The organism is Streptomyces sp. ISL-10 (assembly GCF_018614575.1).
Taxonomy (GTDB): Bacteria; Actinomycetota; Actinomycetes; order Streptomycetales; family Streptomycetaceae; genus Streptomyces.
The window spans coordinates 346,030-403,700 of the sequence record NZ_JAGGOJ010000010.1; the positions used below are offsets into that span (position 1 = coordinate 346,030).

At 71.2% G+C, this 57,671-nt stretch carries 45 protein-coding genes and 1 pseudogene (2 of these 46 only partly in view); 17 read left to right on the forward strand and 29 right to left on the reverse strand.

Annotated elements, in window-relative coordinates:
* A protein-coding gene (locus J7E88_RS11985) for a SpoIIE family protein phosphatase (RefSeq protein ID WP_215179930.1) crosses the window boundary here: on the forward strand, positions 1-206 show its 3' portion. The gene continues 2,512 nt to the left of window position 1, outside the view; 206 of the gene's 2,718 nt are visible here — the last part of the coding sequence; its start codon lies beyond the left edge, outside the window; the stop codon is at positions 204-206.
* Positions 207-385: 179 nt separating this feature from the next.
* Here J7E88_RS11985 and J7E88_RS11990 read toward each other — a convergent pair whose 3' ends face one another.
* The 4 genes from J7E88_RS11990 to ligA form a co-directional block, all read right to left on the reverse strand.
* A complete protein-coding gene (locus J7E88_RS11990) occupies positions 386-1,465 on the reverse strand; it encodes a class I SAM-dependent methyltransferase (RefSeq protein ID WP_215179932.1) in 1,080 nt (359 codons plus the stop codon).
* A 190-nt stretch (positions 1,466-1,655) separates the two neighbouring features.
* Positions 1,656-2,150: a GNAT family N-acetyltransferase gene (locus tag J7E88_RS11995; RefSeq protein WP_215179934.1), complete on the reverse strand. Its 495-nt coding sequence runs from the start codon at positions 2,148-2,150 to the stop codon at positions 1,656-1,658.
* Positions 2,151-2,203: 53 nt separating this feature from the next.
* Complete coding sequence (locus J7E88_RS12000) at positions 2,204-2,929, reverse strand: siderophore-interacting protein (RefSeq protein WP_215179936.1); 726 nt, start codon at positions 2,927-2,929, stop codon at positions 2,204-2,206.
* 402 nt (positions 2,930-3,331) lie between these two features.
* Entirely contained in the window at positions 3,332-5,536 is a 2,205-nt protein-coding gene (gene ligA / locus J7E88_RS12005) for an NAD-dependent DNA ligase LigA (protein ID WP_215179938.1), read from the reverse strand.
* 276 nt (positions 5,537-5,812) lie between these two features.
* On the opposite strand from ligA, the gene J7E88_RS12010 reads away from it, so the two are divergent.
* The 3 genes from J7E88_RS12010 (at position 5,813) to J7E88_RS12020 (ending at position 8,489) form a co-directional block, all read left to right on the forward strand.
* Positions 5,813-6,295: a hypothetical protein gene (locus J7E88_RS12010; protein WP_215179940.1), complete on the forward strand. Its 483-nt coding sequence runs from the start codon at positions 5,813-5,815 to the stop codon at positions 6,293-6,295.
* 71 nt (positions 6,296-6,366) lie between these two features.
* On the forward strand, positions 6,367-6,696 hold the full coding sequence (locus J7E88_RS12015) for a hypothetical protein (protein WP_215179942.1): 330 nt from the start codon (positions 6,367-6,369) through the stop codon (positions 6,694-6,696).
* Between the two features lie 350 nt (positions 6,697-7,046).
* Complete coding sequence (locus J7E88_RS12020; RefSeq protein ID WP_215179943.1) at positions 7,047-8,489, forward strand: PP2C family protein-serine/threonine phosphatase; 1,443 nt, start codon at positions 7,047-7,049, stop codon at positions 8,487-8,489.
* 189 nt (positions 8,490-8,678) lie between these two features.
* Here J7E88_RS12020 and J7E88_RS12025 read toward each other — a convergent pair whose 3' ends face one another.
* Positions 8,679-10,172 carry a hypothetical protein gene (locus tag J7E88_RS12025; RefSeq protein WP_215179945.1) on the reverse strand — a complete coding sequence of 498 codons (1,494 nt, stop codon included), beginning with the start codon at positions 10,170-10,172 and terminating at the stop codon, positions 8,679-8,681.
* A 239-nt stretch (positions 10,173-10,411) separates the two neighbouring features.
* Here J7E88_RS12025 and J7E88_RS12030 point away from each other — a divergent pair, with 239 nt between their 5' ends.
* From J7E88_RS12030 to J7E88_RS12040, 3 genes are all read left to right on the forward strand, one after another.
* A complete protein-coding gene (locus J7E88_RS12030) occupies positions 10,412-11,533 on the forward strand; it encodes an aminoglycoside phosphotransferase family protein (protein WP_215179948.1) in 1,122 nt (373 codons plus the stop codon).
* Between the two features lie 401 nt (positions 11,534-11,934).
* Positions 11,935-13,911, forward strand: a complete 1,977-nt coding sequence (locus J7E88_RS12035) for a peptidoglycan recognition family protein (protein ID WP_215179949.1) — start codon at positions 11,935-11,937, stop codon at positions 13,909-13,911.
* A 224-nt stretch (positions 13,912-14,135) separates the two neighbouring features.
* On the forward strand, positions 14,136-16,340 hold the full coding sequence (locus J7E88_RS12040) for a terpene synthase family protein (protein ID WP_215179950.1): 2,205 nt from the start codon (positions 14,136-14,138) through the stop codon (positions 16,338-16,340).
* A 147-nt stretch (positions 16,341-16,487) separates the two neighbouring features.
* Here the strand turns inward: J7E88_RS12040 and J7E88_RS12045 are convergent, their stop codons facing one another.
* From J7E88_RS12045 to J7E88_RS12055, 3 genes are read right to left on the reverse strand one after another with little or no spacing between them, the layout of a single operon-like run.
* The gene (locus J7E88_RS12045) at positions 16,488-17,207 is read right to left on the reverse strand and encodes an HAD family hydrolase (RefSeq protein WP_215179951.1); all 720 of its coding nucleotides are present in this window, start codon (positions 17,205-17,207) and stop codon (positions 16,488-16,490) included.
* On the reverse strand, positions 17,207-18,562 hold the full coding sequence (locus J7E88_RS12050) for an MFS transporter (protein ID WP_215179952.1): 1,356 nt from the start codon (positions 18,560-18,562) through the stop codon (positions 17,207-17,209). The genes J7E88_RS12045 and J7E88_RS12050 overlap by 1 nt, the downstream gene beginning before the upstream one ends.
* Complete coding sequence (locus J7E88_RS12055) at positions 18,562-19,869, reverse strand: NAD(P)-dependent oxidoreductase (RefSeq protein ID WP_215179953.1); 1,308 nt, start codon at positions 19,867-19,869, stop codon at positions 18,562-18,564. Before J7E88_RS12055 ends, J7E88_RS12050 begins: the two co-directional genes overlap by 1 nt.
* Before the next feature lie 286 nt (positions 19,870-20,155).
* Here J7E88_RS12055 and J7E88_RS12060 point away from each other — a divergent pair, with 286 nt between their 5' ends.
* Entirely contained in the window at positions 20,156-21,667 is a 1,512-nt protein-coding gene (locus tag J7E88_RS12060) for a trehalose-6-phosphate synthase (RefSeq protein WP_215179954.1), read from the forward strand.
* A gap of 141 nt (positions 21,668-21,808) precedes the next feature.
* Here the strand turns inward: J7E88_RS12060 and J7E88_RS12065 are convergent, their stop codons facing one another.
* Complete coding sequence (locus tag J7E88_RS12065; protein WP_215179956.1) at positions 21,809-22,309, reverse strand: hypothetical protein; 501 nt, start codon at positions 22,307-22,309, stop codon at positions 21,809-21,811.
* A 223-nt stretch (positions 22,310-22,532) separates the two neighbouring features.
* Here J7E88_RS12065 and J7E88_RS12070 point away from each other — a divergent pair, with 223 nt between their 5' ends.
* On the forward strand, positions 22,533-22,898 hold the full coding sequence (locus J7E88_RS12070; protein WP_215179958.1) for a hypothetical protein: 366 nt from the start codon (positions 22,533-22,535) through the stop codon (positions 22,896-22,898).
* Positions 22,899-23,488: 590 nt separating this feature from the next.
* Here J7E88_RS12070 and J7E88_RS12075 read toward each other — a convergent pair.
* The 5 genes from J7E88_RS12075 to J7E88_RS12095 all read right to left on the reverse strand — a co-directional run bounded on the left by J7E88_RS12075 (position 23,489) and on the right by J7E88_RS12095 (position 27,954).
* The gene (locus J7E88_RS12075; protein WP_215180186.1) at positions 23,489-23,704 is read right to left on the reverse strand and encodes a DUF397 domain-containing protein; all 216 of its coding nucleotides are present in this window, start codon (positions 23,702-23,704) and stop codon (positions 23,489-23,491) included.
* A gap of 140 nt (positions 23,705-23,844) precedes the next feature.
* Positions 23,845-25,011, reverse strand: coding sequence for a thiolase domain-containing protein (locus J7E88_RS12080; RefSeq protein ID WP_215179960.1), 1,167 nt, complete (start codon positions 25,009-25,011; stop codon positions 23,845-23,847).
* A 1-nt stretch (position 25,012) separates the two neighbouring features.
* Positions 25,013-26,068 (reverse strand): thiolase domain-containing protein, encoded by a 1,056-nt coding sequence (locus J7E88_RS12085; RefSeq protein WP_215179962.1) that lies wholly within the window; start codon positions 26,066-26,068, stop codon positions 25,013-25,015.
* Entirely contained in the window at positions 26,065-27,111 is a 1,047-nt protein-coding gene (locus J7E88_RS12090; RefSeq protein WP_215179964.1) for an OB-fold nucleic acid binding domain-containing protein, read from the reverse strand. Before J7E88_RS12090 ends, J7E88_RS12085 begins: the two co-directional genes overlap by 4 nt.
* Positions 27,112-27,144: 33 nt before the next feature.
* On the reverse strand, positions 27,145-27,954 hold the full coding sequence (locus J7E88_RS12095) for a crotonase/enoyl-CoA hydratase family protein (RefSeq protein ID WP_215179966.1): 810 nt from the start codon (positions 27,952-27,954) through the stop codon (positions 27,145-27,147).
* A 187-nt stretch (positions 27,955-28,141) separates the two neighbouring features.
* On the opposite strand from J7E88_RS12095, the gene J7E88_RS12100 reads away from it, so the two are divergent.
* On the forward strand, positions 28,142-29,848 hold the full coding sequence (locus J7E88_RS12100; RefSeq protein WP_215179968.1) for an acyl-CoA synthetase: 1,707 nt from the start codon (positions 28,142-28,144) through the stop codon (positions 29,846-29,848).
* 377 nt (positions 29,849-30,225) lie between these two features.
* Here the strand turns inward: J7E88_RS12100 and J7E88_RS12105 are convergent, their stop codons facing one another.
* Both J7E88_RS12105 and J7E88_RS12110 read right to left on the reverse strand, forming a co-directional pair.
* Positions 30,226-30,759 (reverse strand): VOC family protein, encoded by a 534-nt coding sequence (locus J7E88_RS12105; protein ID WP_215179970.1) that lies wholly within the window; start codon positions 30,757-30,759, stop codon positions 30,226-30,228.
* Positions 30,760-30,935: 176 nt separating this feature from the next.
* Complete coding sequence (locus tag J7E88_RS12110; RefSeq protein WP_215179972.1) at positions 30,936-31,286, reverse strand: alpha/beta fold hydrolase; 351 nt, start codon at positions 31,284-31,286, stop codon at positions 30,936-30,938.
* Between the two features lie 129 nt (positions 31,287-31,415).
* Between J7E88_RS12110 and paaK the strand changes: the two genes are divergently transcribed.
* Positions 31,416-32,711, forward strand: coding sequence for a phenylacetate--CoA ligase PaaK (gene paaK, locus J7E88_RS12115; protein WP_215179974.1), 1,296 nt, complete (start codon positions 31,416-31,418; stop codon positions 32,709-32,711).
* 575 nt (positions 32,712-33,286) lie between these two features.
* Here paaK and J7E88_RS12120 read toward each other — a convergent pair.
* From J7E88_RS12120 to J7E88_RS37405, 6 genes and pseudogenes are all read right to left on the reverse strand, one after another.
* Positions 33,287-33,478, reverse strand: coding sequence for a hypothetical protein (locus J7E88_RS12120; RefSeq protein WP_215179976.1), 192 nt, complete (start codon positions 33,476-33,478; stop codon positions 33,287-33,289).
* A 572-nt stretch (positions 33,479-34,050) separates the two neighbouring features.
* Positions 34,051-35,724 carry a TROVE domain-containing protein gene (locus tag J7E88_RS12125; protein WP_215179978.1) on the reverse strand — a complete coding sequence of 558 codons (1,674 nt, stop codon included), beginning with the start codon at positions 35,722-35,724 and terminating at the stop codon, positions 34,051-34,053.
* Positions 35,725-36,133: 409 nt separating this feature from the next.
* Entirely contained in the window at positions 36,134-36,493 is a 360-nt protein-coding gene (locus J7E88_RS12130) for a DUF805 domain-containing protein (RefSeq protein WP_215179980.1), read from the reverse strand.
* A 773-nt stretch (positions 36,494-37,266) separates the two neighbouring features.
* Positions 37,267-38,058 carry a DUF2071 domain-containing protein gene (locus tag J7E88_RS12135; protein WP_215179982.1) on the reverse strand — a complete coding sequence of 264 codons (792 nt, stop codon included), beginning with the start codon at positions 38,056-38,058 and terminating at the stop codon, positions 37,267-37,269.
* A gap of 29 nt (positions 38,059-38,087) precedes the next feature.
* Entirely contained in the window at positions 38,088-38,711 is a 624-nt protein-coding gene (locus J7E88_RS12140; protein WP_215179984.1) for a hypothetical protein, read from the reverse strand.
* A gap of 76 nt (positions 38,712-38,787) precedes the next feature.
* Positions 38,788-39,099: pseudogene (locus tag J7E88_RS37405) on the reverse strand (BTAD domain-containing putative transcriptional regulator); the annotation flags it as partial.
* Positions 39,100-39,662: 563 nt separating this feature from the next.
* Here J7E88_RS37405 and J7E88_RS35780 point away from each other — a divergent pair.
* Both J7E88_RS35780 and J7E88_RS12155 read left to right on the forward strand, forming a co-directional pair.
* Positions 39,663-40,076, forward strand: a complete 414-nt coding sequence (locus J7E88_RS35780) for a pentapeptide repeat-containing protein (RefSeq protein WP_251022464.1) — start codon at positions 39,663-39,665, stop codon at positions 40,074-40,076.
* A gap of 943 nt (positions 40,077-41,019) precedes the next feature.
* Positions 41,020-42,636, forward strand: a complete 1,617-nt coding sequence (locus J7E88_RS12155) for a phospholipase D family protein (protein WP_215179988.1) — start codon at positions 41,020-41,022, stop codon at positions 42,634-42,636.
* 308 nt (positions 42,637-42,944) lie between these two features.
* Here the strand turns inward: J7E88_RS12155 and J7E88_RS12160 are convergent, their stop codons facing one another.
* Entirely contained in the window at positions 42,945-43,139 is a 195-nt protein-coding gene (locus tag J7E88_RS12160; RefSeq protein ID WP_374196269.1) for a hypothetical protein, read from the reverse strand.
* Between the two features lie 38 nt (positions 43,140-43,177).
* Positions 43,178-44,731 (reverse strand): fatty acyl-CoA synthetase, encoded by a 1,554-nt coding sequence (locus J7E88_RS12165; RefSeq protein WP_215179990.1) that lies wholly within the window; start codon positions 44,729-44,731, stop codon positions 43,178-43,180.
* Positions 44,732-44,992: 261 nt separating this feature from the next.
* On the opposite strand from J7E88_RS12165, the gene J7E88_RS12170 reads away from it, so the two are divergent.
* The gene (locus J7E88_RS12170; RefSeq protein WP_374196270.1) at positions 44,993-45,313 is read left to right on the forward strand and encodes a penicillin acylase family protein; all 321 of its coding nucleotides are present in this window, start codon (positions 44,993-44,995) and stop codon (positions 45,311-45,313) included.
* 80 nt (positions 45,314-45,393) lie between these two features.
* Here J7E88_RS12170 and J7E88_RS12175 read toward each other — a convergent pair whose 3' ends face one another.
* Positions 45,394-47,160 carry an acyl-CoA synthetase gene (locus J7E88_RS12175; RefSeq protein ID WP_251022466.1) on the reverse strand — a complete coding sequence of 589 codons (1,767 nt, stop codon included), beginning with the start codon at positions 47,158-47,160 and terminating at the stop codon, positions 45,394-45,396.
* A complete protein-coding gene (locus tag J7E88_RS12180; protein ID WP_215179992.1) occupies positions 47,157-48,266 on the reverse strand; it encodes a nitronate monooxygenase family protein in 1,110 nt (369 codons plus the stop codon). Before J7E88_RS12180 ends, J7E88_RS12175 begins: the two co-directional genes overlap by 4 nt.
* Positions 48,267-48,415: 149 nt before the next feature.
* On the opposite strand from J7E88_RS12180, the gene J7E88_RS12185 reads away from it, so the two are divergent.
* A complete protein-coding gene (locus J7E88_RS12185) occupies positions 48,416-50,233 on the forward strand; it encodes a serine hydrolase domain-containing protein (protein WP_215179994.1) in 1,818 nt (605 codons plus the stop codon).
* Positions 50,234-50,252: 19 nt separating this feature from the next.
* Here J7E88_RS12185 and J7E88_RS12190 read toward each other — a convergent pair whose 3' ends face one another.
* Positions 50,253-51,785, reverse strand: a complete 1,533-nt coding sequence (locus J7E88_RS12190) for an NAD(P)/FAD-dependent oxidoreductase (protein WP_215179996.1) — start codon at positions 51,783-51,785, stop codon at positions 50,253-50,255.
* Positions 51,786-51,857: 72 nt separating this feature from the next.
* The gene (locus J7E88_RS12195; protein ID WP_215179998.1) at positions 51,858-54,122 is read right to left on the reverse strand and encodes a serine/threonine-protein kinase; all 2,265 of its coding nucleotides are present in this window, start codon (positions 54,120-54,122) and stop codon (positions 51,858-51,860) included.
* Positions 54,123-54,803: 681 nt separating this feature from the next.
* On the opposite strand from J7E88_RS12195, the gene J7E88_RS12200 reads away from it, so the two are divergent.
* Positions 54,804-55,757, forward strand: coding sequence for a GNAT family N-acetyltransferase (locus tag J7E88_RS12200; protein ID WP_215180000.1), 954 nt, complete (start codon positions 54,804-54,806; stop codon positions 55,755-55,757).
* A 210-nt stretch (positions 55,758-55,967) separates the two neighbouring features.
* Positions 55,968-56,516 (forward strand): hypothetical protein, encoded by a 549-nt coding sequence (locus J7E88_RS12205; protein ID WP_215180002.1) that lies wholly within the window; start codon positions 55,968-55,970, stop codon positions 56,514-56,516.
* Between the two features lie 166 nt (positions 56,517-56,682).
* Here the strand turns inward: J7E88_RS12205 and J7E88_RS12210 are convergent, their stop codons facing one another.
* Positions 56,683-57,671: the 3' portion of an acyl-CoA dehydrogenase family protein gene (locus J7E88_RS12210; protein ID WP_215180004.1), read on the reverse strand. The gene runs 223 nt beyond the window's last position; the window shows 989 of its 1,212 coding nt (coding positions 224-1,212); its start codon lies off the right edge, out of view — the gene reads right to left on this strand; its stop codon occupies positions 56,683-56,685.

A 57,671-nucleotide genomic window follows, 5' to 3' on the forward strand; every position in this document is an offset into this window, starting at 1 on the left:
TGTCGGACAGCAGCAGCACCTCACCCCATCTGCGGCAGGCGGCGACCACGGACGAGGGGGGTCGGGGGCTGTTCCTCGTGGCTCAGTTCGCGGACCGCTGGGGTACGCGGTACACAGCGGACGGCAAGGTGATCTGGGCGGAGCAGCCGCTGTCACCCGGTGTGCCGGCCCTCGTCGACGGCGACAGACGATCACCCCTGCCCTAGGGGCGGTGCGCTGGCCGCCGGCACCGAACTGCCGCCTGAGCCCGCCTGATTCGCCCCGGGCGGGATCACCCGGGCGGCGGGAACACGGTCGGTCCCGGCTCGCACGTCCGCTCCGCCACCCGTCTCGTTGACCAACGGGCCCGGCATGCACGGCCGTTGCGCGCCAGGCCCCGGCCCGTTCAGCTCGTCGTGGCGATGTAGTAGACGTTCAGCGGGTCGCCCTCGACGGAGCGGACGTCCACCGACCGGAAGCCCGCCTCCGACAGCATGCGCTCGGCGGTCTCCTGACCCCAGACGGTGCCCAGGCCCGCGCCACCGGTGCTGAGGGAGGTCGTCATGCAGTAGAAGACGGAGAAGCCGAAGAGCGCGGGTCCGAAGGGATGGCCGATGTTCTTCTCCAGCCTGCTGGAGGCGGCGATGTCGCCCATGAGGAAGGTGCCGCCCTCCCGCAGCGACTTCGCGATCACCGCCAGGGTGCGGGCGGGCTGCGCCAGATCGTGGATCACGTCGAAGGCGGTGATCAGGTCGTACCGGCCGGAGATCTCCGTCGAGTCGCCGAGGATGAACTCCACGTTGTCCAGGCCCAGCCCGGCGGCCTCCGCGCGGCCTGCCGCGATGCCGGCCTCGGACCGGTCGATGCCGGAGAACCTGCTCACGGGATACGCCTGGGCCAGCACGACGGGCGCGTGCCCCTCCCCGGTTCCCACGTCGAGGGCGTCGATGCCGGAGCGCAGCCGGTCGGTGAGCCCGGGCACGAGCGGGATGATGACGTCGACGAGGGCCTGGTCGTAGACGCGGGCGGTCTCCTCGGCCTGCAGCGCCTGGAAGCGCGGATAGGCCGAGTACGGGACGCCGCCGCCCTCGCGGAAGGATCGCACGACCTGCTGCTCGACCTCGCCCATGAGGGCGATGTACGGCATGAGCCCCGCGAGGTTGTCCGTTCCCGCCGCGCGGGTCAGCGAGGCCGCGTGCTCGGGCGGCAGCCGGTAGGTCCGGCCCCCGGGGTCGTACTCGACGAAGCCTCCGACGACCATGCCGCCGAGCCATTCGCGCACATAGCGCTCGTCGAGCCCCGCCGCCTTGGCGATCTCGTCGCTGGTCGAGGGGGCCAGCCCGGCCAGGGTGTCGAAGAGGCCCGTCTGGTGACCGACGCTGGTCAGGAGCGCGAGGGCGCCCTTGTTCAGGACATCGACCACCTCACCGGCGAACGCCTCCTGCTTCGCCGGATCCGTGGCGGGCTGTGTCTCGGTGCTCGGCATGACCGCTCCCTTCCCCGGGGCCCACGCCGCGCACCGACGAGGGCCGGTCCACCTTTGTCACGTTACGCCCGAACGGCGATGCCTGACCTTACGAAGCGGGAACGGCGCCCCGCCCCTGTCCGCCCCCGCGCCGTGGCCCTCGCGGGCTCCCCGAATGGTCCCGTACGGGAACGACGGCGGCGCCCGCCGTTCAGCGCACCGGGATCAGCAGCTCCGGCCGGTCCCACAGGACCGCGGGCGGCTCGGCCTTCACCGTGCCCGTCCTGTGGGCGCCCACGCTCAGGTAGAAGCCCTCGGCGGGCGGATGGGACACCACACGGACGGCCTCGACGCCGGCCTCACGGGCACGGTCCTTCATATGGGCAATGAGGCAGCGCCCGATGCCGAGCCCCTGGGCATCGTCGGCGACAAACATCAGATCGAGCTCGGGCGGGGACAGGACGAGGGCGTAGAAGCCGAGCAGCCGGTCGTCGTCACCGGTCGCGAGATACACCTCATGGGTCTCGACGTAGTCGGGGCCGACGCGGTACCCGGCCACCATCGCCGCGTAATGCCCCTCGTAGGCACGGGAGTTGCGCACCAGGCGGGTGAGCCGCCTGGTGTCACGCGCCGTGGCCCGGACGATGCGCACCCTCTTGCCGCGCCGACCGCCGCCGGGCAAGGTGACCGTAAGGGGCTCTTTCATGCTACGAGTATGACAGACGTGGCGGCGGGGTTCGCGGACACGACCTGGGCCCATCAGGCGGTGCGCCAGTAACCAAGGGCGCTGACCCGGTCCTTGGGCAGGGCCAGTTCCTTGCGGACGAAGGCGGTGAGGGTGCGGGTCGTCGCCGTGTCGCAGGCGATCCAGACGTACGCGCCGGCCGGGTCGTCGAGCAGGTCGGGCAGCGCCTGGCTGACCTGCTCGACGAGATGCGCGCCTCCGTCGCGGCGCGGGACGCGCCGCACGTCGTGGCGGTCGGGATCGACGCGCAGCGGCAGGTCCGCGTCCGACGCGTGGCCGGTCTCGAACCAGACGGTCGCGGGCACGGCGGGGAACGCGCCGAGCAGGGAGTTGATCGCCGGGAGCGACGCGGGGTCTCCGACGACGAACAGGCGGGAGGGTTCGGGCACCGGTGCCGTGAAGCCCGTGCCCTGGAGAGTGGCCTCGACGGTGTCGCCCGGTCGCGCCGTGCGCGCCCAGTCGCTGGCACAGCCGTCGTGGAGGGCGAACTCGAGACTGAACGTGCCCGCCGCCGGGTCCGGGTCGACCAGGGTGTAGGCGCGCTGGTGCGGCTTGCCCGCGTCGCTGAACCAGACGCGCACCCACATCGTGGGGTGCACACCGGTCTGCGCGAGCATGCCGCCGTCGGTGAAGTCGATCCTCCGGAAATGGTCGGTGACTTCTTCCGCGCCGGTGACGGTGAACGTGAAGTCCTTGCCCCGCATCAGTTTGAGGACGACGCCCTCCCAGCCATGCCCCACTGCGCTCTCCCCTCCCCGCCGGATTCCGGCCCTCACGCCCCCAGCCCCGGTTCCGGCCAACCGGCCCCGACCGGACTCCGGCACGGAACACCGGCAGGAGACGTTTCCCGAACAGCCCTGCCTCAAGTTAGGACACCCTAACCTGAAGAGTCGGGAAACAGTGCGGCACAGCGATCCAGCGGGACCCCTGGGGCAAACGGCGACGTGGACGAGGGCGAGGGCGAAGGGTTCAGTGTGCGCTGGCCGGCACGGGCCGGCGAGGACATCGTTCGCCGCGCTGCCCGCGCTGCTGCGGGCCGGCGCAGCTCGCCTTCCTCACCCGTGAGGCGGTGGAAGTCCAGGGCTGACGCCCGCCGGTGGACCGCCACGGAACGCGCCCCGTGGCGGTCCACCGGCGTCCCCTCACGCGTCGAGGAATTCCGCGACCATCGCCGCGAACTCTTCGGGCGTGGCTATCCGGGTGCCCAACTGCTCGGCCTTGCCCCGCTTGGAGCCCGCACCGGCGCCGGCGACCAGGAGCGAGGTGCGCTTGGAGACGCCGGAGGACGAGGTGCCGCCGGCGCGCTCGACGAGCTCGTTCATCTGATTGCGGGACAGCTTCTCCAGGGGGCCGGTCATGGCGCCGGTGACGACGACGGTCATGCCGTCCAGGGGCCCGGCCCGACCCGCGCCGCGCTCTCCCGCGCCACCCTGTCCCGCGCCATCGTCGACCGCCTCGTCGTGCTCGCCGCTCTGTGCGTCCGCTTCACCGTGCGCGGCGGGCGGGGTCGCCCCGGGCTCGGTCATGGCGAGGCCCGCGGCAGTGAGCCGGTCGATGAGCGGGGCCAGTTCGGCAAGTTCGGCCACCACGGTCCGCGCCTTCTCCACGCCGATGCCGTCCACCTGCTGCAGGGCCTCGGCGTCGGCGGCCCGTATGTGCTCCATCGTCGCGAAGTGGCGGGCGATACGGCGGGACATGGACCGGCCCGTACCCCGCACACCGAGGGCGCAGAACACCCGCGACAAGGGGCGGGTCCTCGCCGTCGCGATCGCCGAGAGCAGGTTGTCGGTGCTGGTCTCGCCCATGCGGTCCAGCTCCAGCAACTGGTCGCGGGTGAGGGAGAAGAGGTCGGCGAAGTCGGTGACGAGCCCTGCGTCGACGAGCTGGACGACGCGGGTGGTGCCGAGCCCCTCGATATCGAGCTGGTCGCGCCCCGCGGCGTAGGAGACGGAGGCGACGACCCGGCAGTTCCTACCGCGCACGCATCGCCAGCGCTGCTCGGAGGTGTCGATCTGCGATCCGCACTGCGGACAGACCTCGGGGAACTCGATGGCCGTCTCGTCGCCCGTGCGCAGATGGGCGACGGGGGCCTCGATACGCGGAATGATGTCTCCCGCCTTGTAGACCATCACCCGGTCGCCCAGGCGCAGATCACGCCGGGTGATGTCGGCGGGATTGTGCAGGGTCGCGTATGTGACGGTGGAGCCGTCGATCTCCACGGGCTCGAGCACGGCGCGGGGCGCGATGATGCCGGTACGCCCCACGTTCCACTCGACGCCGAGCAGAGTGGTCACCTTCTCCACCGCGGGCAGCTTGTAGGCGATGGCCCAGCGAGGGGCCCGCGATCCGGAGCCGGCGGCGGCCTGGTCGGCCGCGCGATCCGCCTTGATGACGATGCCGTCGATGCCGAACGGCAGGTCCGGACGGGCCGCGGCGATCTCCTCGATACGGGCCTGGATCTCCTCGGCCGTCTTCAGGGTGCGGGGAGCGACGGCGCTGCCGGCGGCGGTGTGCACGCCCAGCCCGCCCACGTATTCCATCAGCTGGCTGTGCGGCCACTCGGCCAGGCGGTCCGCCTCCTCCGGGCCGGTGCCGGGCATGGGCAGTGCACCGTAACCGAAGAAGGTCATCTGCACCGTGTACTCACGGTCCTTGGCACGCAGGGTGCCCGCGGCGCCGTTGCGCGGATTGGCGAAGGGCGCTGCGCCGTGCTCGGTGCGGACCGTGTTGGCCCGCTCGAACTGGTCGTCGCTCATGAGAACTTCGCCGCGGATCTCCAGCGTCACGGCTTCGGTGAGCCGGTACGGGAGACCGACGACGGTGCCGATCGCGTGCGAGACGTCCTCACCGGCACTGCCGTCCCCGCGGGTGATGAGCCGGGTGAGCCTGCCGTGCTCGTACCGCGCCGCGACGGCGAGCCCGTCGAGCTTCGGCTCGACGCTCCACACCTCGACGGGCCTGCCGATCCGCCGCTCCACCAACGCCGTCCAGGCGAGAAGCTGCTCGGCCGAGAAGACGTTGTCCAGGGACAGCATGGGGACCGTGTGCGGCACATCGCCGGTGACCGCTCCGCCCGCGACCTTGCCGGTCGGCGAATCGGCGGCGATCGCGTCGGGGTGCTCGGCCTCCCAGGCCGCGATGCCGCGCACCAGGCGGTCGTACGCGTCGTCGTCGAGGGCGCTCTCGCCCGTCGCGTAGTACGCGGCAGCGGACTTGGCGGCGGTCTCGACCGCTGCGGCGTACGCCGCGGCGTCGGCGAGGAGCGCGGCGGGAGCAGCGCCGTCGACTGCCGCGACGGGAGCGGCATCGGCGGCATGAGCAGCGGAAACGGCAGGTGATGTCGTCATGCCTCCATACTGCCGCCCACCACTGACAACGGCCCCGGGACGGCGTCGGGGGCCCTGCGGATGTGATGGCTGAGTGCCCGACTCGGCGATTGAGCCCCTCGGTTGGCCCGTCCGTGGGGCGCCTGAGCCCCACGGCTGGCCCGACCGTGCGGGAGCGGACATGGCACCGATGGTCCAGGCCGATGCGGACGAGTGTGCTCCCGCCCCGAGGACGAACGGGCGCGTAGCGCTCGCCGCAACGGGAACCGGCGGTCCAGGCCCGGCGTCGTCCTGATCATGATTGCGGATGCGGAAGATCTGGTCCATGACTGGGAGTCGATCAGGCAGGGCTACTTCCCGGGGGAGCCGGACGCGACCTTGCTGGAGTGCGTGGAGCAGCTCCGCGTGGCGCGGGCTGCTGTGCCCCGGGATCCGGATGTCGCGGCGTTCTTCACGCTCGGGCTGGTGTTGATGTACGGCCATGCCATGGAGGCTGATCCGGAAGTGGCAGACGAGGCTGCGAAGGCGCTGCTGGCCGCGGCTTCGGATCCAGCCGTCGTGAACCGGGCGTGCGGTCACGAGACTCATCCGTGCGACGACAGTGACGTCGACGGACAGCTGGAGTCCTTCGAGATGCTGTTGTCGCTGCTGGCCGGGGACTCGGAGTACGAGTGGGAGGACCTCGACCGGAAGGGCCAGGAACCGCAGGAAGAGTCCCGCTGGCGCTGCCCGCACAACGTGGCAGGCTTCGCTCGGTGGGCCGCGGCGGCGATTGGTTGAGTACGTTGTCCTTGAGTCGGCCTCTCCCGCAGAAGGCTGTGGACCATCAGAGCAGGCAGGGGTGTCCGAAAATGGCACTGCCCAAGAAGGGGTCGCGACGCATAACCGTCGATGGCAACACCTACCGCTGGAGGCTTCGCGGGAGGCCGACCTACGACCAGGGTCTTGTCCGGTCTCCGCTCACCTATGCGGTGGAGCACGCAGACAGTCCGGGCACCACGTTGGTGATCACCACCGATCAGCCGCATCCGAGCAACTGGCTGGGCAGCATGGCCACCCCCCTGCCGCCCTCGCACGTTGCCGACAGTATTCGCACGGCTCGTGCCGGCGGTTGGCTGCCCGAGAGCCCCGGCTCCCCGTTTCGTCTCGACCGGTCGGAGGGCTTCGCCTCCGCCTTCTGATTCGGCCCGCGCCGAAGGGACTCACCGACCACGTGATCCGTGATCCGACCGCGCACTCGTGTTCCCGTCCGCGGACAGACGTCCGGTGATGACATATGCCACCGCCTCGCAAGACCGCTTTCGCCACACTCATCACAGCAGTCACGGACGCCGAGGTCCTGCACAGGTGCCGCGTACCCTGGGCTCCCGAACAGGGGGCCGAAGGCTCGGAGAGCCTGGGGCATATGTCCGAGGCACCACCGGATCGAGTGTTGCCAAATGGCTTACGGCCCTTCGCCGCCTGTGCAACAGTCGTACCCGGTCCCTGTATCAGTCCTGGCCCGGTGGCCGCGCCTGTATCGGAGTACGACATGCCGTCCCATGTGTTCGCGGACCGTCCCGCCCAACCGCCCGAGCGTGGCGCCGTCGACGCCCTCATCACCCGCACTCGCAGGCTGCGCGGAGACGTGGACGCGGTGCGCCAGGACACGGTGGGCGCCGACGACGACCCGCAGGGACGATGGCAGCGGGCGCTCTACGATCTGGCGGTCCATCACCTGGACGACCTGGGCGCGCACTTGGACCAACTCCGGGAGGGACTCCCACCGGAGACCGCGGACGCCTTCGCGAGCGAGCTCGCGGCATACGAGGCGGACACTGCCGCGGATACAGGATCGCTGCTCAGCCGGGTCGGCAGCACGGAGTGGAACCTGCTGACCGACGAGGTGAGCTGGTCCGACGAGTTGTACCAGATCCTCGGCCGCGACCCCGAGGCCGGCCCGATGTCCCTCGACGAGCTGCCCTCTTGCGTCTTCGCCGAGGACCAGTCCCTGCTCACCGCGATGGTGACGGACTGTCTGGTCGACGGACGGCCCATCGACGGCGAGTTCCGCATCGTCCGGCCCGACGGCCGCGTGCGCACCGTGCACATGATGGGCGAGCCCGTCCTCGACTCCGACGGATCGACGGCCTCCATGTGGGCCGTCCTCCGCGATGTCAGCGAACTGCGGCGCAGCCAGCGGGCGGTACGCGAGAGCAGGGACTCCCTCCAGCGGCGGCAGCACTTCGAGCGGACCGAGCGCCGGCTCGCCGTCGAGATGCAGGAAGCCGTGCTGCCGCCCTGGTGCGGTTCGCTCCGCTTCCCGCCCGGCAGCCCCACGCCGCTGGACATCGCCGCCCACTGTCGTCCCTCGGCGCACGGCGCACTCATCGGCGCCGACTGGTACGACGCCTTGCAACTGCCCGGCGGCGAGACCCTGTTGAGCGTCGGGGATCTCACGGGCCACGGGATGGCAGCCACATCGTCGATGGCCATGCTGCTCGGCGCCCTGCGGGGCATGGCGGTGGCGGGTATCCGCCCGGGACAGCTCATGGCCCATCTGAACCAGCTACTGGACAGCTCCCCGCAGCCCGCCCTCAGCACCGCGGTGTGCTGCCGATACGTCCCGGCGACCCGCGTCCTGACCTGGGCGCAGGCGGGACACCCCGCCCCGCTGTTGTTCCGCGGCGGGACGGGGCAAGCGCTGTCCACGCTCGACGGGGCGCTGCTGGGAGCGACCGGCGGCGCGTCGTACGAGCAGGGCGAACTGACCCTGCGACCCGGTGATGTGCTGGTCCTGCACACCGACGGTCTGACGCGTACGAGCGAGGCGGCAGCAAGCGCCGCGGTTCCGGCGGACCGGCTGACGGCGCTGGCAGCACGGATCACCGAGGCTCGTGACGCACAGGAGTGCCTCAGGGGCGTGGTGGAGGAATTGGGTGAGGGCGACCGCGAGGGCGACGCCTGTGTGCTGGTCGCGAAGGTGATCGCATAGTCAGAAGGTGAGTCGCGTGGACAGTGGTGCGAGTGCCCCTCGCCGGGGGGGGACCGCCTCTTGAGCGGTGGTCGAGTGCTGCCTCGTGACCGCGGGGCCAGGCTGCCCGTTGACCGGTGGTCGAGCGTTGCGTCGTCACCGTCGGCCGGCCGCCTCTTGACTGGTGGTCGAGCGCGTCACACCCGCCCGTCAGACCCGGGTGTTTCTGCGCTTCGCCGACGGATCGGTGGGCAGCGCCAGTTGGATCTCCTCGCGAAGGTCCTCGATCTTCGCGTAGCCCGCGTACTGCCCGGTGAGGCGGTACATCTCCCGCAGCCGGTCCCACGTCCGGTGCGAGGAGGTCTCCCCCATCGACACCAGTGCCAGCCTGGCGTAGCGGTCGGCCTGTTCGGGATCGTCGGCGATGAAGCACGCCGATGCCAGCGAGATGTAGTCGAAGATCTTGGAGCGCTGACGGCCGCCCTCGCGCAGCTGCAGTGCCTGCTTGGCGTGCCGCTGGGCGATGCTCGCCGCCGATGGATCGTGTTCGGCCAGCGTGCGGTAGGCGAGCGCCTGCATGCCGTGCATGTCCGCCTCGTCGAACATCTGCATCCAACTGGGCGGCGGCACATCGCTCTTGTCGGAGACGAACAGCTCCTCGGCCTCGCCGAGCGTGCGGCGCATGGCCTGCCCGCGGCCCATGGACGCCTGTGCCCAGGCTTCGATGGTGTGCAGCATCGCCCTGGTACGGGGCAGGGTCTGCTCCCCCGATCCCGTCTTGGCGAGTTTCATCAGGTCCAGGGCGTCGTCGGGCCGGCCCAGATGCACCATCTGGCGGGCGGCTCTCGACAACGCTTCGCCGGCCCGGGGACGGTCGCCGCCCTCGCGCGCCGCGTGCGCGGCGATGACGAAGTACTTCTGTGCGGTGGGCTCCAGGCCGATGTCGTGGGACATCCAGCCCGCGAGGACGGCGAGATTGGCGGCGACGCCCCACAGGCGACGCTGGAGGTGGTCGGGGTGGCGGTAGGCGAGCATGCCGCCCACCTCGTTCAGTTGGCCCACGACCGCCTTGCGCTGCAGTCCGCCGCCGCGGGCGGCGTCCCAGGCGCGGAACACTTCGACGGATCGCTCCAGTGCATCGATCTCCTGCGAGCCGATGGGGGCGGCCTCGTAGCGGTCGTACCCAGCGGGGTCGGCGTGCAGCGGATCGGCGGCGAGGGCGTGGTCATGGGATGTGCCGGGGTCGGTCTTGAGCCAGTCGTGCATGGCGCTGCTGAGTGCTGAGCCCGCGGCGAGTGCCGCGCCGGCGCCCACCAGGCCGCGTCGGTTGAGCATGAGGTCCATTCCCGTGAATTCGGTGAGGACCGCAGCCGTACGGTCGGGCGCCCACGGCAGACCGTCAGGGTTGTCGACTCCCTGGACGTCCCGCCGCTTCCCCGCTCGCCCGCTCCGTGCGAAGCCGAGGTCCTCGATGGTCACGACACGACCGAGTCGCTCGGTGAACAGGGCCGCCAGCACCTTCGGCACGGGATCGCGCGGGGACTCGCCCATGTCGATCCAGCGCCGTACGCGCGAGGTGTCGGTCGCCAGTTGGGGGTGGCCCATGGCCGCCGCCTGCCGGTTCACGAGTCTCGCGAGTTCGCCCTTGGACCAGCCGGCCAGGCCGAACAGGTCGTTCAGACGCGTGTTGGGTTCTCCGCTCACGTCAAGCCCCCAGGTTCTCGGCTGAGTTGACAGTAGCCCCGTGTCATAGGGCTGGCGACTATTCGCCAGGGTTCGCCAGGGTGCGCCAGATGGTGTGCCACCCGCGGCCCGGTGTCAGGTAGGAACGCGCCACCTCGCTCCGGCTGCCGGAGGCACATTCCCCAGGGTGTTGCCTGCGGTACGTCCGGGGCGGGGCAGTGCACGCAACCTGTCGGCGCACGAAGGGATCTGTATCTCCCATGTACACAGCATCGTCCTCCGTGTCCGCCCCGTCCCGGCCGCAGCGTTCGGCTGTTCCGGCCGGCTCCGGACCGTATCTCGACCCCGCTCTCACCGGCCGGGCACGCAGGCCGGCCGGTGTGGTCGGCCAACCCCTCAGCGGGAGAATCGACTTGTCCGGCCCCCAGGGCGCACAGCTGCGCAAGGCTGTCGCGTCGGTGCACCGGATCTGCCCGGAGTTCAATCCGGTGCAGGTGCTGCGCCGCAGCGGACGTTCCGTGCTGATCATCGGAACGACGGGGCGTACCACCGCGGTCGCCAAGTGCTTACTGGACCACTCTCCCGCCTGGGCCGAGTCGCTCCGGCACGAAATAGCTTCCTACCGTGCGTTCGTGCGGCACCGGCCGCCGGTCCGCGTGCCCCGGCTCATCGCCGCCGACCCGGAGAACTGCACGCTGGTGATCGAGCGGATGCCGGGTCGCCCCGCGGCACTTGCCCGGCATCCGGTCGAGGCGCCGCCGAGGGCGGACGTGCGCGCGGCGCTCGGTGCCGTCGCCCGGCTCAACTCCTGGCGTCCGCCCGCCGGGATGTTCGACGCGCCGCTCGACTACGGCTCGCGGATCTCGCGCTATCACGAACTGGGCCTGTTCACCGACCGGGACCTGGGGGACCTGCAGAAGCTGCTGCACGGGCTCGCCCAGGCGGGCGGACGACAGGGCATGGGCCAGTTCTGCCACGGTGACGCGCTGCTGTCGAACATCCTCCTGTCCCCCACCGGTCCCGTCCTCGTGGACTGGGAGCACGCGGGCTGGTATCTGCCCGGGTACGACCTGGCGACGCTGTGGGCGGTGCTCGGGGACGCCCCCGAGGCACGCCGCCGCATCAGCCAGCTGGCCCAGCAGCACGGGACGGCGGCACGGGACGCGTTCCTGGTGAATCTGATGCTGGTGCTGACACGCGAGATCCGTACGTACGAGACGGCCGTGCAGCGCACGATGCGGGAGGCGCCTCCCGTCGTCGGCGGGCAGGCACCGGCGTCGGGCCTCGCGGCCGGTGAGGAGCAGCGGCTGCTGCTGCGGCGGCTGCACGACGACTGCGCACTGGCCCGCAGGGCGGTGCGCGCGGCGGTCGGCACGCGCTGACCGGACGAGGGGGAAGCGCGCTGCGCGCCCGGTGCCGACACACCGGGGGCGCAGCGCGCTGTCGTGGGCCGTCGGGATCGCCGCGCTGACCGGTTCGCTGACCGCGTGCGCGGACCGCTCGCCTCAGCAGGTCGTGGACCGGCTCGCGCAGGATTACGTCGCACGGTCCACGACGACAACGCGTGTCCGATCGCGATCCGGATGGACCGGAAGGGCTGAGCAGGACCGGCCATTGGTCCATGCCAGTGACGCGCCGCAGGCCCGCGAGCCGTCGTTCCGAAAAGTCTCCGACACGCGTACTGACGTGCAAATTCCTTGCTCGAAAGCGTGATTGACGGATCGTTCGTGACCCGATACCCCTTAACGGTCCGGCCGCGCACCATCCGTCCTGGGAGGCTGCCTTGCAAGGATTCGCCCTCGCGCGCTCCAGAAGCGCTCGCCGACATGCCTGGACCGCGGGCTCGGCGGTGGCCGCTGCCGCTCTGCTGCTGCCCCTGCTCTCCGCGGGCTCCTCGGCGAACGCGGACGGGCGCCCTTCGGCCTCGGCTCTGCAGCGGGACTTCGCCGAGGCCGCCGATGAGTTCGGGGTGCCGGAGAGCGTGCTGCTCGGCGTGTCGTACTTGCAGTCCCGCTGGGACGCGCACGGCGGGGCCGCCAGCGTCACCGGGGGCTACGGTCCCATGCATCTCACCGACGCGCGGACGGCGCTGGCCGAGGCTCCGCACCATTCGCACGGTGCGGAAGACGCTCGGGGCGACGACGCGCGGACGGCGCGCACGCCGGCCGAGGCCGCGCTGCCGGAGCCGGCGTCGCTGCCGCCTCGGCTGCGCACCCTGGAGCGGGCGGCGCAGGTGTCGGGCATCGGCCCAAAGCGGCTGCGGGACGACGCGGCGGCGAATGTACGCGGCGGTGCCGCGCTGCTCGCCGACGCGCAGAAGTCGCTGGGCCGTCCGCCGAGCGACGACCCGGCGCAGTGGTACGGCGCGGTGGCCCGGTTCTCGGGTGCGGACGACGTGGCGACGGCGAGGACGTACGCCGACGACGTGTTCGATGTGATCCGCACGGGCCACGCCCGGACCACGGACAGCGGCCAGCGGATGGTGCTGGCGTCCGACCCCGGTGTGGCGCCGGACCGGTCCCAGGTGGCGGACCTCGGTCTGCGCACCGCCGACGCGGCACGGACGGAGTGTCCGCGGTCGGTGGCGTGCGAGTGGATCCCAGCGCCGTACGAGGAGTTCGGCGCGGGCGACTACGGCAATCACGACAAGGCGGGGCGGCCGGACTCGCAGTCGGTGGAGTACATCGTCGTCCATGACACCGAGGCCACCTGGGACACCACCCTGCGGCTGGTGCAGGATCCTGAGTATGTGTCGTGGCAGTACTCGCTGCGCTCGTCGGACGGGCACATCGCGCAGCATGTGCCGCTCAAGGACGTGGCCTGGCACGCCGGGAACTGGTTCGTGAACGCCAAGTCGGTGGGCCTGGAGCACGAAGGTTTCCTGGTGTCGCCGGACGCCTGGTACACGGAGGCGATGTACCGCTCGTCGGCGCGGCTGGTGCGCTATCTCGCGCACCGGTTCGACATTCCGCTGGACCGTCAGCACATCCTCGGCCATGACAATGTGCCCGGGACGACCACGGCCACGATCCGGGGCATGCACACCGACCCGGGGCCGTACTGGGACTGGCAGCACTATTTCACGCTGCTGGGCAGGCCGTTCGTTCCCGAGGCGGGTCCGGACGGCGCGGTGGTCACCATCCGGCCGGACTACGACGCGCACCGGCCGCTCTACACCGATTGTGTGAAGGCGGGCGATGCCTGTACGCCGCACGGCTCGGGCGCAGTCCGGCTGCACACGGGGCCGAACGAGAGCGCGCCGCTGGTCAAGGACATCGGACTGCGTCCGGGCGGGCAGGACTCGACGACCGGGGTGAACGACACCGGTGCGCGGGCCTCGACGGGCCAGCGGTACGCGGTGGCCGGGCGGGCGGGCGACTGGACGGCCATCTGGTACCTGGGGCAGAAGGCGTGGTTCCACAATCCGCGTACGGAGCCGACGGCGGTGGCGGCGCGGGCGCGGGTGCTGACCCCGAGGGACGGGCTTGCCGAGGTGCCGGTGTACGGGCGGGCGTATCCGGAGGCGTCGGCCTATCCGGCGGGCGTGCCCGTGCAGCCCGTCTCGCCGCTGCCGTACAAGCTGCCGGCAGGCCAGAAGTACGTGGTGGGTGACCGGCTGCCGGGCGAGTACCTGTACGCGACGACGTTCGACACGGCCGGTCACCGGGTGGTGCGGGGCGAGGAGATCTACTACGAGATCCAGTTCGGGCACCGTGTGGCGTTCGTGAAGGCATCCGACGTGGCGGTGACGAGCCGCTGACGCCGCGACAGGCAGAACTTGCCGGGGCGGCACCAGGAAACGCGGCAGCGGAACGGCGGGGTGCCATCGGTCGTGGGGTCCGGTGGCACCCCGCTCCCGTTTCGCGGGGTTGTGTGACTAATCGCCCGGGTGCGTGCACCGGTTGGACGAAGGGTAGGGCTGGGCCGACCACATCTGGTCCGCGCCCGGGTGCGCGGATGCTCACCGAAAGGCCCTTGACTGCCATGGCCCAGCCCTTCGAACTGCCGGATTTCTACGTGCCGTATCCGGCACGGCTCAACCCGCATGTCGAGGAGGCGCGACGGCACACGACGCAGTGGGCACGGCGGATGGGAATGCTGGAGGGTTCCGGCATCTGGGAGGAGAGCGACCTCGCCGCCCACGACTACGCGCTGCTGTGCGCCTCTACGCATCCGGACTGCGATGCGGAGGCGTTGAGTCTGGTCACGGACTGGTATGTGTGGGTCTTCTTCTTCGACGACCACTTCCTGGAGGTCTTCAAGCGCACCCAGGACCGGGCGGGCGGCAAGGCGTATCTGGACCGGCTGCCGGCGTTCATGCCGATGGACCTGTCCCGGGGGACGCCCGAGCCGACGAACCCGGTCGAGGCGGGCCTCGCCGATCTGTGGGCCCGCACGGTACCCGCCATGTCGCCCGCCTGGCGCGCCCGTTTCGCGCTGTCCACCGAGAACCTGCTCAACGAGTCGATGTGGGAGCTGTCCAACATCAACGAGGGTCGCATCGCGAACCCGCTCGAGTACATCGAGATGCGCCGCAAGGTGGGCGGGGCGCCCTGGTCGGCGGGGCTCGTGGAGTACGCGGCGGGGGCCGAGGTCCCCGAGTCCGTCGCGGACTCGCGCCCGCTGCGGGTGCTGCGCGACGCGTTCTCGGACGCGGTGCATCTGCGCAACGACCTGTTCTCGTACCAGCGGGAGGTGGAGGAGGAGGGCGAGAACAGCAACGGCGTGCTGGTCCTGGAGACGTTCCTCGGCTGCACGACGCAGGAGGCGGCGGACGCCGTCAACGACCTGCTGACCTCCCGCGTCCAGCAGTTCGAGAACACCGCGCTGACCGAAGTGCCCGCGCTGTGCCTGGAGAGGGGGCTGAGTCCGGCCGAGTGCGCGGCGGTCGCCGCCTACGCCAAGGGGCTGCAGGACTGGCAGTCCGGCGGCCACGAGTGGCACCTGCGCTCCAGCCGGTACATGAACGAGGGCGTGGACACCGCTTGGGCGTCACCTCTGGACGGTGTGCTCGGGACGTCGGCCCTCGACATCAGGACGCTGTTCGGGCGGCCCGCGGCGGCCCGGCTGCGTACGCTCACGCACCGGCCGCAGCCGGTGGGGCCGTCGTGGCTGCCCGAGTTCGACCTGCCGTTCGCCCTCTCGCTCAGCCCGCATCTGGACGACGCACGCGCCGCGTCGCTGGCCTGGGCGAGCCGCATGGGCCTGCTGAACGACATCTGGGACGAGGCGAAGCTCGCCGGTTTCGACTTCGCGCTGTGCTCGGCCGGGCTGGACCCGGACGCCACTCCGGAGGAGCTGGAGCTCAGCGCCGAATGGCTGACCTGGGGCACGTACGGCGACGACTACTACCCGCTCGTCTACGGCCGGACGCGTGACCTCGCGGGTGCCAGGCTGTCCAACGAACGGCTGAAGCAATGCATGCCCGTCGACGAGCCGGAGGCGGGCGCGGCCGTCGCCGTCGCTCCCATGGAGCGCAGCCTGGCGGACCTGTGGGCCCGTACCGCGGGACCGATGTCGCCGAGCGCCCGGCAGTCCCTGCGCAGGGCGATCGACGTCATGCTCGACAGCTGGCTGTGGGAGCTGCACAACCAGGCGCAGCACCGTGTGCCCGACCCGGTCGACTACATGGAGATGCGGCGGCTGACGTTCGGCTCGGACCTGACCATGAGCCTTGCCCGGCTGCGGCACGAGGGCGAGCTCCCGCCGGAGATCTGCGCGAGCGGCCCGCTGCGCAGCCTGGAGAATTCCGCCGCGGACTACGCCTGTCTGCTCAACGACCTGTTCTCGTACCAGAAGGAGATCGAGTACGAGGGCGAGGTCCACAACGCCGTCCTGGTGGTGCAGACGTTCTTCGACTGCGACTACCCCACGGCGGCCGCGATGACGGACGGGCTGATGCGTTCGCGACTGCGTGAGTTCCTGCATGTGAAGGAGCACGAACTGCTTTTGCTGTGCGAGGACTTCGCGCTGGATGAGAAGGCCCGGGCGGCGCTCGGCAGCTATGTGGGCGAGCTGGAGGACTGGCTGGCCGGGATTCTCAACTGGCACCGTGGCGTACGGCGTTACCGGGAGGAGGACCTGCGCGGCGGAGCCGCCCCCTGGCGGCTGGGCATTCCGACGGGGCTAGGTACGTCGGCGTGCCGGCTGACGCTGCCCGCCCAGCGGTCGAAGGTGCGGGTCCAGTGACGACGGGCGCGCCGGTGTCCTCGCAGCAGGTCGCGAGGACACCGGGGCGCCGTGGTCGAGTCCGGGGTCGTGTGCCGTGGACCCGCGACGGTGCCTCAGGCTGTCACGTCGGCATGGTGTCTCCGGCCGCCGTCGGGGCACGATGCCTCAGGACACGGCCGTGCCGAGCAGGTCGGTCACCGCGGCCAGCCCGCGTGGGCGCAGCGGGCCCCGGGCCACCGGGAGGATGTACGCGGGGATGCCCGCTGTGGTGGCCGCGCCGTCCCGTACCGGGTCGTCGCCCACCATGAGGGCGTGCCCAGGGGGTACGCCCAGGAGGTCGCAGGCGGTCCGGAAGAGGGCCGGGTCCGGCTTCTGCACGCCCAGCTCGCAGGACAGAACGAACCGGGTCACGAGACCGTCCAGACCGGCGTGGGTGAAGGAACCCCGGATGTCCCAGCCCGTGTTGCTCACCACGGCCACCGGGACCTCTGCCGCGTGCAGCGCCCTCAGCACCTGCGGCGTGTCCGGATAGGGGTGCCAGCCGTCGGCCGCGATCACGCAGTCGTAGAACGCCTCCGCGATCAACGCGTCGCTGCCCGGGGCCGATGCGGCCAGTGCGGTCCAGATTGCGCGGTGCCGGTCGGCCGACAGGTCCGCGTTCTCGCGCCGTGCCCGGCCGTCGGCAGAGTCGACCACGGCGAGTATGCCGGTGCACAGCCGCTGCGCCTGCGCATGCCCCAACTCGCGGCCCCGTGCGGCACAACGGGCGATCAGACGCTCGGGACGGATCACCGAGGTGTCGTCGAACAGTGTGCCGGAGAAGTCCATGAGGACCGCGCCGGGCCGGGGCCGCCCCGGGCCGGGCCGCCCGTTCGTCGGTGCCATCAGCGGTACTCCCGCAGCAGTGGAATCGAGGCGAGCAGGGTGGAGGCCCCGAGGGCCAGGCACAGCAGCGGCAGCCCGCCGGCGGCGAGGAGCGGGCCGGCCATGCCGAGCGTGCCGACGACCGCGCCCGCCCCCATCGCCGACTCTCCGAGGCCCTCGGCCCGGTGGCGGTGCCCGGGCCCGGCGGTGCTGATCACCAGAGCGCTGCCGCTGACGAGCTGGAGGTTCCAGCCCAGACCGAGCAGCAGCAGTCCCGGTACGGCGGCCAGGCTGCCGCCGGTGCCCGCGGGGGCGATGAGCGGAAGCGCGAGCAGTTGGACGAAGCCGCCGAGCAGTGCCGTCCGCCGCGGTCCGAAACGGTCGCAGAGCCATCCGGACAGGGCCGACGGGCCGAACATCAGCACGACATGCCCGGCCACCAGCAGCCCGACCGTGTCCAGCGACCAGTGGTGGGCGTGCAGACGAGCAGGGGCGACGCCCATCGCGGTCACCATGGTCAGGTTCGAGACGCCCAGCACGATCAGCGCGAGGGCCGCGCCACCGGTCAGCCGTCGGCCCGTGAGCCGGTGGCCCGCGGCGGAGTCGTCGGCCTTCGGACGGTCACGGGCGCCGGCACCGCCCAGCTGCGGATCGTCGCTCGCGGTGAGCACGGCGGTGCCCCGGGCCCCGACGGTGTGCCGCAAACGGTGTTGCAGCCGCAGCGTCAGCGCGGCGGCGGCCGGGAAGGCGACAGCCGCCAGCAGGTACAGGCCTGCGGCGGCCGGCAGCCCCAGGGCCCGCGCCGCCGTACCCGCGGGGCCGAGCAGCGCCGGTCCGCCGACCGCACCCGCGGTGACCGCGGTCAGAGCGGCGCTCATGGCCCGTGCGCTGTGCCCGGCCGGCGCGAGGTCGGCCGCCACGTAGCGGCCGAGCATCACGGCGTTGTTGCCGATCCCGAGCAACACGCTGCCCACGAGCAGCGTGGCGGGGTCGGTGAGCGTGGCCGCGAGGACCACCAGGGCGGCCCCTGCCGTGGCCAGTGCGTAGCCGACGGCGAGGCCCGCGGTCCGTCCGCGCCGTCGCATCAGCGCCGTGAGCAGCGGTGCGGACACAGCGGCTCCCAGCACCAGGAGGCCGAGGGGCAGGGCCGAGTAGGCGGTGGATCCGAGGATGTCCTCGGCGATGAGCGAACCGGCCGTGCCACCGGCGGCAAGTCCGAGCGCACCCACGCCCTGCGCAGCGAGCAGGGCGCGCAGCGCGGACCTCCCGGTCCTGCCGGCAGGCGCCTCGCCGGGGGCAGGGGTGAGTCCGGGGGCAGGCGCGGCGTCACGGGTGCCGGCCGGTGCCGCGTCCCGGGGTCCGGTCCGTGAGATCATCACGCGGCCTTGGCGGGCGGGCCCAGGCGGGCCGCGTGCTTGCGGAACAGATCGTCGATCCTGAGGTGTTCGGCCGGCATCCGCTCCCGGTGCGGCTCGGTGAGCCTGACGATGCGGCGTACGGACTCCGGTTCGGCATCGGTGATCGCGTGGTCGAGCAGCCCCCAGGCCAGCGCGTCGAAGACGCCGCGGATCCAGTTCTCGTCGGTGGGGTGGGCGCACAGCCGGGTCAGGTGGTCGACGCCCGCACGCAGTTCGGGGGTGAGCCGGGCGCGGCCGCCGGCGCAGTCGACGTCGCCGCCGGGGCCGGGCCGCACGGTCGGCGCCTCCAGGGCGTTGATCAGCGGGCTGACCTCACCGGAGTAGCGAGGATCGTAGAGCCCGGGGTAGGGCTGCTCCTCGTAACCGGGCTCGTATCCGACGACCTCCACGGGGACGGGCCGGCCCTGTTCGGCCACCGCGCCCAGGGCGAGGTCCATCAGGCTCACGGGCCAGCCCAGGTCGTGGATGGCGTACAGCCGGAAACGGTCGTCGAGCGGGGCCAGCGACGCGGCGAGCAGCAGCCGAGCCGACTCGCGCGCCGACTGGACGTAGAACGAGGTGTCCCTGCCGTGCAGTCGCAGGGGTTCACCACGTCGGCACCAGTCCCGGAAGCGGCCGAGCACGATCGCGTTGTCGACGACGTGGGTGAAGCGGACGGCAGCGCCCGGCAGGACGCCCCGCTCGGCCGCGTCGACCACGAGCCACTCGCCGGTGCGTTTGCTCTGGGCGTAGACGTCGCTGGTGTAGGGCCGCAGCGCCTTGCCCGTGGAGGCGTACACGAGCTGGCCGGTCCCCGCCGCGACGCAGGCCTCGATGACGTGGGCCGTGCCCAGCACGTTGGTGCTGATGGTGTGTGCCGCCGCGCGCTCGGCCAGACCCGGGTCGCGCTGTGCGGCCAGGTGGAAGACGAGGTCGGGACCAATCCGTCGCAACAGTGCGGTCAGTCCGGCGCCGTCGCGGATGTCGAGAGTGTGGTGCTCGTCGGCGTCGGGCAGGCGGGGCTGCTCCTCCAGTCCCACACCGACGACACGCGCCGGGGAGTAGGCCCGGAGTTCGGCGAGCAGCGCCCGCCCGATACAGCCCGCTGCTCCGGTGACGACGACGGTGCGGCCGGCGATACGCCGGCGCAGGTCGTCCTCGGGCACGAGGATGGTTCGCCGTTGTACGTCCAGATAGTCCTGGAACGCGGAACGGCTCTGCTCGGACACGGTGTCGGGGAACACCGGGTCGGGCCGGCGACCCGCGGAGTCGACCATGTGTTCCATAAGGCACCTCGCGTTCGTGGGAGAGCTGTGCTCCGAACACGGGCGAGCGTAGGAAGGCGGGGCCGGGCCCGCCACGAACCGCTCCAGTGTCTGTCAACTCCACTGCCTCAGGGCCGACTTGACCAACTCACCTCTGCCGTCTTCCGACGAGGCGGCCGTCTGCGCATACACTGCACCGCCCGCCGCCGGAAGAGGCGGCACCGGCGGGTCGTGGTGGCGGAGCGCTGCCGGGTGCCGGAGGCGGAATCCGGGAGAGCACCCGAACACCGAGGGGAAGTCCAAGGGCATGGACACAGGGCAGCAGCAGCGTGCGAGTCTGGTGATCGCCTCCAACCGCGGACCGGTCGAACGGCGGACCGGCGACGACGGCCGGGGGGTCGTGCACCGCGGAGCCGGCGGCCTGATCGCCGTACTCGGCCCGGCGCTCGCCTCACACGGCGGGGTCTGGGTGGCCGCCGCCCTGACCGACGAGGACCGGGCCGCCGCCCGGGAACTGCGCGCACGGGGCCGGCTCGACGAAGTGGACCTGCCCGAGGGCCCGATCGGCGTACGGCTGCTCGACCTCGGCCCAGCCCTCTTCGCCGCCTACTACCAAACGGTCTCCACGGAGCTGTTGTGGTTCCTGCAGCACCATTTGCCCCATGATGGCGGGAAGTCGGCCTTCGACGCGGACCTGGGATCCCACTGGGACGCGTACCGCCGGGTCAACGACGACTTCGCGGCCGCGTGCGCCGAGTCCGCGCTGCCCGGCGGCACCGTACTGCTGCAGGACTACCACCTGACGCTGGCCCCGCGCCGGCTGCGGGAGTTGCGCCCGGATCTGCGCAGCGCGCACTGCACCATGACGCCGTGGGCCGACCCCGAGCGCTTCGCCGTGCTCCCCGTCGACATACAGCGGGAGTTGGTGACCGGTCTGCTGGGAGCAGATCTGGTGTGCTTCCTCGTGCCGCGCTGGGCCGAGGCGTTCCTGTCCTGCTGCGAGCAGCTGGGGCTGCGCACCGACCACGCCCGACGGGCGGTGCGCGGCCCGGACGGGCGCTGGTCGCGGGTGCGCTGTTTCCCGGTGGGCGTGGACGCCGAGGCCCTGCACACGCGCGCCGCGGCCCCGGACGTGGCGGAGCACGAACGCCGGCTGCGCGCCCTGACCGGGGACGCCCGCCTGGTGGTGCGGGTGGACCGGATGGAACCGTCGAAGAACATCGTGCGGGGGCTGGAGGCGTACGCGCGCTTCCTCGAACAGCACCCCGGCCGGCACGGCTCGGTGGTGCACTTCGTTCTCGCCTACGCTTCACGTGGCGAGCTGGCCGCGTACCGCGAGCTCGCGGCGCAGGTCGAGATGCTCGCCGCAGGAATCAACGAGCGCTTCGGCAGGGACGGTTGGCAGCCGGTCGTCCTGGAGACCCGCAACGACTTCGGGCGCGGACTGGCGGCGATGGCCATGGCCGACGTGCTGGTGGTGAATCCGGTACGGGACGGTATGAACCTCGTCGCGAAGGAGGCCGCCGTACTCAGCCGGCGCGATCTGGCGCTGGTCCTGTCCCGGCACGCCGGAGCGGCTGACGACCTCGCCGACGGCTGCGTACTGATCGACCCCTTCGACGTCCAGGAGCTCGCGGACGCCATCGCCGCGGGCCTCGACCTGTCTCGCGCGGAGCGGGCAGAACGGCTGGAGAGGCTGCGCAAGGGTGCGGTGGCGCTGCCGCCCGGACGGTGGCTGACCGACGTCCTGGCAGAGCTTGCTCAGGCTGGCGAGGAAGAAGGGGAACGAGCCGAGCGGGCCGTGGAGGCCGCGGAATAGGTCCCGCGGGCAGGTGCAGGAGCCAGGTGCGGTGCGGTCTGGGCGATGCCCAGGCTCCGCTCACCTGTCGCTCACGCGCATCGCCGTGCCCGCGCAAGGCGGGCACGGCGATGCGGTGTGCGGCGGGTTCGTGCCGTGGGTTCAGCCCTGCTGGAAGAGCTCCGCGGGCAGCGGCTTCAGCAGCGCGTAGAGGTCGTCGGTGATCGGGCGGTCCCAGCTGGCGATCGTGACGAGCACGTTGTCGCTGCGGTCGAACTGGACGCAGGAGATCCGGCTTTCGGAGAGCTTGACGCGCCGGACGATCAGCAGATTGTCGCCCTGCATCACCGGCGTGTCCTCGACGTCGACCACCTCGACGGGCTCGTCGTTGTCCAGGGCGATCAGGAGCTGGGCGACCTCGAAGGGGATCTCGCCCTCCTCCACCTCACGGGCGGGGGACCCCTCGGGCAGATTTCCGATGATCATCGCGGGGCCGCGGCCGCCGAACAGGTCGTAGCGCAGGAAGACGCCCTGGCAGCTGCCGTCGGGGGCGGGCAGCAGACCGGCGCCGAGATTTCCGGGCCAGTCGCCCGGGTCCATGGCCAGGACATCGAAGTCCGGACCCGCGGGAGTGGCGGCGCTGCGGCGGCGGAGAAACGACATAACCGCAATGGTACGTGCCCGCAGGGGGTCGGCCGAGTCGGGGCAGGGGCCCTGTCGCGTGCGACGGGGACGCTGTCCTCCATGGTCACGCCGGGGGCAGTGCGGCCGGGCCGGGGCCTGCTTTGAACGCGCGCGGCGCCGCGCCCGTACCCCTGGGCGCACGCGTTGTCCGCGAGGAGCAGAGCACCGACGAAGATCCGTACCGACACGTGAGGATCCGCCCATGAACGACCCCATCGGCCCCGACCTGCAGGCCCTTCCCGACGGCGAGGCAGAACTCCGTCTCGTGGTCCGACTCCAGTGGGAGGACGTGGCGGCGCTCGGCCAGGAGGCGGGCAGGCTCGCCGCTCGGATGCAGCGGCCCGTGAGCCTCGACGAGGCCGCTGGGCACCGGCTGCGCACCCGCTCCGCGATGCGCGCCAAGCCCGCCACGGACCCTGCCCCGCCCCTCCCGCCGACCGCGGCCTCGGTCCCGTCCGTCTCGACGCTGACGGCCCGTACGCCGGGTGAGCACGCCCGCCAGGCCATCGAGAAGATCAACGGCTCGGCGGCCGGCCCGTCCTACGGCGCGACCCAGACGTCCGCCTGACGCGGCCGCGGCCGCGGTCCGGGAGAAAGCCCGGTCGGAGACCGTGTCGCCGCGGGCGGTCGACGGGGCGGGGGCCGACCTCCGCCGCAGGCGGTCGCCTGGGTCGGGGGCGCGGGGGACCGGGGCAGCGCCGGATGCGACGCCGGCCGCCGCCGAGGTACCGGAGCACCGTGGGTGCGCCGGCCGCCGACCGAGGTGGGTGCGGGGCCTGCGCGCCCCGGCCGGGCGGGCCGGCTGCCGCGCCTCCGCGCGGTCTCGCCCCGCGGATCGCGTCGCCTCGGCGACCGGGCCGGGAGTACGGGCCGGGTGCTCCGTCGGGAACGACCGACGGCGTGCGTGCACCGGCGGCCCGGCTGCCGCCGCGTCCGCGCGGTCTCGCCCTGCGGACCATCGAGGCCGTCCACGTGCCGGCGGACCCACTCGGTCAGCTCCGCCGTATCCGCCAGGTCGTCGGCCACGCCTCCATGCCCGTCGTGGCGGACCGTGAGGGCGAGGTCGAGAACGAGGCAGTGAGCAGGCGCGGCCGCGTCGCCGGCCACCGTGGCCCCGGCCATTCCAGGTCAGGTCAGGTCAGGTCATGCTCCGTCATGTCACGTCAGGTCGAACTCACCGTGGCGGGCGTTCAGCACGAAGGCACGCCACTCGGCAGGTGTGAAGATCAGCGACGGGTTCTCGGGCCGCCCCCCGTTGCGCATCGCGACAAAGCCTTCGACGAAGGCGATCTGGACGTCGCCCACTCCCCGACTGCCCGACTGCCAGTCGGCGCCGCTGAGATCCAGCTCCGGCTTGTCCCAGCCCGAAAACATGTGCGTGGTAGTGGTGGTGGTGCTGTCGGCCACGTCCCTGCTCCTCCCGCATCGATTCCGGGGCCAGACTAGCGACGGCGCAGGGTCGCGGACAGGGCGCGGACACGCGGCGCGGCGTCGGCCGGCCGGTGCGTGCCACATCATGCGGCCGGCGGCTCCGCCCCCACGAGCCACATGGAGAAGAACTGCGATCCGCCGCCGTACGCGTGGCCCAGCGCCCTGCGGGCGCCGTCGACCTGGTGCTCACCGGCCTGTCCGCGTACCTGCAGTGCCGCCTCGGCGAAACGGATCATGCCCGAGGCCCCGATGGGGTTGGTGGACAGCACGCCGCCCGACGGGTTGACGGGCAGATCGCCGTCGAGTCCGGTCGCTCCGGACTCGGTGAGCTTCCACCCCTCGCCCTCGGCGGCGAAGCCCAGGTTCTCCAGCCACATCGGCTCGTACCAGGAGAACGGTACGTACATCTCGACCGCGTCGATCTCGCGGCGTGGGTCGGTGATGCCTGCCTGCCGGTAGACATCGGCGGCGCAGTCCTTTCCGGCCTGCGGGGAGACGAAGTCCTTGCCCGCGAACATCGTCGGCTCACTGCGCATGGCACCGCCGTGCATCCAGGCGGGCGGCGCGGGCGAACGGGCAGCGCCACTGCGGTCGGTGAGGACCATGGCGCAGGCGCCGTCGGAGGAGGGGCAGGTCTCGGAGTAGCGCACGGGGTCCCAGAGCATGGGCGACGCCTGCACCTTCTCCAGAGTGATGTCGTGCTCGTGCAGGTGGGCGTACGGGTTCTTGAGCGCGTTGCGGCGGTCCTTGTAGGCGACGAGGGAACCGATCGTGTCCGGTGCGCCGGTGCGCCGCATGTAGGCGCGTACGTGGGGGGCGAAGAAGCCGCCGGCCCCCGCGAGGAGGGGCTGCTGGAAGGGGATCGGCAGCGACAGGCCCCACATGGCGTTGGACTCGGACTGCTTCTCGAAGGCGACCGTGAGGACGGAGCGGTGGACGCGTGCGGCGACCAGGCCGGCGGCGACGAGCGCGGTGGAGCCGCCGACCGATCCGGCGGTGTGCACGCGGAGCACGGGTTTTCCAACGGCGCCGAGCGCGTCGGCGAGATACAGCTCGGGCATCATCACGCCCTCGAAGAAGTCCGGCGCCTTGCCGATGACGACGGCGTCGATGTCGGCCCAGCCGAGCTGGGCGTCGTCCAGGGCCCGCTGCGCGGCCTCGCGGACGAGTCCGGCGATGGAGACGTCGCGGCGGGCGGCGACGTGCTTGGTCTGGCCGATGCCGACGACGGCCACGGGCTCACGGGGCATGTCAGACCTCTCCTTCGAGGACGGCGACCAGGTTCTGCTGCAGGCAGGGGCCGGACGTGGCGTGGGCAAGGGCCCGGTCGGACGTGCCGCGGTGGATGCGGGCGGCCGCCTCGCCGAGCCTGATCAGGCCGGTGGCCATCACGGGATTGGCTGCCAGCGCTCCGCCGGACGGGTTGACCCTCACGCTGTCGTCGAGGTCGAGACTCCGGCGCAGGACGATCTCCTGCGAACTGAACGGGGCATGCAGTTCCGCGGTGTCGACGGGCCGCTCGAACACTCCGGCGTGCTCGGCCGCGAGGCGCGTCGACGGCGAGTGCGTGAGGTCCCGTACGCCGAGGGAGTGGGCCTCGACGCGGTGGTCGATGCCCCGTATCCACGCAGGGCGGGGACACAGTGCGCGGGCGGTGTCGCCGGCGGCGAGGATCACCGCGGCCGCGCCGTCGCCGACCGGCGGACAGTCGGCGGCCCTGAGCGGCCGGACGAGGTGCTCGGTGGCGGGAAGCTCGCCCTTGAGCTGAGCGTGAGGGTTGGCGGTCGCGTCGGCACGGCTGCGAGCGGCGACCGCCGCGAAGACCGACTCGTCGGCGATGCCCGCGTCGACGACCGCCTGCGCCTGGAGGGCAGCGAGAGCGACCGAGTCGGGCCAGAGCGGGGCGAGGTAGTACGGGTCGAGCTGACGGCTCAGCACCTCGCGCACGTCACCGGGGGATGACTTGCCGTACGCGTAGACGAGCGCGGTGTCCGCCTCACCCGTCAGGAGTTTCACCCACGCCTCGTACAGGGCCCAGGCGCCGTCCGTCTCTACGTGCGACTCGCTGATCGGCGGCCAGGCGCCCACTCCGTCGAGGGCCATGGTGAAGGAGAAGGCGCGTCCGGCGAGGTAGTCGCTGGAGCCGGAGCAGGTGAAGCCGATGTCGCCGGTCGTCAGGCCCGTACGGGTGAGGACGTCGTGCAGCACCGGCATGAGCATCTCGACCTCGGACACGTCGTCCGTGCGGCGCCGGTGGTCGGTCTGCGCGAAGGCGACGATGGCGACGTCCCTGGCGTACCGCGTCACAGCAGCTCCTTGTACGTGTCGTAGTCGGCGTCGGGCTCGCCGGTCGGCCGGTAGTGGTCGGGGTGCAGCGTGCCGTCGCGCCACACCGGTTCGACGCGCAGACCCATGCGCACCTGGTCGTACGGGATGCCTGCGATGCGCCCGTGCAGCGCGAGGTCGGCGCCGTCGAGGGCGATGTGCGCATAGACGTAGGGCACCTCGATGGCGTCGTTCAGGGCGTTCCTGGCCTTGATGTTGACGATGCAGAACGTGGTCACGGTGCCGCTGGGCCCCACCTCGACCTGTTCCGCGGTCGCTACCCCGCACGTGGGGCAGGCACCGCGGGGCGGGACGTAGACCTTCCGGCAGCGGGGGCAGCGTTCGCCGACGATCCGGCGCTCGGCGAGCGCGGCGAGGTGGGCGCTCTGCGCGCGGCCGGGGGCGTAGGTGTAGTCGAGCCGGGCGGGGGTGACGATGGCCGTGACGGGGTCGTCGAAGGCGCCGCTGTGGGGGCGGGCGGTGGCGGCGGCGGGGGCAGCGCGGCACGGCTCCGCGACGTGCCCCGCGCCGTACTCCGCATCGTTCTCCGCATCGTTCTCCGTGTCGCACAGCTCGAAGCAGGCGATGTCCGTGATGGCGCCGGTGCGCTGCGCGGCCCATCGGACGCGCACCCGCACACCCGTGCGTACGGCATCGGGGCCGGGTGCGTCGAGGACGTGCAGCAGAGCGGTGTCGGCGCCGTCGAGGCGGACGAGCACCCAGGCGAAGGGGGTGGTCAGCGGCTGGCCACGGCGCGGGACCGGGTTCCAGGCCCAGGTGATGACCGTGCCGGTGGTGCCGACCTCGACCAGGCTGCTCAACTCCTCGGCGGTGACGGGGTCGTATTCGACGGGCGGCACGAGCACCTTGCCGTCGCCGGTGCGTACGCCGAGGACGGCCTTCTCGCGCAGCCCGGTGAGGAAGGCGCTCTGCACGGGCCCGAGGGAGCGGGTGAAGGGGAACTCGACGACCATCGGCGCGCTGAGCGCCTCCGTCGCGGGGCCGGGTCCGGGTCGGGGTGTCATTGGGCGGCGCTCCGTTCTGCGCGACGGACGGGGTCAGGCCCGGCGGTAGACCGGCGGGCGTTTCTCGGCGAAGGCGCGGGCGCCTTCCTTGGCGTCAGCCGTGTCGAAGAGGGGCCAGCCCCGCTTCAGTTCGGCGGCCAGTCCCTCCGCTTCGGCCATGCCGGCCGTGGCGTACACGGATGCCTTGACGGCCTCCACGGCCAGCGGGCCGCAGGCGTTGATCCGTTCCGCGATGCCGAGTGCCGTCTCCAGCGCGGTGCCGTCCGGGACGACACGGCCGACGAGCCCGATCCGGAACGCCTCGTCGGCGCTGTACGGGCGGCCCGTGAGCAGCATCTCCAGGGCGTGGGTGTGCGGGATCTGGCGCGGCAGCCGTACGGTCGAGCCGCCGATCGGGAACAGTCCGCGGCGGACCTCGAAGAGTCCGAACGTCGCGCCTTCGCCCGCGATGCGGATGTCGGTGCCCTGCAGGATCTCCGTGCCGCCCGCCACGCAGTGGCCCTCGACGGCTGCAATCACCGGTTTACGGGGCCGGTGATGGCGGAGCATCGCCTTCCAGTGCAGATCGGGGTCGGCTTCCATCCGGTCCCGGTACTGCTGCCCCGCCATACCCCGGCCCGAGAGCGCTTTGAGGTCCATGCCGGAGCAGAAACTGCCGCCGGCGCCGGTGAGGACGACGGAGCGCACGGTGTCGTCCTCGTCCGCCTCCAGCCAGCCGTCGTACAGGCCGACGAGCATGGCCATGGACAGGGCGTTCTTCGCCTCGGGTCTGTTGAGGGTGAGCACGAGTGTGGCGCCTTCGCGCCGCACGGTGAGGTGTTCGGTACCGCCGTCTCGTCCCATGCGCGGACCTCCCGTCCGGTGACCTGGAACAGGTTGCAGCAGGCCGGGTGCCAGTTCAAGAGTTTTCTGACAACCAGTCAGATTTCTTCGGCGGCGGGCCTTCCCCCTTGTGCCGCCCGGCGCTCTAATGACGGCCGGGCCGTGGTTCGCCGATGACAGGCCGTGTTCGCCGATGACAGGAGGAGCGGTGGAGTACAACCTTGCCGATCTGTTCGAATCGGTAGTCGACGCGGTCCCGGACCGCGAGGCGCTGGTGTACATCGACCACCCGGGCACGGGCGCCGAGCGTCGCCTCACCTACGCCGGGCTCGACGCGGCGGCCAACCGCATCGCCCACCACCTGCTGGACGCGGGCCTCCGGCCCGGCGAGCACCTGGGCCTGCATCTGTACAACGGCGTGGAATATCTGCAGACCGTCCTCGGCTGCCTCAAGGCACGCATCGTGCCGGTGAACGTCAACTACCGTTATGTGGAAGAGGAACTGGTCTACCTCTACCGCGACGCCGATCTGGCGGCGCTCGTCTTCGACGCCGAGTTCGACCAGCGGGTCGCCGGCGCCCTGCCCCGTGCTGACCGGCTCCGCCATCTCCTGCGGGTCGGCACGCCGCCCGACGGCGCGCCACTCGACGGCACGTCCCTTGTCGGCGCGGTGGCCTTCGCCGAAGCCGAGGCCGAGGCGTCGCCCGGCCGCGGGTTCGCGCAGCGCTCGGGGGACGACCAGTTCATCATCTATACGGGCGGGACGACCGGCATGCCCAAGGGGGTGATGTGGCGTCAGGAGGACCTCTTCTTCTCGGGTCTCGGGGGCGGGGCGCCCACCGGGGAGCCGGTGTCGTCGCCCGAGGAACTGGCCCAGCGGGTCGCCGCCGGCGGCGACGGCATCACGTTTTTTCCCACTCCCCCGCTGATGCACGGCACATCGACCCTCACCGCGTTCATCGGGTTCAACTTCGGCCAACGGGTCGTCCTGCACCGCAAATTCGTGCCGTCCGAGGTGCTGCGAACCATCGAGCGGGAGAAGGTGACCAGCGTGTCCCTCGTCGGCGACGCGATGCTGCGGCCGCTGATCGACGCGCTCAGCGGTCCGCTCAAGGGCTGCGACCTGTCGTCGCTGTTCAGCGTCTCCAGTTCGGGCGCGATCATGTCGGAGACGGTGCGCGCCCAGTTCGCCGCGCTCGCCCCGAACGTACTGCTGCTGAACAACTTCGGCTCGTCCGAGTCCGGTTTCAACGGGACGGCGACCGACGACTCGGGACCGGACAACGGCTTCCGGCTCAGGGTCAACTCCCGTACGGCGGTGGTGGACCCGGCCACGTACGAGCCGGTGAAGCCGGGCGAGCCGGGCCGTATCGCGCAGCGCGGTCATGTCCCGCTGGGCTACTACAACGACCCACGGAAGACGGCGGAGACGTTCTTCCGGCGCGGGGGCGAGCGGTGGGTGCTGCTCGGTGACATGGCGACGGTCGACGACAGCGGCATCGTCACGGTCCTCGGCCGCGGATCCCAGTGCATCAACACGGGTGGCGAGAAGGTGTACCCGGAGGAGGTCGAGCAGGCCCTGAAGTCCCATCCCGACGTGTACGACGCGCTGGTCGCGGGTGTGCCGGACGGGACATGGGGCAACCGGGTCGCGGCGGTGGTGCAGCCACGCGCGGGAGCCGCCGCGCCGACTCTAAAGGATCTGCGGTCGCACTGCCGCGGCCGTCTCGCGGGCTACAAGATCCCCCGCCGACTGGTGATCACCGCGGAGATCCGGCGGTCGCCCAGCGGCAAGGCGGACTACCGCTGGGCGCGAGCGGTGGCGTCGGATCCGGGCCCGGATCCGGCTGCGGATGTGGATGCGGATGCGGATGCCGGTCGCGGTCCGCGTCCGGAGCCGGCGCCCCGGGACTGAGCGGCCGCCCGTCCACCGGCCCGCCGGGGCTGGGTCCGGAAGGCGCGGACCGACGGCAGGCCCGCGTCAGGGCGGTCGTGTGCAGGGAGTCGAGGCGGCGCTCCTGGCGAACGTGCGCGGCGGCCGCGACGAGCCGGCCGTCGCACGACGGCACCCGCCCCGACGCCGCGGAGCCGGCGAGTTGCACGGGTTCCCTTCCCGGATCGACAGATCACACGGGTCACGCGGACCACACGGGCCGATCGTACGAAGGGCGGCGAGGCAGGCCGAAAGCGGCGGGGCGGGCCGACGCGTGGCCCCGGCCGGTCCAGGCAGGCCAGCGGCCCGAAGGCGGCGGGGCGGGGGCACCGGCTGACGCGAAGCCCCCGGCACCGCGCTCAGTCGTCGGCGACGCTGTCGAGGATCTGCTCGCCGTTGAAGATGCCGAGCCGCTCGCGGTACAGCTCCAGCGGCACGCCGTTCGGATCGTGGAGGTACAAGCTCTCCTCGACCCCCCGGTCGGGCCCGACGTACTCCACTCCCGCCTCGTCGAGCTTCTTGCGCGCGGCCGTGTAGTGCGGTGCGTCCACCGACAGGGCCATGTGCTGCACGCCACCGATCGTCTCCGTGGCGGGCGGGTGTTCGTGACCGGGGAAGTCGAAGAACCCCAGCAGGTTGTTGTTGCCGATGTCGAAGAAGAAGTGGGTCGAGCCGCGGTAGTCACGGTTCTCCACGATCTCCACGAGCGGGAAGCCCAGGAACCCCTGGTAGAAGCGGATGGTCTCCTCGACGTCACGGCAGATGAACGCCACATGGTGGATACCGCGGGTAGTCGTCGCGGGCCGGTCGCCCGGTGGCCGCAGATAGCGCTGCCGCAGTTCCTCGCGGCGGGCGCGGACGGCCTCTAGCGCGGCTCCCTCTGGCTGAGGCATCGCGGACTCCTTCACCTCGGGGTGTTTGCGCAATTCAACTTCTCTTCGCCATGTTCCCCGGATCCTGGCCGAGTACCGCGTCGCGTGCGACCGGCGCCGCCGCAATGGGTCCGTACGTACCAACCGGTCACGCACCGGTGCGGTGCGTGAGCGGTACGTCCCCGGCGCCGCGTCCGTCAGACGCCGAAGGCCTTCAGCAGGGCCAGAAACTCCTCCGGCCTGGTCTCGTGCACAAGGTGCCCCGCGTCGACGGTGACCAGGCGTGCGCCCGGGATCCGCGCGGCCAGCGCGGCGAGCCGGTCCTGGGGGACACTGCTCGCCGGCCCGCCGGCGATCACCAGGGTCGGGGCCTTGATCGACTCCAGGCGGCCCCACCAGGCCGGATCGGGCTCGTTGAGCTCGGCGTCCGTGGCGGGTACGAGCGGCCAGTCGAAGTCCAGCGGTCCGTCGGGGCGGACGGCCGATTGCCGCGGCGGGTCGAGGGGCCAGTCGCCGCGGGCGGCCGCAACGGGTACGCCCCAGCGCACCGTGCCGTTCCGCGTGCTTCCGCACAGGTCCGTGCACGTGCCTTGACGTCGGCGGCGACGGCTGGATTACTGATCCGGAGCAGCACGACCGAATGATCGGTCGTCCGGTTTGGGACGGGAGTACGGCGAATGACGGACCTTCTGGACGCGGCGGAGCGGCTCGGGCGGGGCGAGCTCGAGGCACTCCAGTTGGAGCGGCTGAGGGCGACCCTGCGCCACGCGTACGAGAACGTCCCTTTCTACCGCGAGTCCTTCGACAAGGCGGGCCTGCGTCCCGACGACTGCCGTGGGCTCGCCGATCTCGCCCGCTTCCCGTTCACCGCCAAGTCGGACCTGCGGGACAACTACCCGTTCGGGATGTTCGCCGTCGAGCACTCGCAGGTGCGCCGAATCCACGCCTCCAGCGGGACCACGGGCCGGCCCACCGTCGTCGGGTACACAGAGCGGGACCTGGACAACTGGGCCGACGTGGTGGCCCGTTCGATCCGCGCGGCCGGCGGCCGCCCTGGGCACAAAGTCCATGTGGCGTACGGGTACGGCCTGTTCACCGGCGGCCTGGGCGCGCACTACGGCGCCGAGCGGCTCGGCTGTACGGTCATCCCCGCGTCGGGCGGGATGACGGCGCGGCAGGTGCAGCTGATCCAGGACTTCCGGCCCGAGATCATCATGGTCACGCCCTCGTACATGCTCACTCTCCTCGACGAGTTCGAGCGGCAGGGCCTCGACCCCCGCGCCACCTCGCTCAAGGTCGGCATTTTCGGCGCCGAGCCCTGGACGGAGGAGATGCGCCGGGAGATCGAGCAGCGGTTCGCCATCGATGCCGTCGACATATACGGGCTGTCGGAGGTGATGGGACCCGGCGTGGCGCAGGAGTGCGTGGAGACCAAGGACGGCCTGCACATCTGGGAGGACCACTTCTACCCCGAAGTCGTCGACCCCTTCACCGGCGAGGTGCTGCCGGACGGCGAGCAGGGCGAGTTGGTCTTCACCTCGCTGACCAAGGAGGCCATGCCGGTCGTCCGCTACCGCACCCGCGACCTGACCCGGCTGCTGCCGGGCACGGCGAGGGTCTTCCGCCGTATGGAGAAGGTGACCGGACGCAGCGACGACATGGTGATCCTGCGCGGGGTGAACCTCTTCCCCACGCAGATCGAGGAGATCGTGCTGCGCACGGCCCATGTCGCTCCCCACTTCCAGCTCAGGCTGACCCGCGAGGGGCGCCTGGACGCCCTTACCGTCCGGGCCGAGGCACGCGCCGAGGCGACCGCGGAGCAGCGTACGGCCGCCGAGCGGTCGATCGCGGCGGCGGTGAAGGACGGGATCGGGGTCTCGGTCATGGTCGAGGTCGTGGACCCGGAGACGCTGGAGCGCTCGGTGGGCAAGATCAAGCGGATCGTGGATCTGCGGGACGCACGGGAGGTCTAGCCTCGGCGGTCCGGCGCGGCGGGGATCGAGACGTCGCGAGAATTGGCAGGTCACTGGCGTATGACACGGGGGCCGAGCCCTGCCCGCGACCAGCCACGGAAGACGGCACATGGAAGAGGCCCGCCCCACGAGGGCGGGCCTTGATCGCAGACCTGCACCGGGCAAGAGACCCGGTTCAGCGTGCAGGCGGCACAGGAGTCATCCGACGGCCCAAGGGGTTGGCGGAGCCACAGCCTGGCCCGGACGTACGAGCGCCCGCCGCGGTGGAGATACGGCGGGCGTCTCGCGTGCAGCCGTCCACGGGGACGCTGCCGGTCCTGCGGGGATACACCTGGGGGGCTCGTCCGCGCGCAGGCGACGCCTTCTGCCGATGGGTGGGAGGGCCGTCGGCGCCGTGCATTGAGTCTCCCACCAGCTGGCCGGATTGCACCCGGTTGGTTGTGGCGAAAATGCGCCTGCCACTCACCTTGTCGAGCCGTCAGTCCGGCGCGCGCCAGCTCGGAAGATCTGCGCCGCCGGGTCGCCGCCGGGGGATCTACAGATGACCGAGCGGACGGCGCCGGCCGGCACGATGCTCACCTGTGCTTCCGTCTGTCCGACGTACGCGGACTCGCGCGCTGCGGTCGATGAGGAGGAACCCGGGACCCGCCCTTGACGGCGACGGACGCGTTGGGGATATTGCGCAGCACGCTCTGCTCGGCTCTCGGGTCGGGCACCAGGTTTTCGTTCTGGGTGAGGTTCGCGGTGCGCCAGTTGAGCTTGCCCATCGGGCCAGTCCTCGCGCAGGGGCCGGAGTTGGCCCCGGGGCTTCGGCGGGCCCCCCACAAGGCACTGACACTGCTGAGTGGTTCAGGCGTGCCACTGGCCGCGAAGGACCGCGCTGGAGCCGATGCGCGGCCCGTTCGCACGCCGGCCGCCAGGGTCGTGCGGAGTGCGCCGGGTCTGATAGGCGCCGTCCTCCAGCCCGGACGAGCCTTCGCGCCTCGGCTGCTCCAGCACTGTCACTGACGGTGGCGTTGTCAGTGCAGCACGAGACACTGGGCGGAGGCCTGCTGTCTGCGTCGTGTGAGCCGGCCTTGCGCTGCATCATCCATCGGCAGCACTGGCTGGGACCGGTCCAGGGCCTGGATCCACGCGACACCTCCGCGATCGAAATGGCCCTCGGCACACTCGAGCACGATCCGCGACGGCAAGGCCAGCGCCTGAGCCGTCGAACGCCGACGCACGCAAGCTCAAGCACAACCCGCTGTACATCAGTCAGCGACAACGGGCGGGATCTTCGGTCCCGGTCGGCTCACACTGAACCAACGGCGAATCTCTGATGCGGGTCTCCAGGGGATCACGCCCCGTTCTGCTCCCACGGCCAGCGGGCGTCGCGCCCGGCGTCCAGCAGCGGGATCATGCGGAACGCGGCGTCGGCCAGCCCACCGAGCGCGTGCCGGTTACCGGCGCCGGAGGGCATCGCCGCCTCTCGGTATCCGGCCATGTTCCACATGTAGACGGGCACGTTCTTCGGGATCAGATCGTCGATCTGCGTCTCGCGCATGCCGCCGTAGCCGTGGCAGTTGGACGGCAGCCAGCCGGGCCGGGTCTGCTCGTCGGTGACGATGACGACCCGGTCGTGCCGGTCGAAGTGGCGCTTCACCGCGGACGGGATGTCCGTGCCGCCGATCTGACGGAACCGCTCGATCAGGCGCAGCACGCTGCCGCCCTTCGGCACGGCCAGCTCGTTCGACGTCTGCCCGAACTCCACGAGTGTCGGCGCCTGGGCGCGTATGGCGAGCGCCGACCCGAAGACAGCGGCCTGCTCGGCCAGGGTGATGTCGGACCGGTTCGGGGGCGAGTAGCTGTAGCCGGGGAACATCGACGGCGAGCGGTCCACGAGGATCAGCGTCCGGCCCTTCAGCGCGGGCACGTTGGCGAGCGAGTGCGCGAGGGCCTGCTCGAGCGGGTGGCCCCAACGCAGCGACGGCGCGGCCTTGTACGCGGCCCACCAGCGGAACGGGAACATGCGCGAAGCCCGCACCTGCTCCGCGTCGGCGAACCGCGCGCCGATCCGGACCGCGACGTCGTCCGAGACGCCGGCCTCGTCAAAGTTCCGCAGGTTCCGGGCAAGCGCCATCAGCCCCATGGTCGGGATCACGGCCTCCCACGCGGCCTTGTCCATCGGACCCTGAAGCCAGCCGGCGAGCGCCTCCCACGTCATGCCTGCGTCGGCGATGTACTTCAGCTTCTGCGCGTCGGTCAGGCAATCGCGCCGGTCGCTCACCGGCAGGCCCGTCAGGAACGCCCGGTGCTGGAGCATCCGCAGCCGGGGCGGGATGTCCTCGTCGCGGCCGTGGCGGCGGTCGATGGCGTGTTTGAACAGTTCGCCCTGCCACGGCTTGTCGTCGGCCGGGGCGGCGTGCACCAGCTCGAGGACGTCGCCGAACCGGTAGCCCTTGGAGTCCGTGTCGTACTTGAGCATGGACCGCTCGGTGTAGAGGCGCTGCACGGCGTCGGCTATGCCGCGCTTCACCGGCTTGGGCAGCCGCCGCCCGTACCGGGCGGTCCAGTAGCCGAGCAGCTCGCCCGGCTCGTCGGGGCGCTGGAGTACGGAGGCGATGACGCTGCGGTTCGAGTACGGCACTGCGCCGTCGACCGCGGCCGGGCCGGGGATCCCCGCGGCGGTCTTGTCCGCCTCTAGCCGGGCGCGAACGAACTCGGCAGCGCCCACGATCGAGGCGGTGCGCATGTTGCCCTCACCGCGGAGCCAGCCGAGCAGGCCGGCGGTCCACGCGGGGTCGTCGACGGCGAGCCGGCGCACCAGCTGGGTGTACCGGTCGTCGCGATCGCCGCCCTTCTCGTAGAAGGTGTCAGTTCCGGACATGTTCGCGACGGCGAGCAGGAACAGCTCACTCTTCGCGTCGCGGAGGTGGCCGGTCGCACCCTCGCGGGTACGTGTCTGCTCCCCGGTCGTGGTCACGGGCGAGCTGGCCCGCGGGCGTGCGGTACGGGTGTTGAAGCGGGACATGAAAAATCCCCTCTCGCGGAGGGGAAGCTCAGCAGAGGGGTGCCCGAGATCAAGGTCGGTGGAGGAAACAAGGTGCTCTGCCGACTGAGCTACCGACACCGTGGCGTCGACCGGGACTCGAACCCGGGACCACCCCATTAACAGTGGAAGTATCCCCCGCCTGCGCACCGGGCACCCCGATGCTGTGCCTCCCGAGATCAGAGTCGGCGTGCGGCGTGATTCATGAGAAGAAGTAGCCGCGGCCTGCGCACCGGGAGGTGCATATGAAGTTGTGGACCCCACCGTAGGTCAACGCGCTGGTGGGCCCAAGCGGTTATTGCCGTTCGTCAGCTGAACGCGTACAGAAGGCGTCCAAGAACCCAGTCAGCGTGTCGCGCCGGCTCCGGGTCCCGTGGGTGATGCCTCAGGCTCAGGCGGCCACGGGGGCGAGCTTCGGGTCGGCTCCGAACTTGTTCGCCTCGGCCTTGCCCTCGGACGCCAGGAAGACGAGCAGGATGATGCCGCCGACGAGCGGGATCGCCGAGATGAAGATCCACCAGCCGGAGCGGCCGGTGTCGTGCAGGCGGCGGACCGTGACCGCCAGCGTCGGCAGGAGCAGCGCGAGGGTGTAGATGGCGTAGATGATCGGGTACGTGCCGGCCGCCATGTCGATGCCCATGAGAACGAGGGCGATGATGATGTTGATGAGGGTGAACATCCAGTACTCCTTGCGGCGCGCACGCCCGCTGAAGCCCGCGTAGTTCTTGAGTACTGCCAGATACCAGCTCACTGAGATTCCTCCACCGCCCTTGTCAGGGACGCATCGATTTTTCGTCAAACATGCGGAAGGTAAAGGAAACATAAGTGCACGTCAAGTGATCGTGAGGCCGAGACGAAACGTACATCTACCTGCGGCTCAACCGTGTCCGTTCCGACGCCTGGACGGTCCGCAGCGGCGTCTGGGGGCCGGTGAAGGCCCCAAGCAGCCACCGGCGGTTAACGCCTGGTCGGTTTCGGACCCACTCGGCCGCCGGAGCCTGCCTCGCTCGTCGAGTTGATGCAGCGCGCGGGGTGGCGTCCGGGTAGCGGCGGTGGCTCTCGGTCATTCCTCCGGGGCGGGATGACGGAGCAGTGTGTGACGGTGCGGCGACGCCGGGCCGACATGAGCCCGCGGCCCATGCGTTGTGGTACACGCCGGCCGCGGAGGGTGGCTCGGGCTCGGGCACCGGTGACGCATCGGCCGGCGCTTCACGGCGCAGCGCCCCGACGTCACGGCGCACCGCCTCTTTGCCGACTCCGAGTTCGGCGGCGATGGCGCGAGCGTTCCTGCACTGGCCGGCGAGGCGGCGCACCTGCCTGCGCCGGTCGGTGCGCGCCAGTGCGCCACTCTCGGCGGTGGTGTCGCTCATCGCGGCTCACCATCGCGCCGGTGGCGCGCCGACTTGAGGGCGGCGATGCCCCGGGCGAGCGTAAGGGCCGCGCTGAGCGGAAAGCGCGTGTGCCTTCGCCACCATCGCAGCGACCCTCATCTGCGATCACCGACCCACCACATGCGATGGCCCTTCAGGAAGGAAACAGGTCGGCCGTGGCGAATCCCGGATCCGCGGGCGCGTCGGAACGTACCTGACGGTCGGCTTTGGCAAGCCCCCGATAGGTCCAGCGGTAGCTGCCTCCGGTGGCCCTGACCACACTGTCGAGGGTCATGTCGGCATCGCGCCAAAGACTTTCGAGTGCACTGAAGTCGACTTTGGCCGTGCGTGCCTCGTATCCGGCATCCTCCTTGGCCAGATCAACCCTGGCGAGCATCCCCTGCTGAACCGATGGCGTCCAGCTGGACACTCCCCCCTTGATGAAGGAGACGAACGCTTCGAGAGAATCGAAGACTTCCGACTCCAGCTCGCCGGGATTCGGTGCCGCATGCACGAGCGCCGAGAACAGTCGCTGACCGTCGGTGTGGCTGACACTGACCTCGGTCACTCCTTCGGAATGGGCGACGTCAGCCTTCACGAGGGGAATCGTGTCCTTCAGGACGAAGGGCGCAACAGTCGCGATCAGCGGACGGTCCGCGTTCCTGTCCGTGATGTACACCGTCGGGACGGGCCGCGAAGACGAAAGATCGACTGCTCCACAGCGGTAGGCGCAGGAAACAGTGCGGATATTGATCAGCGGAGGAATCGGCCACAATGTCACCTGGTCGAGAACCAGAACACAGAAGGATGCCACCGACCAGCCGTTGAATACCTGCGGCTGCAACCAGGTGGCGGGAAGTCGTTCATTCAACTTGTCAGGACGCAGCCTGAAGTTGAAGATGAACCGTTCCAGGAGCTGGGCGGTGACGATCCTGGGGACAAACACAGGGATCGACCTCCAAACGGGACACCCGCCTATACGGAAACAGTCGCGCTGACGGACTGGTCGGCGGCACCGGGCAGGCCTTCGACGGGGCCGAGCGTGTGTTTCTGCTGAAACAGGACCACGGGCGGGCCGTCGTCGACACTTGCGTATGCCTCGTAGTTGGGGAACGCGTTGGTCGCTCCTCGAACGGACACCGTACGACCGATCGGATCGATCGTGAAGAAGGCACTCAGGTCAGCGGCGGGGGCTCCCGGCGGTGCCAGGGGATTGATGGCAGCTCCGTCGTAGCTGAAGTTCACACAGAACTCGTTCGGATTGTCTATCACACCGCCCTGGGGGTCGGGGAAGGTGTTTCCGACATTGAAGTGATGGAACGACATCCCATCGGTGCCGGCGGTCTCCCTGGCCAGCACCTCACCTGTCGCGCAGTCCAGCTTCAGGGATTCACCGCACTGATGGAAGTCCGTCTCCTCCGGTTGGTTCGCGAGGAAGCCGGACACGACGATTTCGGACCGTGCGCGGAACCGTTGCTCATTGGGATCGGAACTGAAGTCCCGGCCGTCTCCGTGAAAGCAGTCGCCCATTGCCTCGATGACAGGCATGGGGATGAAGAAAGCGAGCCATATTGCGATCTTGTCGAACTGCGCGGGCATCTTCTCGACCCTCCTGCTCGATTCCGCCGACGCCCCCTTCACAGAGGACGAACCGGCGCGGCGTCACGGCGAGGCGTCACCGACAGCCGCGTGTCGTGAATGCTGCCGCAAGGTCTTGGCCAGGCGGTCTTGGCCAGGCTGCCCAGGGGAATTCCCCACCCTGATGGCTTTCACCAGCGTATCCCGGAGCTGTGCTCCTCGCACGACGGCCGGTACTGGGTACCGTCGCCCCCCGGCGAGCCGGGGGCGACCGGGCAAGGCTCTGGTCGCGGCGGAGGATCGCCCGCTGGATGCCTACGAGTTCCGCGCTCGGTTCGACGCCGAGCTCCTCGATGAGCCTGGTCCTGGTGCGCCGGTACAGCACGAGCGCCGCCGCCTGGCCGCCAGTCCGGTACGCGCATCAGCCGAGCCTGCGGCCGCTCCCGGAAGGGTTGGGTGCGCGGTACCCTCCCACAGTCGTGCGATGACCTGTCCGGGCCGACCCGAGGCGGGTTCGGCCTCGGAGAGCAACCAGGCCGCGCGCTTCAGCGGCGCGCTTCAGCGGCGCGACCCCATCCGGCCGGCTTCCCAGTTCCCCACAGCCTCACGCCGGGCGTTCAGCGTTTTCGGCGCACGTGGGCGTCGATCAGCACCCGTATTCCGTCACCCGACCGACCGCATTTCGCCGGTGTGCCACTTCAACTCGGAGTGTCCCGTGTCAGCGGAGCAAACCACAACCGGAGAGCTGACCCTCGCCAGGATCGATGACACAGCGCTGCCCCACCGATCAGGAACGGACACGGAGGCGAGGTCGGCAACCATCCGGCGTACCCGATCGTCCTTCGGGTATGCCGCACCCGAGCCCCGAACCGTCCCGAACTCCACCTGACTGGAAGCGCTTTGGCCTTGGCACCACCCCGGAGGACCCGGTCGGCTGCCGCGGCATCCACGTTCCAGGGCGACACCGGGTTCATGTCGGCGATCTTCCAGGGCAATGCCCAGTTCGGGGCGGCGATCTTCCAGGACAGCACTCGGTTCGAGTCGGCGACCTTCGAGAGTGACGCCCGGTTCGAGCAGGCGGTTTTCGAGCGGTCGGTCACCCTGGGGCCGTTGGTGTGCGCCGGGCGGGTGAAGTTGTCCGGGGCGGTGTTCAGTGGCCCAGTGACCCTTTCGTTCGCCGCGCGCCGCCTGGACTGTCGGCGGACCCGCTGGTCGTCGACGGCTGAGTTGCGTCTGCGCTACGCCACGGTGGACTTCGCCCATGCGGTCTTCGAATACCCCCTCACCATCGCCGCGGAGGACAACCCCTTCGTTCTCCCCGACGGACGGCCGGTGGCAGAACAGGCTCTTGCCGAATCCCCCGCTGCCGCAGTGCGGTTGGCCTAGCTGCGTGGGGTTGACGCGGCCCATCTGGTCCTCGCCGACGTAGACCTGTCGGGGTGCCTGTTCGCCGGGACCGTGCATCTGGACCAGCTACGGCTGGAGGGCACCTGCTCCTTCGACAAGGTCCCGCCTGGCACACACTGGCGGCGCCGGCGCCGGCGCCCGGTACGGTTCACCCAGCGCCGTACCCTGGCCGAAGAACACCACTGGCGTGCGAACCAGTCGGCAGCAGTCCGGGACTGGAACGTGGCGGTGCTCGGCGCCGGACAGGTCGGACCGGCACAGTTGGCACCGGTGTACCGGGCGCTGCGCAAGTCGTTCGAGGACGGCAAGAACGAGCCTGGGGTCTGCGGATTTCTACTACGTCGAGATGGAGATGCGCCGCCGGCACGTACATCGAGATGGCGTCACGCGTGGCCGAGTCCGTCCTTCTGGGTCTGGCGGTTCTGCCTGTCCGTAAGCGCGTCAAACGCTGAAGAACCAGCGCTCCCACCTCCAGGAGTTCGGCAGAACGCCGCAGCCACCGGACACTGAAACAACAGGTGCGCCCGAGCCGCTGTGAGCCGCCGTACGGAAGAGTTCAGTGCCCGGGTCGCAGCCCCGCCCACTGAAATCTTTCGTGCGGCCCGACAAGCTGGTGAGTGTGACGCCGACCGACCACCGGACTCGGCGCACTGCTCCTGTGAGCTCCTGGGAATGTTCGGTGGCAAGCCGGTCGGTTGCCTGGAAGGTCGTCGGTGTGCCGCTCCACGGTGAGCGAGTGGCTACCTGCGGTGGCCTTCTTCTCGCACCGTGGAGCGGCACACGGAGGCTCCGCCGCCCCGCAGCGGTGTTCGGGCCGCTCAGCGGAACAGGCAGCGGCTGCGGGATCGGCCCTGGAGTGGTACGAAAGAGACCGTTGGAAGCGCACGTGGTGCCCTGCGGTCGTAGGTCGGAGGTGCCGTCCGTGGAACCCATCGACTGGCTGCTGAGGGCCAGTGAGCGCGGCAATCCCGCAACCCGCCTGGACCGTCGGCGCCCCGACAGGACGGCATGGTCGGTCGGCAACGAAGTTCGCCCCCTGGTCCACGGCGCGACGTATTTCGCCGAGCTGCTCGCCGCCGTCCGCGCTTTGCGGGCCGGAGACCTGCTGCTGTTCACCGACTGGCGCGGCGATCCCGACGAGCGGCTCGCGGGCCCCGGGACCGAGATCGGCACCGTGCTGCGCGAGGCGGCCGAGCGCGGAGTGGTCGTCAAGGGTCTGGTGTGGCACTCCCACCTGGACAGTTTCCAGTTCAGCGAGGAGGAGAACCGCCACCTTGGCCAGGAGATCCGGGCGGGGGGCGGCGAGTACCTGCTGGACATGCGAGTGCGTCCCGGCGGCACGCACCACCAGAAGTGCGTCGTCCTGCGCCATCCCGGGCGTCCCGAGCTCGACGTCGCCTACGTCGGTGGCATCGACCTGTCGCACAACCGCAACGACGACATCGCCCACGGCGGCGACGCCCGCTCCCAGCCCATCGCCGAAGCGTACGGACCGCATCCACCCTGGCACGACATCCAGCTCGCGATCCGGGGCCCCGCGGTCGGCGACATCGAGACCGTCTTCCGGGAACGCTGGACGGATCCGGCGCCCCTCAGCCGCAGCCCGCTGTCCCGGCTGCGCGAAGTGCTGCACCGTGAGGACATCCACGCGAACCCATTGCCCCCTCAGCTGCCCGATCCCTCGCCCCGCGGCACGCACTCGGTGCAGGTGCTGCGCACGTACCCCAACCGGCTGCTGCGAGGCTACGACTTCGCCCCCGACGGCGAGCGCAGCGTCGCGCGCGCCTACCTGAAGGCACTGCGGCGGGCCCGGGCACTCATCTATCTGGAGGACCAGTACCTGTGGTCCCCGCAGGTGGTGGAGTACTTCGCCCGGGCGCTCCGAGCGAATCCAGGGCTACGCCTCATCGCCGTCATCCCCTCCGTCCCCGAGCAGGACGGCCCGCTCACGCTGCCGATGAACCTGATCGGCCGCGTCACCGCTCTGGAGACACTGCGCCGGGCGGGCGGCGGGCGGGTCGCGGTATACGGGCTGGAGAACCATGCCGGGACACCGGTGTACGTGCACGCCAAGGTGTGTGTGATCGACGACGTGTGGGCCGCGGTGGGCTCCGACAACATCAACCTGCGCTCCTGGACGCACGACTCCGAACTCAGCTGCTCCGTTCTGGACGAGACGACGGACCCCCGAGAACCACAGGATCCCGCCGGCCTCGGCGACGGCGCGCGCCCCTTCGCCAGGAACCTCCGGCTGATGCTCGCGCGCGAGCACTTGGACCGGGAGGAACCCGGGGACCCGCAGGCCCCCGACGTCCTGTGCGATCCGGTGGGCGCCTTCGACGCCTTCGCGTCGGCGGCGGCCGCGCTGGACTCCTGGCACGACAGGGGCGGGTCCGGCCCCAGGCCGCCCGGACGTCTGCGCACCTACCGGCCACCGGGACTATCGCGGGCGCAGCGGCTTCTCGCGACGCCGCTGTACCGCGTGATCATCGATCCGGACGGCCGCCCGCTGCGGCTGCGGCTGCGCAAGGCGTTCTGAGAAGCCGGTGGGGCCGGCTCACACTCCGGCGGGCGATCACCCAGTGCCGGCGGTCTCGCGATGCCAGGGACGCGCCCCCACCCGTGAGTACGGCGTCGAACAGCCGGTTGCTCCCACGATCGATCCGACGGGCCGGTCGTCTCGACGGCCACGGTGTCGAGGGGCGTGGAGGACCCAGCGATGGCGGCCAGGGCGTCGGGGTGCGCCGCGGTCGACGCTGATGACCTCCTCGGCCGTGATCGCGCCCCCTCACGCGTCTCCCCCTCTCGCGCTGCCTGCAAGAGGGGGCCTCTCGTACCCCGCGCCGCTCAGTTGCCGCACGAGCCCCCGTGACCGCAGCCGCACGCATCGCCCTCGTCGTGCGCCTGCACGGCGCCCGGACCGGACGGGGCGCAGCAGCCGTCCCCGCGCCACGCCGTCAGGCCCTCCTTGGCGGCGACGGCCGCGATGACCAGGGCCGCTGCCGGATCGGCCCATGACCAGCCGAGCGTGGCGTTGGCCACGGCGCGACCGGCCGCGGCGACGAGGCCGCGTGGGATGGTCAGCGGCCGTAGTCCGGGGCAGCAGGGCCGGACGGTGCCTGCGCGTCGTGCACGACCGCGAAGCGGTCGCGGAGTTCGCGCTTGAGGATCTTGCCGCTGGCGTTGCGCGGGAGCCCGTCCACGAAGAGGACCCTCTTGGGCGCCTTGAAGGCCGGGAGCCTCTCGCGCGCGTGGGCCACCAGTTCCGCCTCGGTGACGTTCCTGCCCGCCACCACCACCGCCGTGACCGCCTCGATCCAGCGTTCGTCCGGGAGTCCGACGACCGCGGCCTCGGCGACCGCCGGGTGCGTGTAGAGGACGTCCTCCACCTGCCGTGAAGCGACGAGCACGCCCCCGGAGTTGATGACGTCCTTCACCCGGTCGACGACGGTGAAGTAGCCCTCGCTGTCGCGCACGGCGAGGTCCCCCGAATGGAACCATCCATTCCGGAATGCCTCTTCGGTCTCCTCGGGCTTGTCCCAGTACCCCTCGCACAGCTGCGGTGAGCGGTAGACGACTTCGCCCGGTGTTCCGTCCGGGGTCTCCTTGCCGTCCTCGTCGACGACCTTCGCCTCGACGAAGAGCACCGGCCTCCCGCAGGAGTCCATGCGGCCCTCGTGCTCCTCGGGGCCGAGGACGGTGGCGAGCGGACCGATCTCGGACCGTCCGAAGCAGTTGTAGAAGGCGAGCCGGGGCAGGTGTTCGCGCAGCCGCCGCAGTACGGGCACGGGCATGATCGACGCCCCGTAGTACGCCTTGCGCAGTGCGCCGAGGTCGCGGGTGGCGAAGTCCGGGTGGTGGGACAGGCCGATCCACACGGTCGGCGGTGCGAACAGGCTGTCCGCGCGGCCCGCTTCGACGAGGTCGAAGATCTGCGCCGCGTCGGGTGCGTCGAGGATGGTGTTCTCCGCGCCGACCGCCAGGTAGGGCAGGAGGAAGACGTGCATCTGGGCGGAGTGGTAGAGCGGCAGCGTGTGCAGGGGCCGGTCGTCGTCCTTCAGGTCGAGTGCGGTGATGGCGCTGACGTACTCGTGGACGAGGGCCCGGTGGGTCATCATCGCGCCCTTGGGAAGGGCAGTGGTGCCCGAGGTGTAGAGCAGCTGGACCAGGTCCTCGGCCTGCGGTTCCCGGGCGGCGTGGAAGTACGGCCGCGGCTCGCCCAGTTCGGCGAGGAGTGAGCCCTCGGCGTCGCGCAGCAGCCGTACGGGAGGGCCGGCGGGCAGGCGGGGCGCGAGGTCAGGGTCGGCGAGGAGCAGGGAGCTGCCCGACTGGCGGACGATGTAGGCGAGGTCCTCCCCGGTGAGGTTCTGGTTGACGGGGACATGGACGAGTCCGGCCCGGGCGCAGGCGAGGAAGGCGATCAGATAGACGTCGGAGTTGTGGCCGTAGGTCGCGACCCGGTCCCCGGGGCGCAGCCCGTGGTCGGCCAGGACGGCCGCCGCGGTGGTGACTGCGGTGTCGAGGGCCGCGTAGGTCCAGGTGCGTTCGGCATAGCGGACGGCCGTGCGGCCGGGGGTGCGGCGGGCGCTGCGCCGTACGAGGGAGTCGACCGTGCTGCTGTGTGGCCCTGTCATGACGCGATCCTGTGGGCGCGGTGACGGAACGTCAAGGGCGACGATACCGACCGGAAGTGGACAGTTACGCACCGGTACGGGCGGCTTCATGGAGCAACCTCGTTGATCCGCGGCATCGTTGGCCGGCATCCTGCTCTTTCCAACCCGGACGATTCGCCCGGACCGGGCGTCGCCGTGTTGACCCCTCGGACGACTCGCCCTGACCGGCGTCGCCCTGTTGACCGCCGCGGCCACTGCCACCGCCGGCGGCGGCCGACGAGCGTGACCGGTCCCTCGGGGCAGGGTCTGCCCGTCGTCGTCCGCCGCATCGGGCACGGCATGCCGCACATCGTGGCGGAGGACTGCGCGAACCCCGGCTTCGGCACCGGCTGGGCGCAGGCCGCCGACCAGGTGTGCGTCCTCGCCGACGAGTTCGGCACGGTGCGCGGCGTTGGGCACGGTCGCGGTGAGCGCTCGCGCCACTTCGGCCCGGACGCGGGCCGGACGGCGCGCTGTCGTCCGCCACGAAGTCGCGCACCCCGGCGCGCCGACGCTCCACGCGGCGGCGGACACGGTCGCGGGGCCCACCGTCCGGCCCCGTGACCGGTGGCTCTTGCCCCACGCCAGGCACGCCGGCATGCCCGGACTCCGCGGGGTCGGCGGACACGGCCCGATCCCGTGCGTCACAGTGGCCGTTCACGGCCCTCCCAGTACGGGTCGCGGAGCCTGCGCTTGTAGAGCTTGCCGTTCGGGTCGCGCGGCATCACCGTCACGAAGTCGACGGACCTGGGGCGCTTGTAGGCGGCGAGTCCGTGCGCGCAGTGGGCGAGTATGCGGGCGGCCAGGGTCTCGTCCGGGCGATGGCCGTCCGCCGGTTCGACCACGGCCTTGACCTCCTCACCCCAGTCGGGGTGCGGGATGCCGAACACGGCGGCGTCGGCGACGGCCGGGTGGGTGAGCAGCGCGGACTCGATCTCGGCCGGGTAGATGTTGACCCCGCCCGAGATGATCATGTCGATCTTGCGGTCACGCAGGAAGAGCCAGCCGTCCTCGTCGAGGAATCCGAGGTCCCCGACGGTGAAGAAGTCGCCGACGCGGCTGCGCGCCGTCTTCGCCTCGTCCTTGTGGTAGCTGAAGCCGCCGGTCGTCATCCGCAGGTAGACGGTGCCAACCTCTCCCGGCGGCAGGCGGTTCCCGTCGTCGTCGAGGACGGCCAGTTCGCTGATCGGCCACGCCCTGCCGACGGTGCCGGGCTTCTTCAGCCAGTCGTCGGCGGTTGCGAAGGCTCCCCCGCCTTCGCTGGCCGCGTAGTACTCCTCGACGCAGCTCCCCCACCAGTCGATCATGGCTCGTTTGATGTGCTCGGGGCAGGGCGCTGCGCCGTGAATGGCGTGCCGCATGGAGGAGACGTCGTAGCGCTTCCTGACCCCGTCGGGCAGCGCGAGGAGCCGGTGGAACTGGGTGGGCACCATGTGGGTGTGTGTGCACCGGTACGCCTCGATGAGCCGCAGCATCTCCTCTGGGGCCCACTTGTCCATCAGGACGAGCGGATGCCCGATGTGCAGGGCCGCCGTCGCGAACTGCAGCACGGCCGTGTGGTAGAGCGGCGAGCAGACGAGATGGACGTTGCCGTCGTACGGCTTGATGCCGAAGATGCCGAGGAATCCACCGAGGTGCGTCTCCTCGGGGGGCTTCCCGGGCAGCGGCCTGCGGATTCCCCGGGGGCGGCCCGTCGTGCCCGAGGTGTAGTTCATGACCCAGCCGAGCGTGCGATCGGCGGGCGGGGTCTTTGGCTGCTGGTCCAGCAGGTCGCCGTACGGGCGGAATCCGGCCACCTCGCCCACGGCGTAGCGCCGGTCCGCAGGCAGCCCCGCCTCGTCCGCGGCGGCCGTCGCGGCGGCGGCGAAGCGCTCGTGGGCGATGAGTACCCGGGCCCCGGAGTCGGACACGATCCAGGCGATCTCGGGGCCGACGAGGTGGTGGTTGACCGGGACGAGATACAGCCCGGCCTGGGTTGCGGCGAGCGCGGCGGTGACGAGTTCGACGCCGTTGGGCAGGACCACGGCGAACGCGTCGCCGCGCCGCAGGCCCGCGGCCCGCAGTCCGTGGACGAGCCGGTTGGCGGCGGCGTGCAGCCGTCCCGCCTGCCACTGCTCGCCGTCCGGGCAGGTCAGTACGGTGCGGCCGGGTTCGGCGGCGGCCTGAGCCCAGAAGCCGCCCGGCGGGTGGGCCGCGCCCGGAACGCCCGCGGGCCGGGTCGCGTCTGCGGCGCCCAGGGACCTGGTCGCGCCCGGAGCATCCGGCCGGTGGGGCGTGCCGGCGGGACTCGACCGGTGGGTCGCGCCCGGGGCCGCGGTCGGGGGGCCGGCACCCGTGGTCGCGGGCGGGTGTCCGGCGTCCGTGGTCGCGGGCGGGTGTCCGGCGTCCGGGCCGTCGGGGTGGTGGGTCATGCCGCGCTCCTTCCGGCGATGCGGTTGATGCGGTCGACGGCGCGTTCGAAGCCGCGGGTGAGGTCGTCGAAGACCTGCTGGACGGGGCGTTCGTCGTTCATACGGCCGACGATCTGGCCGACGGGAGTGCCTAGCAGCGGCTCCACCTCGTACCGCTGGATGCGGGAGACGGCCTCCGCGACCAGGAGTCCCTGGAGTGGCATCGGCAGGGTCCCGGGGCCGTCGGGGCCGTCCCAGGCGTCGGTCCACGCGGTGCGCAGCTGGCGGGCTGGTTTGCCGGTCAGGGCGCGCGAGCGGACGGTGTCGCCGGAGCCGGCGGCCAGCAGTTTGGCGGTCAGGGCGCGGGAGCCGAGCCGGGCCTCGGTGGTGGTGAGCCACAGCGAGCCGAGCCACACGCCCTGGGCGCCGAGCGCGAGCCCGGCGGCGATCTGCTCGCCGCTGCCGATGCCGCCGGCGGCGAGCACGGGCAACGGGGCAACGGCGTCGGTGACTTCGGGGGTGAGCACCATGGAGGCGATCTCGCCGGTGTGGCCGCCTGCCTCGTACCCCTGGGCGACGACGATGTCGATGCCCGCCTCGGCGTGGTGGCGCGCGTGCCGGGCGCTGCCGGCCAGAGCCGCGACGAGGATTCCGTGGTCGTGGGCGCGGGCCACGACGTCGGGCGGCGGGGAGCCGAGGGCGTTCGCGAGGAGGCGGATCGGGCGGTGGAAGGCGACGTCGAGCTGACTGCGGGCGACCTCTTCCATCCAGCCCGTGATGCGCCAGCCCGAGGTCTCTCCTTCGGCAAGTTCGGGGACACCGTGTTCGGCGAGGGTGTCCCGGACGAACGTCCGGTGCCCTTCGGGGATCATCGCCTCCACATCGGCCTCGCTCACGCCCTCGACCTTCCTCGCGGGCATGACGACATCCAGGCCGTACGGTTTGCCGTCGGCGTGGTCGTGGAGCCAGTCGAGGTCGCGGGCGAGGTCGTCGGGCGCGGTGTAGCGGACGGCTCCGAGTACGCCGAAGCCGCCCGCCCGGGTGATGGCGGCAGCCACCGCGGGGAACGGTGTGAAGCCGAAGATGGCGTGCTCGATGCCCAGTTGTCTGCTCAGCTCCGTCTCCATGGGCGCAGGATGCCGCAGGCCGCCGGACGAGGGAAGACCTTTTCTGATGCATCGTCAGATCCTTTGGGGTGGTTGACAGCCCACCGGTCCGGCAAGAAAGTTTCACGTGTCGCGGACGATCCGAAAGATACTTTCAGGAAGGATTCCGTATGACCGAGGACGCAGCGGACGCAGGGAGCAGGGCGATCAGCCGGCGGAGACTGGGCAGCGGGATCCTGGCACTGGGCGGCGCACTCACCCTGGCGTCCGTTCCCTTCGCCGCACCGGCCGCGGGCGCGCCCCTGGGACCTGACGGCGGCGGGGGCGGCCCGGCCCACCGGCCGACGCTGCGGCGCGGCACACCGGAGCGTGCCGGGCTGGTGGCCCGCCACCTGGACCGGCTGGTCACCGACGCCGAGACGTTCCTGCACCCCTCCCCCAAGCACCCTTGGTACGCGGGTGCGGTGCTGCTCGCCGGGCGTGGCGGCACGGTCGCCCTCCACCGGGCGATCGGGAAGGCGCTGCGCTACTCCTCGTACGAGGAGACGACCGACACGGCCGTGGAGCTGCCCGCCGATCAGCAGATCGCGATGCACGAGGACACGGTCTTCGACCTGGCGTCCGTCTCCAAACTGTTCACGTCGATCCTCGCCGTGCAGCAGATCGAGCGCGGCGCGCTGGAGTTGGAAGTGCCGGTCGCCTCGTACCTGCCCGAGTTCGGGGGCGCCGGCAAGCAGGACATCACCGTGCGGCAGGTGCTCACGCACACCTCGGGACTGCGTGCCTGGATCCCGCTGTTCAAGGAGCCCACGCAGGAGGGGCGGCTGCGGCTGCTGTGGAACGAGGTGCCAGAGAACCCGCCGGGCAGCCGATACCTCTACTCCGACCTGAATCTGATCGCCCTTCAGCTCGTCCTGGAGAAGATCACCGGTCGCACTCTGGACACCCTGCTCCGCGACGAGATCACCGCTCCCCTGGGGATGCACCGCACACGCTTCAATCCGCCCGCCGAGTGGAAGCCCATGATCGCCGCGACCGAGGACGCCCGGCCGCCCTGGTCGGGGCTCGACCGCGGGCTGGTGTGGGGCGAGGTCCACGACGAGAACGCGTACAGCTTCGGCGGGGTCGCGGGCCACGCCGGCGTCTTCTCCTGTGCCTGGGATCTCGCGATCCTGGCGCGCACCCTGCTCAACTCGGGCGTCTACGGCCGTTCCCGCATCCTCGCCCCCGAGTCCGTCGAGCTGATGTTCACCGACTTCAACACGGCGTTCCCCGGCGACGAGCACGGCCTCGGCTTCGAGCTGTATCAGCACTGGTACATGGGCGCCATGGCCACCCCCCGGACCGCCGGCCACACCGGATTCACCGGTACCAGCCTCGTCCTCGACCCGACCACCGACTCGTTCCTGATCGTCCTCGGCAACTCGGTCCACCCGGTGCGCAGTTGGCGATCGGGCAGCGCGCCGCGGGTCGCCGCCGCCAACCACTTCGCCCGAGCCGTCCCCGTACGCCCGGCGCACGGGCCCACCGCCTGGTTCGCCGGCATGGCGGGCGCGACGACCGCCACGCTCACCCTGCCCCCGCTCGGGCCTGCGGCCGGGCGGCTCGGCTGCGCCCTGTGGTGGGACACCGAGCCCCGTGCGGACCGGCTGTTCCTGGAGGCGTCGGCGGACGGCGGAGCGAACTGGCAGCCGGTGCCGTTCACCACCACGCACCCGGACGGCGGGCAGCAGCCGCATCCCGCGGGCACAGCGACCGGCTGGTCCGGGCGCGTCTGGCACCGGCTCATGGCGGACCTGTCGTCCTGGCGCGGCTCGGACGTACGACTGCGCTGGCGGTACACCACCGACCGGCTCTACGTAGGACGCGGGGTGTACGTCGACGCGATCGCAGTGGACGACGAGCGCGGCCACGTGCTCTTCGACGAGGCGCGCCCGTCGGACGCCGCCCTGGTCGAGGCGGTCGGCTGGGCGCCCTCCCGGGACTGACCCCGGCCACCGCTCCTGTTCACCGGCCCAGCGCCGCCATCGCGGCGTTGTGGCCGGGCACACCGCTGACCCCGCCGCCGCGCACGGCGCCCGCACCGCACAGCAGCACGTTGGCGTGCGCGGTCTCCACGCCCCAGCGCCCGGTCTCCCCGGTCGCGTACGGGAACGACAGATCCCGGTGGAAGATGTGCCCGCCGGGCAGCCGCAGTTCGCGCTCCAGGTCGAGCGGGGTCTTGGCCTCGATGCACGGCTCGCCGTTCGCGTCGAGGGCGAGGCAGTCGGCGATCGGTTCCTCCAGGTACGCATCGAGCTCGGCGAGCGTGGCGGCCAGCAACTGTGCCCGCACTGCGTCGTTGTCGGCGGCGAACAGCCGCGCCGGGGTGTGCAGCCCGAACAGGGTGAGCGTCTGGTGGCCCTGCGCCACCAGTTCGGGCCCGAGGATCGACGGGTCGGTCAGCGAATGGCAGTAGATCTCGGAGGGAGGAGCGCTGGGCAGCCGGCCCGCTGCCGCCTCGCGGTGGGCCACCGCCAACTGCTCGTAGCCCTCCGAGACATGGAACGTCCCGGCGAAGGCGTCTCTCGGGTCGACATCGCGGTCGCGCAGTCCGGGCAGTCTGCGCAGCAGCATGTTGACCTTCAGCTGAGCGCCCTCGGCGGCCTCGGGGGCCTCCTCTCCCAGCAGGGCGGCGAGCGCCTGCGGGGAGGCGTTCACCAGGACCTGGCCCGCGGCTACGGTGCCTTCGGCGTCGGGGGTGCGGAAGGAGACCTCGGCGCGCGTGCCGTCCGTCTCGATTCCGGTGACCTCGTGCTCCATGGCGATCTCGGCGCCGGCCGCGCGGGCAGCGCCGGCCAGCGCGTCGGTCAGCGCGCCCATGCCGCCGACGGGTACGTCCCAGTCGCCTGTGCCGCCGCCGATCACGTGGTAGAGGAAGCAGCGGTTCTGCACCAGCGACGGGTCGTGGGCGTCTGCGAACGTCCCGATCAGGGCGTCGGTGAGCACCACGCCCCGCACGAGGTCGTCGGCGAAGCGCTTCTCGATCGCGACGCCGATCGGCTCCTCGAACAGCATCCGCCAGGCGGCCTCGTCCCCGATACGGGAGCGCAGTTCGTCCCGTGCGGGCAGCGGCTCGGTGAGCGTGGGGAACACGCGCCCGGCGACCTCTCGGGTGATGCCGTAGAACTCCTGCCAGGCCGCGTACTCCCGTTCCCCGCCGGTGAGCCGTGCGAACGAGCCCGCCGTACCGGCTCCGCCGACCAGAAGTCCGCTGCTTCCCTTGGGGGTGTAGGAGGAGACGGTGCGCTTGCGGACAGTGAAGTCCAGCTCCAGATCGCGCACGATCTTGTCGGGGAGCAGCGAGACGAGGTACGAGAACTGGGACAGGCGGGCGTCGACGCCGGGGAAGGGCCGGGTCGAGACAGCCGCTCCCCCGGTGATCGCGCGGCGTTCCAGCAGCAGGACCGAGCGTCCGGCGCGGGCCAGGTAGGCGGCGGCGACCAGGCCGTTGTGGCCGCCGCCGACGATGACAGCGTCGTACGAGGCGTGTGCGGGCATGGCCGGACCCTAACCCCTTCCGGCGCGCGGCGCGCCCCTGGCGGCGACTTCGTGCCCGGGAGTGCCGCCAGGTCAGTGGTCGGGTGCGGCGCTCTGCTGCCGGAGCGCCGCCACCCGGCGGTACAGCTCCACGGCCTCGGCCCGGCGGCCGAGCTGTTCGAGGCAGTGCGCCTCGTCGTTGCGGCTCGCCAGCGCGTCCGGGTGGTCGGGGCCGAGGACCCGCTCCCGTGCCTCGGCTACGAGCCGGTAGACCGCGTTCGCATCGTGCCAGCGGCCCAGCCAGCCCAGGGCGACGGCCACTTCGCGGCGGCTGACGAGGGTGTCGGGGTGGTCCGTGCCCAGCACCCGCTCCCGCAGCGCGCACACCTCACGGGCCTCTGCCAGCGCCTCCGGCCAGCGGGCGAGGCGGCCCAGGTTGACGCCGAGGGTGTGCCGCGCGCGCAGAGTCTCGGGGTCGGCGGGTCCGTGCGCGCGGGTGCGGTCGTCGACGAGCCCACGGAACAGGTCCAGGGCCTCGGCGCTGCGCCCGAGCCGGCCGAGGCTGATGCCGACCTCGTAGCGTGCGGCGAGCGTGTCCGGGTGGTCGGGGCCCAGCGCGAGGGCGCGGGCGGCGGCGACGTCCCGGTAGGTGTGGAGCGCCTCGGCCCAGCGGCCGAGGCGGCCGAGGGCGTGGGCGACCTCGTAGCGGGTGACGAGTGTGTCGGGGTGGCCGGCGCCGAGGACGCGGGCGCGCGCGGCCGCCACGTCGTCGGCCATGCGGTACGACTCCTCGATCCGTCCGAGGCGGCTGAGGTTGAACGCCAGGTTGTGACGGCAGCGCAGGGTGTCGGGATGGTCGGGCCCCATGGTGCGGGAGCGGGCGGCGAGCACCGTCTCGTACACCTGGTGCGCCTCCGCGTGGCGGCCGAGCCGGCCCAGCACGTACGCAATCTCCTGGCGCGCCGCGAGCGTGTCGGGATGGTCGGGACCCAGTGCGCGCTCCCGGCCCCGGCAGACGTGCGTGAACTCGCTCAGGGCCTCGGCCACCCGGCCGGTGCTACTGAAGGTGAAGGCGACCTCGTACCGGCTGGAGAGGGTGTCGGGGTGGTCGGGGCCGAGCAGAGCGGACCGCTCCCCGGCGACCGCACGGTGCACGTCACCGGCCTCGGCCCAGCGGCCGAGCCGGCCCAGGGAGAGGCCCGCGCTGTGGCGGCTGGCGAGGACGGCCAGGAGCTCGGGCTGCGGCGTGGTGCGCTCCCCGCTCCCGCCGTGGACCGTGACCGAGGGCGGTCCTGCCTGCGCGGGGACGCGGGCGATCGCGGGAGGGTTGGTCCACGCGCCGGTCAGCGCGGCCGTGTGGTCGGGCAGGGACGGCCGGACGGCCGTGGTGTCGACGGCTTTGTGACCGGTCGTCATGCCCCGTGTCCAGTCGGGCAGCGGGGGCTCGCCGGCTCGGGAGGCCTGCGGTGCGCGCTGCACGGGCACGGCGGCGTGACCGGCGCCGCCCGAACGGGCGGCGGCCTCGATGCGGCGGCGCAGGTCGTCCGCGTCGCGGGGCCGCTCATCCGGCGTCTTGGCGAGCAGATCGAGCACGATCCGCTCCAGGAAGCCGGGGATCTCCTCCCGCACCTCCCGAAGCGGTCTCGGCGCGGTGTCCCGGTGGCCGACGAGGATCGCCCAGGTGTCCTCCAGATCGAAGGGCGGGGCGCCGGTGGCGAGTTCGTACAGGACGCAGCCGAGCGAGTACAGATCGCTGCGGTGGTCGACGGCGCCGTCGCCGATCTGCTCCGGCGACATGTAGTGCGGGGTGCCCATGGCGATGCCGGTGCCGGTGAGCTTGGCGGTGAAGCCGATGTCCTCGCCCAGGCGTGCAATGCCGAAGTCGCAGATCTTCACGGCACCGTCGTCCAGCCGCATGATGTTGGCGGGCTTGAGGTCGCGGTGCACGATGCCCTGGTCATGGGTGTACGCGAGGGCGGCGGCGATCTGGTCGGCGATGTCGACGACGTCGCCGACGGGCAGCGGCTGCTGCTTGTTGTCCTCCATCAGCTGGCTGAGGTTGCGGCCCTCCAGGAGCTCCATCACGAGGTACAGGACGCCGTCGTCTTCGCCGAAGTCGTGGACGACGGTCACGCCCCGGTGCTGGAGCGCGGCGGCGACCCTGGCCTCGCGCCGGAAGCGCTCTCTGAGGACCGCGGAGAAGGACTGGTCGTGGTGGGTGCCCATGGGCTTGAGGCACTTGACCGCGACCTGGCGGCCGAGCGATTCGTCGCGGGCACGCCACACCTCGCCCATGCCGCCGCGCCCGATGAGATCGAGCAGTCGGTACCGGCCGTGGATCAGCCTGGTTTCCGCCATCTCGTGCTGTCGCCCCCGTCGCTGTCCTGCGCCCTCCCCGGCCCGTCCAGTATGGCGGCCTGTCTGCGGAGTTTGTACGGGTGGGGCGCGAGCCGGGCCCGAGGCGTGCCGCGGCGGCGCAGTACGGTGAAGCCGTACTGCTCGCCGTACCCGCTGACACCGCACCGCAGTCGGCCAAGGAACTGGCCCCGGACCTCGCCCGACGTGCCGTCCTCGACTGCACGGTGCCGATGGTGCCCTCCGGCGGCGGACCGGTCTCATCCACTGCCGGGGGTACGGACCCGACCGCTACGCGCATCGCGGCTGCCGCGCCAAAGGCCCGTGCCATCAAGGTGTTCGGCATCTGCCACGAAAGCATCTGGGCCCTGCCACAGCCGGCCTTCGAGGGTGCGCCGCTGGCCGTGCCTTCCTGCGCGGACGACCTTTCGGCCACCGCTGGGACGAGGGAGCTGATCACGGCCCGGCGCGGTCGACGGCTGAGGGCAGTCCAGCGGGTGGCCTGTTCCCATTGCGCCCGTAATAGCGCATGGCTGTGCTCCGGCCTGCGCCTCATGGGCTCTGCCACGTCTTCACAGGATGCGGTTCGGGCTGCTTCATGGGGATTTGCGCTTCGGTCGATGTCCGAAGTCGGGCTGGGAAAACGGTTCGACGGCTTTGCGGAGTCCTGTCACAGTGGCGCCTGTGACGAACGTCGAGCTTGTGACCGCCGCGGACGTGCAGCTCATGCAGGGTCTGGCGCAGCGTGTCACCGCCACCCGCCCGGACCTCGTGAACAGCGACGCGACGTTCGGCGAGCTGGCCTGGAACTGGGGCAAGGGGCACGCCGGCGAGGGCGCGAGCCGGCGGCGTCGGCTGTGGTTCTCTGGCGCGGATCTGGTGGCGTGGAGCTGGGCGTGTCTTCCGCACCAGGTGAGGCGGAGCGACGGCTCGGTGAAGGACGTCACCGGTGCCTACCTGGCGTATCAGGTCCATCCCGACCACGCCGGGCTGGTTGACGAGGTGATCGACTGGTACGACGGTACGGCGGCTGACATCGAGCGTAGGGTGACGCCGAGCGCCGCCGATGAGTTCGCCCTGAAGCGATGGGCGGCGCACGGCTATGAGACCGACCCGGCCTCGCTCGGCGACACCGGGTCCTGGACCCAGCTCAACGAGCGGGACCTCACCGACGTGGAACAGCCGGTACTGCCGGAAGGATTCCGGTTCCGCACCGCGGACGAGGCCGGGCCGAAGGCCGCGGTCCAGGCCCATCTGGACGCCTGGGCTCCTTCGACGTACACGGCCGACGGCTACCAGGGCGTCCGGCAGACGGCGGCGTATCGCGGCGATCTGCACATCCTGGTGGAGGCGCCGGACGGAACGATGGCATCCTCGACGATCATGTGGCTCGACGAAGCGAACAGCACCGCTGAGTTCGAGCCGGTCGGGACGCATCCGGACTACCGGCGTCTGGGGCTGGGAAGGGCGATGCTTCTGCACGGGATGCATCTGGCGCGGGGGGCCGGGGCCACTCATATGACAGTCGCCTGCCTGGGTGCGCCTGGGCATGCCGAGGCGCGCGGGCTGTACTACAGCGTCGGGTTCCGCGAGTTCACGCGGGACGCGCCGCTCATCAAAACCACGACCGCGGGCTGAGGACTGGTCGTTCGGGTAGTCGATGGTCACGCCACGTTGGCTCGGGCGACGACCTGACGCAGGCGGGTGTCGTCGGCATGGCGGGTTCCTTCTTCATTGCCCGACGCCAGGTCACCACGGACCCGTGCCCCGTCGCACGATCCGCAACAGCCGACGACCCGCCCTCACGAGTGCCAGCAGGGTGGAAGGCCCGATGTCGAAGGAGATGCGGTGCTGGGATTGCTGGGCTTCTACAACGAACTCGACGGCCGCCCCGACCAACCGAACGGATCGATACGCGATGCCGTCCAGGCCACCGGCGAGCCAGATGAGGCGGGCATGGTGGCTTACCTGGATGCCGGCCACGTCCTCATCGACGTCATGGAAGCGGGACGCGACGTCATCACCGGGAGCGCCCACCGCCACTCCTTGGGCTGCTCATCGCTGGTCACCGACGGTGCTTGGCTCTGGCGTCAGGACTTCCCGCACTACGTCGAGGCGCACCACGTCGTACTACCCGAAGCGTTCATCGCGCACGTACGTGGCCAGAACTATCAGATGCCGACCCTCATCACCGCGCAGTTCGCTCCCCAGTACAACGAGACCATGCCCCTCGTCGGTTGGGCTTCGGCTGTCCCGTGGCGATCGACTGCGGCCGTGCTCGAACCGGAACCGCGAGCAGTGACAAGCAAGGCGCAGTTCGACACGGCGGTGTCGGCCCAGGACCGAAACCGGCCGCACGGCAGCCGGCACAAGCCCCGCAAGCCGAGGAGAGCATGAGGTACCACCAGCGCAGTCACGATCTGCGCTGGAGCACCAGTGCCGGACTGAACGACACATTGATGCCGGCCGGGCGACGGGACCCCGGTTGCCCCAGCTCAAGATCGCAGCAGCCCACGCTGACGACGAACTCGTATGCCGCCGGCCCAACGTATGTCACGCCGTGTCACCGGCGGACGCGCGGCATGCCCAGGCCGATCCAGGAGATGATCTCGCGCTGGATCTCGTTGTTGCCGCCGCCGAAGGTGAAGATGACGGCGGAGCGGTAGCCGCGTTCGAGTTCGCCGTGGAGGACGGATCCGGCGGAGCCCTCCTTGAGGGGACCCGCCGCTCCCACGACCTCCATCAGCCAGGCATAGGCGTCGCGGCGAGCCTCGGAGCCGTAGACCTTGACAGTGGAGGCGTCCTGCGGGGTGAGGGTGCCGTTCTGGACGGCGTTGACCATCTGCCAGTTGAGGAGCTTCATGGCGTCGAGGCGGGTGTGGGTGCGGGCGAGCCGGCCGCGGACCCAGCCGAGGTCGATGACGCGGCGGCCGTCGGCGAGCTTGGTGTCGGCGGCCCAGCGCTGGACGTCGTGCAGGGCACGGATGGCCATGGTGCCGTGGGCGGCCAGGGTGACGCGTTCGTGGTTGAGCTGGTTGGTGATCAGCCGCCAGCCCTTGTTCTCCTCGCCGACGCGGTGGGAGAGGGGGACGCGGACGTTCTCGTAGTAGCCGGCCGTGGTGTCGTGGGAGGCGAGGGTGTTGATCAGGGTCCAGGAGTAGCCGGGGTCCGAGGTCGGCACGAGGAGCATGGTGATGCCCTTGTGGAGCGGGGCCTCGGGGTCGGTGCGTACCGCGAGCCAGATCCAGTCCGCGGTGTCGCCGTTGGTGGTCCAGATCTTCTGCCCGTTGATGACGTACTCGTCGCCCTCGCGCACCGCACGGGTCCTGAGCGAGGCGAGGTCGGTGCCCGCGTCGGGCTCGCTGTAGCCGATGGCGAAATCGATCTCGCCGGACAGGATCCGCGGCAGGAAGCGGGCCTTCTGCTCGTCGCTGCCGAACTGCATGATCGTCGGGCCCACGGTGTTCAGGGCCATCAGCGGCAGCGGGACGCCCGCCTGGGCGGCCTCGTCGAAGAAGATGAACTGCTCCATCGGGCTCAGCCCGCGACCGC

What these genes read in the sequence shown, in the direction of transcription:
- J7E88_RS12070 (WP_215179958.1), top strand. Translation starts at nt 22,533, where the DNA reads ATGAACGACCCCATCGGCCCCGACCTGCAGGCCCTTCCCGACGGCGAG.
- J7E88_RS12010 (WP_215179940.1), top strand. Translation starts at nt 5,813, where the DNA reads ATGATTGCGGATGCGGAAGATCTGGTCCATGACTGGGAGTCGATCAGG.
- J7E88_RS12190 (WP_215179996.1), bottom strand. Translation starts at nt 51,785, where the DNA reads ATGCCCGCACACGCCTCGTACGACGCTGTCATCGTCGGCGGCGGCCAC.
- J7E88_RS12125 (WP_215179978.1), bottom strand. Translation starts at nt 35,724, where the DNA reads ATGTCCCGCTTCAACACCCGTACCGCACGCCCGCGGGCCAGCTCGCCC.
- J7E88_RS11990 (WP_215179932.1), bottom strand. Translation starts at nt 1,465, where the DNA reads ATGCCGAGCACCGAGACACAGCCCGCCACGGATCCGGCGAAGCAGGAG.
- J7E88_RS12120 (WP_215179976.1), bottom strand. Translation starts at nt 33,478, where the DNA reads ATGGGCAAGCTCAACTGGCGCACCGCGAACCTCACCCAGAACGAAAAC.
- J7E88_RS12185 (WP_215179994.1), top strand. Translation starts at nt 48,416, where the DNA reads ATGACCGAGGACGCAGCGGACGCAGGGAGCAGGGCGATCAGCCGGCGG.
- J7E88_RS12105 (WP_215179970.1), bottom strand. Translation starts at nt 30,759, where the DNA reads ATGCCTCAGCCAGAGGGAGCCGCGCTAGAGGCCGTCCGCGCCCGCCGC.
- J7E88_RS11995 (WP_215179934.1), bottom strand. Translation starts at nt 2,150, where the DNA reads ATGAAAGAGCCCCTTACGGTCACCTTGCCCGGCGGCGGTCGGCGCGGC.
- J7E88_RS12080 (WP_215179960.1), bottom strand. Translation starts at nt 25,011, where the DNA reads ATGCCCCGTGAGCCCGTGGCCGTCGTCGGCATCGGCCAGACCAAGCAC.
- J7E88_RS12030 (WP_215179948.1), top strand. Translation starts at nt 10,412, where the DNA reads ATGTACACAGCATCGTCCTCCGTGTCCGCCCCGTCCCGGCCGCAGCGT.
- J7E88_RS35780 (WP_251022464.1), top strand. Translation starts at nt 39,663, where the DNA reads ATGTCGGCGATCTTCCAGGGCAATGCCCAGTTCGGGGCGGCGATCTTC.
- J7E88_RS12095 (WP_215179966.1), bottom strand. Translation starts at nt 27,954, where the DNA reads ATGGGACGAGACGGCGGTACCGAACACCTCACCGTGCGGCGCGAAGGC.
- J7E88_RS12015 (WP_215179942.1), top strand. Translation starts at nt 6,367, where the DNA reads ATGGCACTGCCCAAGAAGGGGTCGCGACGCATAACCGTCGATGGCAAC.
- J7E88_RS12075 (WP_215180186.1), bottom strand. Translation starts at nt 23,704, where the DNA reads ATGTTTTCGGGCTGGGACAAGCCGGAGCTGGATCTCAGCGGCGCCGAC.
- J7E88_RS12055 (WP_215179953.1), bottom strand. Translation starts at nt 19,869, where the DNA reads ATGGAACACATGGTCGACTCCGCGGGTCGCCGGCCCGACCCGGTGTTC.
- ligA (WP_215179938.1), bottom strand. Translation starts at nt 5,536, where the DNA reads ATGACGACATCACCTGCCGTTTCCGCTGCTCATGCCGCCGATGCCGCT.
- paaK (WP_215179974.1), top strand. Translation starts at nt 31,416, where the DNA reads ATGACGGACCTTCTGGACGCGGCGGAGCGGCTCGGGCGGGGCGAGCTC.
- J7E88_RS12180 (WP_215179992.1), bottom strand. Translation starts at nt 48,266, where the DNA reads ATGGAGACGGAGCTGAGCAGACAACTGGGCATCGAGCACGCCATCTTC.
- J7E88_RS12020 (WP_215179943.1), top strand. Translation starts at nt 7,047, where the DNA reads ATGCCGTCCCATGTGTTCGCGGACCGTCCCGCCCAACCGCCCGAGCGT.
- J7E88_RS12175 (WP_251022466.1), bottom strand. Translation starts at nt 47,160, where the DNA reads ATGACCCACCACCCCGACGGCCCGGACGCCGGACACCCGCCCGCGACC.
- J7E88_RS12090 (WP_215179964.1), bottom strand. Translation starts at nt 27,111, where the DNA reads ATGACACCCCGACCCGGACCCGGCCCCGCGACGGAGGCGCTCAGCGCG.
- J7E88_RS12060 (WP_215179954.1), top strand. Translation starts at nt 20,156, where the DNA reads ATGGACACAGGGCAGCAGCAGCGTGCGAGTCTGGTGATCGCCTCCAAC.
- J7E88_RS12065 (WP_215179956.1), bottom strand. Translation starts at nt 22,309, where the DNA reads ATGTCGTTTCTCCGCCGCCGCAGCGCCGCCACTCCCGCGGGTCCGGAC.
- J7E88_RS12040 (WP_215179950.1), top strand. Translation starts at nt 14,136, where the DNA reads ATGGCCCAGCCCTTCGAACTGCCGGATTTCTACGTGCCGTATCCGGCA.
- J7E88_RS12165 (WP_215179990.1), bottom strand. Translation starts at nt 44,731, where the DNA reads ATGACAGGGCCACACAGCAGCACGGTCGACTCCCTCGTACGGCGCAGC.
- J7E88_RS12140 (WP_215179984.1), bottom strand. Translation starts at nt 38,711, where the DNA reads ATGCCCGCGCAGTTCGACAAGATCGCAATATGGCTCGCTTTCTTCATC.
- J7E88_RS12195 (WP_215179998.1), bottom strand. Translation starts at nt 54,122, where the DNA reads ATGGCGGAAACCAGGCTGATCCACGGCCGGTACCGACTGCTCGATCTC.
- J7E88_RS12045 (WP_215179951.1), bottom strand. Translation starts at nt 17,207, where the DNA reads ATGGCACCGACGAACGGGCGGCCCGGCCCGGGGCGGCCCCGGCCCGGC.
- J7E88_RS12050 (WP_215179952.1), bottom strand. Translation starts at nt 18,562, where the DNA reads ATGATCTCACGGACCGGACCCCGGGACGCGGCACCGGCCGGCACCCGT.